At 70.8% G+C, this 56,037-nt stretch carries 42 protein-coding genes, 5 tRNA genes and 1 riboswitch; of the genes, 23 read left to right on the plus strand and 24 right to left on the minus strand.

Going from position 1 to position 56,037, the window contains the following annotated elements; all coding sequences use genetic code 11:
* Window positions 1-370 precede the first annotated feature (370 nt).
* A complete protein-coding gene (locus AB0E98_RS09610; RefSeq protein ID WP_361700581.1) occupies window positions 371-919 on the minus strand; it encodes a MarR family transcriptional regulator in 549 nt (182 codons plus the stop codon).
* A gap of 100 nt (window positions 920-1,019) precedes the next feature.
* On the opposite strand from AB0E98_RS09610, the gene AB0E98_RS09615 reads away from it, so the two are divergent.
* Window positions 1,020-2,321 carry an MFS transporter gene (locus AB0E98_RS09615; protein ID WP_361701495.1) on the plus strand — a complete coding sequence of 434 codons (1,302 nt, stop codon included), beginning with the start codon at window positions 1,020-1,022 and terminating at the stop codon, window positions 2,319-2,321.
* Between the two features lie 76 nt (window positions 2,322-2,397).
* Here AB0E98_RS09615 and AB0E98_RS09620 read toward each other — a convergent pair whose 3' ends face one another.
* Window positions 2,398-4,263, minus strand: coding sequence for a SpoIIE family protein phosphatase (locus AB0E98_RS09620; RefSeq protein ID WP_361700583.1), 1,866 nt, complete (start codon window positions 4,261-4,263; stop codon window positions 2,398-2,400).
* A 279-nt stretch (window positions 4,264-4,542) separates the two neighbouring features.
* On the minus strand, window positions 4,543-5,868 hold the full coding sequence (locus AB0E98_RS09625) for an NAD(P)/FAD-dependent oxidoreductase (RefSeq protein WP_361701497.1): 1,326 nt from the start codon (window positions 5,866-5,868) through the stop codon (window positions 4,543-4,545).
* A 544-nt stretch (window positions 5,869-6,412) separates the two neighbouring features.
* Between AB0E98_RS09625 and AB0E98_RS09630 the strand changes: the two genes are divergently transcribed.
* Together AB0E98_RS09630 and AB0E98_RS09635 are read left to right on the plus strand one after the other, a co-directional pair.
* On the plus strand, window positions 6,413-7,162 hold the full coding sequence (locus AB0E98_RS09630) for a helix-turn-helix domain-containing protein (RefSeq protein ID WP_361700586.1): 750 nt from the start codon (window positions 6,413-6,415) through the stop codon (window positions 7,160-7,162).
* A gap of 541 nt (window positions 7,163-7,703) precedes the next feature.
* A complete protein-coding gene (locus AB0E98_RS09635; RefSeq protein WP_361700589.1) occupies window positions 7,704-9,719 on the plus strand; it encodes a sigma-70 family RNA polymerase sigma factor in 2,016 nt (671 codons plus the stop codon).
* A gap of 78 nt (window positions 9,720-9,797) precedes the next feature.
* Here the strand turns inward: AB0E98_RS09635 and AB0E98_RS09640 are convergent, their stop codons facing one another.
* Window positions 9,798-12,020, minus strand: a complete 2,223-nt coding sequence (locus AB0E98_RS09640; protein WP_361700592.1) for an asparagine synthase-related protein — start codon at window positions 12,018-12,020, stop codon at window positions 9,798-9,800.
* Between the two features lie 710 nt (window positions 12,021-12,730).
* Between AB0E98_RS09640 and AB0E98_RS09645 the strand changes: the two genes are divergently transcribed.
* Both AB0E98_RS09645 and lhgO read left to right on the plus strand, forming a co-directional pair.
* The gene (locus AB0E98_RS09645; RefSeq protein WP_361700595.1) at window positions 12,731-14,191 is read left to right on the plus strand and encodes an MFS transporter; all 1,461 of its coding nucleotides are present in this window, start codon (window positions 12,731-12,733) and stop codon (window positions 14,189-14,191) included.
* A 150-nt stretch (window positions 14,192-14,341) separates the two neighbouring features.
* Window positions 14,342-15,586 (plus strand): L-2-hydroxyglutarate oxidase, encoded by a 1,245-nt coding sequence (lhgO, locus tag AB0E98_RS09650; RefSeq protein WP_361700598.1) that lies wholly within the window; start codon window positions 14,342-14,344, stop codon window positions 15,584-15,586.
* Window positions 15,587-15,775: 189 nt separating this feature from the next.
* On the opposite strand, the gene AB0E98_RS09655 is transcribed toward lhgO, so the two are convergent.
* Window positions 15,776-16,822 (minus strand): glycoside hydrolase family 16 protein, encoded by a 1,047-nt coding sequence (locus AB0E98_RS09655; protein WP_361700601.1) that lies wholly within the window; start codon window positions 16,820-16,822, stop codon window positions 15,776-15,778.
* Window positions 16,823-17,073: 251 nt separating this feature from the next.
* Here AB0E98_RS09655 and trmB point away from each other — a divergent pair, with 251 nt between their 5' ends.
* Window positions 17,074-17,865, plus strand: a complete 792-nt coding sequence (gene trmB, locus AB0E98_RS09660; protein WP_361701499.1) for a tRNA (guanosine(46)-N7)-methyltransferase TrmB — start codon at window positions 17,074-17,076, stop codon at window positions 17,863-17,865.
* 155 nt (window positions 17,866-18,020) lie between these two features.
* On the plus strand, window positions 18,021-19,328 hold the full coding sequence (locus AB0E98_RS09665) for a PrsW family intramembrane metalloprotease (RefSeq protein WP_361701501.1): 1,308 nt from the start codon (window positions 18,021-18,023) through the stop codon (window positions 19,326-19,328).
* A gap of 122 nt (window positions 19,329-19,450) precedes the next feature.
* Here the strand turns inward: AB0E98_RS09665 and AB0E98_RS09670 are convergent, their stop codons facing one another.
* Entirely contained in the window at window positions 19,451-20,536 is a 1,086-nt protein-coding gene (locus AB0E98_RS09670) for a DUF3578 domain-containing protein (RefSeq protein ID WP_361700603.1), read from the minus strand.
* Between the two features lie 158 nt (window positions 20,537-20,694).
* Here AB0E98_RS09670 and AB0E98_RS09675 point away from each other — a divergent pair, with 158 nt between their 5' ends.
* Window positions 20,695-23,835 (plus strand): DUF3427 domain-containing protein, encoded by a 3,141-nt coding sequence (locus AB0E98_RS09675; protein WP_361700605.1) that lies wholly within the window; start codon window positions 20,695-20,697, stop codon window positions 23,833-23,835.
* Window positions 23,836-23,952: 117 nt separating this feature from the next.
* Here the strand turns inward: AB0E98_RS09675 and AB0E98_RS09680 are convergent, their stop codons facing one another.
* Window positions 23,953-24,519, minus strand: coding sequence for an ATP-binding protein (locus AB0E98_RS09680; protein WP_361700608.1), 567 nt, complete (start codon window positions 24,517-24,519; stop codon window positions 23,953-23,955).
* Window positions 24,520-24,689: 170 nt separating this feature from the next.
* On the opposite strand from AB0E98_RS09680, the gene AB0E98_RS09685 reads away from it, so the two are divergent.
* From AB0E98_RS09685 to AB0E98_RS09700, 4 genes are all read left to right on the plus strand, one after another.
* Window positions 24,690-25,535, plus strand: a complete 846-nt coding sequence (locus AB0E98_RS09685) for a helix-turn-helix transcriptional regulator (RefSeq protein ID WP_361700611.1) — start codon at window positions 24,690-24,692, stop codon at window positions 25,533-25,535.
* Window positions 25,535-25,750, plus strand: coding sequence for a DUF397 domain-containing protein (locus AB0E98_RS09690; RefSeq protein ID WP_361700613.1), 216 nt, complete (start codon window positions 25,535-25,537; stop codon window positions 25,748-25,750). The genes AB0E98_RS09685 and AB0E98_RS09690 overlap by 1 nt, the downstream gene beginning before the upstream one ends.
* Before the next feature lie 354 nt (window positions 25,751-26,104).
* Window positions 26,105-26,932, plus strand: coding sequence for a hypothetical protein (locus tag AB0E98_RS09695; protein WP_361700616.1), 828 nt, complete (start codon window positions 26,105-26,107; stop codon window positions 26,930-26,932).
* A gap of 26 nt (window positions 26,933-26,958) precedes the next feature.
* Complete coding sequence (locus AB0E98_RS09700) at window positions 26,959-27,666, plus strand: helix-turn-helix domain-containing protein (RefSeq protein ID WP_361700619.1); 708 nt, start codon at window positions 26,959-26,961, stop codon at window positions 27,664-27,666.
* Between the two features lie 24 nt (window positions 27,667-27,690).
* On the opposite strand, the gene AB0E98_RS09705 is transcribed toward AB0E98_RS09700, so the two are convergent.
* A complete protein-coding gene (locus AB0E98_RS09705; RefSeq protein WP_361700622.1) occupies window positions 27,691-28,098 on the minus strand; it encodes a VOC family protein in 408 nt (135 codons plus the stop codon).
* A gap of 104 nt (window positions 28,099-28,202) precedes the next feature.
* On the opposite strand from AB0E98_RS09705, the gene AB0E98_RS09710 reads away from it, so the two are divergent.
* On the plus strand, window positions 28,203-28,814 hold the full coding sequence (locus AB0E98_RS09710) for a hypothetical protein (RefSeq protein ID WP_361700625.1): 612 nt from the start codon (window positions 28,203-28,205) through the stop codon (window positions 28,812-28,814).
* Between the two features lie 22 nt (window positions 28,815-28,836).
* Here AB0E98_RS09710 and AB0E98_RS09715 read toward each other — a convergent pair whose 3' ends face one another.
* Complete coding sequence (locus AB0E98_RS09715; protein ID WP_361700627.1) at window positions 28,837-29,874, minus strand: methyltransferase; 1,038 nt, start codon at window positions 29,872-29,874, stop codon at window positions 28,837-28,839.
* Window positions 29,875-29,962: 88 nt separating this feature from the next.
* On the opposite strand from AB0E98_RS09715, the gene AB0E98_RS09720 reads away from it, so the two are divergent.
* Window positions 29,963-30,268: a hypothetical protein gene (locus tag AB0E98_RS09720; protein WP_361700630.1), complete on the plus strand. Its 306-nt coding sequence runs from the start codon at window positions 29,963-29,965 to the stop codon at window positions 30,266-30,268.
* Here AB0E98_RS09720 and AB0E98_RS09725 read toward each other — a convergent pair.
* The 9 genes from AB0E98_RS09725 to AB0E98_RS09765 form a co-directional block, all read right to left on the minus strand.
* Window positions 30,265-30,906 carry a disulfide bond formation protein DsbA gene (locus AB0E98_RS09725; RefSeq protein ID WP_361700633.1) on the minus strand — a complete coding sequence of 214 codons (642 nt, stop codon included), beginning with the start codon at window positions 30,904-30,906 and terminating at the stop codon, window positions 30,265-30,267. The genes AB0E98_RS09720 and AB0E98_RS09725 overlap by 4 nt on opposite strands.
* Before the next feature lie 88 nt (window positions 30,907-30,994).
* Window positions 30,995-31,945, minus strand: coding sequence for an aldo/keto reductase (locus AB0E98_RS09730; protein ID WP_361700635.1), 951 nt, complete (start codon window positions 31,943-31,945; stop codon window positions 30,995-30,997).
* A gap of 29 nt (window positions 31,946-31,974) precedes the next feature.
* Window positions 31,975-33,447, minus strand: a complete 1,473-nt coding sequence (locus AB0E98_RS09735) for an MFS transporter (protein WP_361700638.1) — start codon at window positions 33,445-33,447, stop codon at window positions 31,975-31,977.
* A gap of 120 nt (window positions 33,448-33,567) precedes the next feature.
* The gene (locus AB0E98_RS09740) at window positions 33,568-34,743 is read right to left on the minus strand and encodes a M23 family metallopeptidase (protein WP_361700641.1); all 1,176 of its coding nucleotides are present in this window, start codon (window positions 34,741-34,743) and stop codon (window positions 33,568-33,570) included.
* 11 nt (window positions 34,744-34,754) lie between these two features.
* Window positions 34,755-34,923, minus strand: a riboswitch (cyclic di-AMP (ydaO/yuaA leader).
* A gap of 139 nt (window positions 34,924-35,062) precedes the next feature.
* Window positions 35,063-36,208 (minus strand): PP2C family protein-serine/threonine phosphatase, encoded by a 1,146-nt coding sequence (locus tag AB0E98_RS09745; RefSeq protein WP_361701503.1) that lies wholly within the window; start codon window positions 36,206-36,208, stop codon window positions 35,063-35,065.
* Between the two features lie 251 nt (window positions 36,209-36,459).
* Complete coding sequence (locus tag AB0E98_RS09750; RefSeq protein ID WP_361700643.1) at window positions 36,460-38,118, minus strand: DEAD/DEAH box helicase; 1,659 nt, start codon at window positions 38,116-38,118, stop codon at window positions 36,460-36,462.
* Window positions 38,119-38,326: 208 nt separating this feature from the next.
* On the minus strand, window positions 38,327-38,530 hold the full coding sequence (locus tag AB0E98_RS09755; RefSeq protein ID WP_311612941.1) for a cold-shock protein: 204 nt from the start codon (window positions 38,528-38,530) through the stop codon (window positions 38,327-38,329).
* Between the two features lie 221 nt (window positions 38,531-38,751).
* Complete coding sequence (locus AB0E98_RS09760) at window positions 38,752-39,618, minus strand: DUF6227 family protein (RefSeq protein WP_361700646.1); 867 nt, start codon at window positions 39,616-39,618, stop codon at window positions 38,752-38,754.
* Between the two features lie 218 nt (window positions 39,619-39,836).
* Window positions 39,837-41,108: an MFS transporter gene (locus AB0E98_RS09765; protein ID WP_361700649.1), complete on the minus strand. Its 1,272-nt coding sequence runs from the start codon at window positions 41,106-41,108 to the stop codon at window positions 39,837-39,839.
* Window positions 41,109-41,461: 353 nt separating this feature from the next.
* On the opposite strand from AB0E98_RS09765, the gene tuf reads away from it, so the two are divergent.
* Window positions 41,462-42,655, plus strand: coding sequence for an elongation factor Tu (gene tuf, locus AB0E98_RS09770; protein ID WP_361700651.1), 1,194 nt, complete (start codon window positions 41,462-41,464; stop codon window positions 42,653-42,655).
* A 237-nt stretch (window positions 42,656-42,892) separates the two neighbouring features.
* Here the strand turns inward: tuf and AB0E98_RS09775 are convergent.
* The 4 genes from AB0E98_RS09775 to AB0E98_RS09790 form a co-directional block, all read right to left on the minus strand.
* Window positions 42,893-42,965: transfer RNA gene (locus AB0E98_RS09775), tRNA-Lys, on the minus strand.
* A 168-nt stretch (window positions 42,966-43,133) separates the two neighbouring features.
* Window positions 43,134-45,380: a DEAD/DEAH box helicase gene (locus AB0E98_RS09780; protein WP_361700654.1), complete on the minus strand. Its 2,247-nt coding sequence runs from the start codon at window positions 45,378-45,380 to the stop codon at window positions 43,134-43,136.
* A gap of 297 nt (window positions 45,381-45,677) precedes the next feature.
* Window positions 45,678-46,094, minus strand: a complete 417-nt coding sequence (locus AB0E98_RS09785; RefSeq protein WP_361700656.1) for a hypothetical protein — start codon at window positions 46,092-46,094, stop codon at window positions 45,678-45,680.
* A 289-nt stretch (window positions 46,095-46,383) separates the two neighbouring features.
* Window positions 46,384-46,734, minus strand: coding sequence for a metallopeptidase family protein (locus tag AB0E98_RS09790; protein WP_361701505.1), 351 nt, complete (start codon window positions 46,732-46,734; stop codon window positions 46,384-46,386).
* 137 nt (window positions 46,735-46,871) lie between these two features.
* Between AB0E98_RS09790 and AB0E98_RS09795 the strand changes: the two genes are divergently transcribed.
* From AB0E98_RS09795 to AB0E98_RS09820, 6 genes are all read left to right on the plus strand, one after another.
* Window positions 46,872-46,944: transfer RNA gene (locus AB0E98_RS09795), tRNA-Glu, on the plus strand.
* 39 nt (window positions 46,945-46,983) lie between these two features.
* A tRNA-Asp gene (locus AB0E98_RS09800) sits at window positions 46,984-47,058 on the plus strand.
* A gap of 25 nt (window positions 47,059-47,083) precedes the next feature.
* Window positions 47,084-47,157, plus strand: a tRNA-Phe gene (locus tag AB0E98_RS09805).
* Window positions 47,158-47,288: 131 nt separating this feature from the next.
* Window positions 47,289-51,263 (plus strand): ATP-dependent RNA helicase HrpA, encoded by a 3,975-nt coding sequence (hrpA, locus tag AB0E98_RS09810; RefSeq protein WP_361700659.1) that lies wholly within the window; start codon window positions 47,289-47,291, stop codon window positions 51,261-51,263.
* Window positions 51,264-51,385: 122 nt separating this feature from the next.
* A tRNA-Asp gene (locus AB0E98_RS09815) sits at window positions 51,386-51,460 on the plus strand.
* 188 nt (window positions 51,461-51,648) lie between these two features.
* Window positions 51,649-51,831, plus strand: a complete 183-nt coding sequence (locus tag AB0E98_RS09820) for a DUF6274 family protein (RefSeq protein WP_361700662.1) — start codon at window positions 51,649-51,651, stop codon at window positions 51,829-51,831.
* Between the two features lie 469 nt (window positions 51,832-52,300).
* On the opposite strand, the gene bldC is transcribed toward AB0E98_RS09820, so the two are convergent.
* The gene (gene bldC, locus AB0E98_RS09825; RefSeq protein WP_003949541.1) at window positions 52,301-52,507 is read right to left on the minus strand and encodes a developmental transcriptional regulator BldC; all 207 of its coding nucleotides are present in this window, start codon (window positions 52,505-52,507) and stop codon (window positions 52,301-52,303) included.
* 492 nt (window positions 52,508-52,999) lie between these two features.
* The gene (locus AB0E98_RS09830; RefSeq protein WP_361700665.1) at window positions 53,000-53,857 is read right to left on the minus strand and encodes a hypothetical protein; all 858 of its coding nucleotides are present in this window, start codon (window positions 53,855-53,857) and stop codon (window positions 53,000-53,002) included.
* 192 nt (window positions 53,858-54,049) lie between these two features.
* Here AB0E98_RS09830 and AB0E98_RS09835 point away from each other — a divergent pair, with 192 nt between their 5' ends.
* Together AB0E98_RS09835 and AB0E98_RS09840 are read left to right on the plus strand one after the other, a co-directional pair.
* The gene (locus AB0E98_RS09835; RefSeq protein WP_361700668.1) at window positions 54,050-55,204 is read left to right on the plus strand and encodes a Glu/Leu/Phe/Val dehydrogenase dimerization domain-containing protein; all 1,155 of its coding nucleotides are present in this window, start codon (window positions 54,050-54,052) and stop codon (window positions 55,202-55,204) included.
* A 373-nt stretch (window positions 55,205-55,577) separates the two neighbouring features.
* A complete protein-coding gene (locus tag AB0E98_RS09840; protein ID WP_311612906.1) occupies window positions 55,578-55,838 on the plus strand; it encodes a DUF3073 domain-containing protein in 261 nt (86 codons plus the stop codon).
* Window positions 55,839-56,037: the final 199 nt, after the last annotated feature.

Genomic DNA, 56,037 nt, shown 5'->3' on the forward strand with positions numbered 1-56,037 from the left:
CCTCCGGGCTTCCCTTCGGTGTTTCCAACCTTACCAGATCCGTTTTCCGTTCCTTCCGCTTCTCAATCGAAGCAGTCGGTTCGAATTCCGTTTCCGGCCCCCTGTCGGAGCGGGGTTTCTCGCCTTTGCCTTGCGGCTTCCGGCGTGATCACTACTTTAGCGGATTTCCCCCGCGGCGCCTAATCGGCGCCCGATCCGAATTTCGGACACGCCGAAATTCATCCCGTTCAAGGGTCATGCAAAGAGGTGATCGCCGCCGATGCGGCTCGAGTGGCTGTCCCGGAACCGTACCGGCCCCGTGACAACTCGGAGAACACTACGGATCCGGCGGACCCGTGTCAACCGGCCCCGTGGGCCTCGGTCGAGGGCCTCAGTCGAGGTCGTTGAGCCGTCCCCCGGAGTCCGGCTGGGCGCGCTCCACACGGCGCAGCAGCCGGGTCAGCATCTCGCCGAGCTGGGCACGCTCGTCGGCTGAGAGGTCCTGGAGGAGTTCCTCCTCGAAGACCGTGGCCTTGCGCAGGCCCTCCAGCCACTTCGCGCGGCCTTCCTCCGTGATGCCGACGATCACGCGGACGCGGTTGTTCTCGTCCCGCTCCCTGGTGACCAGGCCCTCCGCGACCATGCGGTCGATGCGGTGGGTCATGGCGGCGGGGGTGAGGCCGAGGCGTTTGGCGAGGTCGCCGGGGCCCAGGCAGTAGGGGTCGCCGGCGAGGACGAGGGCCTTGAGGACCTCCCACTCGGCGTTGCCCATGCCGAGCTCCGCGGTCTGGCGCCCGTACGCGACGTTCATGCGGCGGTTGAGGCGGCTGAGAGCGGAGACGACGCGTTCCACCTGCGGGTCCAGGCCTTGGTACTCGCGCTGGTAGACGGCGATCTGCTCTTCGAGGCTCGGCTCGGCGGGCCCGGGGGTGTCTGCCATGAGCGGCAGTATCGCAGAAATCATTCGCGCTAAAGCCCTTCGCCATGTACTCTTTAGCTTCGAACTTTAGCATCGAAGTCTTCAACCTTGAGGGGTGAGTGTGACCACCGCGATGGGCGCCGCGCTGCGCCGGATCCAGTTGGGCAACGCGTTGAGCGCGTTCGGCAACGGCTTCACGGTTCCGTATCTCTACGTCTATGTGGCGAAGGTGCGGGGTCTGGGAGCGGGGACAGCGGGTCTGACGCTGTTCACGCTGGCCGTGGCGGCGCTGATCGTGCTGCCCTTCACCGGTCGGGCGATCGACCGGCGGGGTCCGCTGCCCGTGGCCATCGTGGGTACGGTCTCGGCGGCGATCGGTTCGCTGGGGCTGGGTCTGTCGAGCGTGACCCCGCTGGTCATCGCTTCCGCCGCCGCGCTCGGTGCGGGTATCGCGGTGATCCAGCCGTCGCTCGCGACCATGATCGTGTGGTGCTCGACGCCGCTGACCCGCTCCCGCTCGTTCGCCACCCAGTTCTTCCTCAACAACCTGGGCCTCGGTCTCGGTGGGCTCATCGGCGGTCTGATGGTCGACGAGAGCGCCGCGTCGAGCTTCATCCGTCTGTTCGCCATCGAAGCGGTGATGTTCCTGGTCCTGGGTGCGACGGTGGCGACCGTGAAGCTGCCGGAGGTTCCCCGGGTCGAGGACGCCGTGCCGACGGACGGACGGCCCGAGGGCGCGTGGCGCACTCTGCTGCGGGACCGTTCCATGGTGTGGCTGTGCGTGCTGGGCTTCGTGATGTTCTTCGCCTGCTACGGACAGTTTGAGTCGGGCCTGGCGGCGTACGCCACGGAGGTCACCCACGTCTCCCCCGCCACGCTGGGCATCGCGCTGTTCGCCAACACGGCCGCGATCGTCGTGACGCAGTTCGTCGTGCTGAAGCTGGTGGAGGGCCGTCGGCGCAGCCGGGTCATGGCGCTGGTCGGGCTGATCTGGACCGTGGCGTGGGTGGCCGCGGCGCTGTCCGGTCTGGTGCACGGTGCGCAGGCGGTGGCCACGGGGCTGCTGATCTCCACCTACGTGCTCTTCGGTGTCGGTGAGTCGATGCTGTCGCCGACCGTGGCGCCGCTGGTGGCCGACCTGGCTCCGGCGTCGCTGATCGGTCAGTACAACTCGGCCTTCGCTCTGGTGAAGCAGCTGGCGATGGCGTCGGGTCCGCTGCTGGGCGCGCTGCTGGTGGGGCTGGGGCTGTCCGGTGTCTATGTGACTCTGCTGATCACGTGCTCGCTCGGCATCACGGCGCTGGCCCTGCGGCTGGGGCGCCGGCTCACGGTGGCGCAGGACAATCCGTTCGTCGCACGCGCCCAGCGGGCACGGGCCATGGCTCCCGCCGAGACCGACGAGCGAGTGCCCGTGGCCGCCTGACCTTCGTCAGAGAACGCGCCGGACAAAAGGGTGGGCCTGGCGGAAGTGAAAGCTTCCGCCAGGCCCACCCTTTTCCTCATGGGTACTCATGGACGCCCGCGCCCGGCAGCGCGAACTCGCACCAGACGGCCTTGCCGCCGCCCGGGGTGCGGCGCGAGCCCCACGACGAGGCGATGGTGGCGATGATCGAGATACCGCGGCCGGCCTCGTCCGCGGGCTCGGCGCGGCGGCGGCGCGGCAGGTGGTCGTCGCCGTCGGTGACCTCGATGATCAGGCGGCGGTCGGTGCGGCGCAGCCGGAGCCGCATGGGCGGTTCACCGTGCTGGAGGGAGTTGGCCACGAGCTCGCTGGCGGCCAGGACGCCCAGGTCGCGGAGCTCGGTGGGGAAGCGCCAGCTGGCGAGGACGCCCGAGGCGAAGGCGCGGGCGCGGGGCGCGGCCTCGATGCCGCCGAGGAGCTCGAGCGCGGCGTTGTGGAAGAGCTCTGCGTCGTGGCCGGTGCGGAAGGGGTGCTGGAGGACGAGCAGGGCGACGTCGTCGTCGTGTTCCTGGGTGACGCCGAGGGCGCGGATGAGGCGGTCGCACATGACCTGGGGTGAGCCGGTCGCACCCGTGAACGCCCGCTCGAGTGCGGCGACGCCTTCGTCGATGTCCTCGTGGCGACGTTCGACCAGGCCGTCCGTATAGAGGACGGCGCTGGAGCCGGGGCCGAGGGGCATGCTGCCGGAGGTGTGGAGCCAGCCGCCGGTACCGAGCGGGGGGCCGGTGGGCTCGGCGGCCCGGTGGACGGTGCCGTCGGGGTCGCGGACGAGGATCGGCAGATGGCCCGCCGAGGCGTAGACGAGGCGGCCCTCGTTGGGGTCGTGGACGGCGTAGGCGCAGGTGGCGATCTGGGTGGCGTCGATCTCGGCGGCGAGGCCGTCGAGGAGCTGGAGGACCTCGTGGGGTGGGAGGTCGAGGCGTGCGTAGGCCCGTACGGCGGTGCGGAGCTGGCCCATGACGGCGGCCGCGCGGACGCCTCGGCCCATGACGTCGCCGATGACGAGCGCGGTGCGGCCGGCGCCGAGGGTGATGACGTCGTACCAGTCGCCGCCGACGGCGGTGTCGCTGCCGCCGGGCTGGTAGGTGGCGGCGACGCGGAGGTCGTCGGGCTGCTCCAGCTCCTGGGGAAGGAGGCTGCGCTGGAGGGTGACGGCCGCCTCGCGCTGGCGGCGTTCGCTGGCGCGCAGTCGTTCCGCGGCTTCCACCTGGTCGGTGACGTCGGCGGCGAAGACGAGGACGCCGCGCCGGGTGTCCGTGCCCTTCGTGTCCGTCCTGGCGGTGGGGGTGTCGGGCTTTCCGCTGCTTTTCGCCCCGCCGCCGCTCTTTGCGCGCTTGCGTCCGCTCGCGTTCCTGTCGGCGGTTTCCTCGCCGCCCGCGCCGTCCTCCCCGCTGCTCCTGCTGTCCTTATTGTCCTCGCCGACGTCGATGGGGGTGCAGGTGAAGGTGTAGTAGCCGTGGCGGCCGGGGGCGACGGGGACGCGGCGGGACTTGACCGTGCGGGGTTTGCGGCTGCGCAGTACCTGGTCCATCAGGGGGAGCAGGCCGAGCTCGGTGAGCTCGGGGAGGGCGTCGCGGGCCGGGGTGCCGGGGGCGCGCGGGCCGAAGAGGGCGGCGTAGGCGTCGTTGACGTAGGCGATGCGGTGTTCGGGACCGTAGACGACGGCGACGAGGGCCGGGACAGTGCCGAGGATGTCGTGGACGGAGAGCGCGTCGAGTCGGGGGACGGGCTCGGCGTCCGGCGCCGGGGTGCACTCGGCCCGGGCGGCGGGCACGGTGCCGCCGCTACCGCCGGGGGGCGCGGGCGGGGGCTGCTGCGGGGACGTGGCGGGCGTGCGGTCGGCGCGCGCCGCTGCTCGGCGCTGCGTTCCGGGGAGCCGGGCGCTCCAGCGGGTGAAGTTCACTGAGGATTACCTCGCGGAGTCGTTCCGGGTCAGCTCGGCGACGTGGGATGCCTTGCGGGGTGGCGGTGCCGCGCGCCCGGCTCGGCGACGCGGTTGGCGGTGCGGGGGCCGGCCCCCGGGGGAGTGCAGCAAACGTCCGGATCCTCATGATTGTTACTCTTCGCGGCTACCAGCCCACCCATGGTCACACGTCCAGTGTGGCCGACGGGTCCGACATTCGTCAGACGCCGCGTCCCAGAAAAGGCGTTCCCGTGCTCCGGGCCACGCCGGTCACCGGGGTCAACTCGCCTCCGGGTGGCGTCCGGTGCCCGCCGCGAGCTCGAATTCGGCCCGGGGGTTCTCCAGCGAGCCGAGCGAGACGATCTCGCGTTTGAACAGCCCGGCGAGGGCCCAGTCGGCGAGGACGCGCGCCTTGCGGTTGAGGGTGGGGACCCTGCTGAGGTGGTAGGCGCGGTGCATGAACCACGCGGGGTAGCCCTTGAGCTTCCTGCCGTAGACGTGGGCGACGCCCTTGTGGAAGCCGAGGGAGGCGACGGAGCCGACGTACTTGTGGCGGTAGTCCTGGAGGTCGTGGCCGCGGAGCGAGGCGATGACGTTCCGGGCGAGGACCTTGGCCTGGCGCACGGCGTGCTGGGCGTTGGGGGCGCAGGTCGCGTCGGCCTGACCGGCGGTGAGGTCGGGGACGGCCGCGGCGTCCCCGGCGGCCCATGCGTGCGGGGCGCCGTCCACGCGGAGGGCGGCGGTGCAGACGAGCCTGCCGCGTTCGTCGAGGGGCAGGTCGGTGGCGGCGAGGACGGGGTGGGGTTTGACGCCGGTGGTCCATACGAGCGTGCGGGTGGGGAAGCGGGAGCCGTCACTGAGCACGGCGACGCGGTTCTCGCACGACTGGAGGCGGGTGTCGAGGCGTACGTCGATATTGCGGCCGCGCAGCTCCCGGATGGCGTACTGGCCCATCTCCGCGCCGACTTCGGGGAGGATGCGGTGACTCGCCTCGACCAGGATGAACTTCAGGTCTTCGGGCTGGACGTTGTGGTAGTAGCGGGTGGCGTAACGGGCCATGTCCTCCAGCTCCGCGAGCGCCTCCACGCCCGCGTAGCCGCCGCCGACGAAGACGAAGGTGAGGGCGGCGTAGCGGACTTCGGGGTCGCGGGTGGAGGAGGCGATGTCGAGCTGTTCGAGGACGTGGTTGCGCAGGCCGGTGGCCTCCTCGACCGTCTTGAAGCCGATGCCGTGGTCGGCGAGGCCGGGGACGGGGAGCGTGCGGGAGATGGAGCCGGGAGCGAGGATCAGCTCGTCGTAGTGGAGGTCGACGGCTCCGGTGCCCTCTTCCTCGGTGGCGAGGGTCTTGACGGTGGCGGTGCGGTTCTCGTGGTCGATGGCGGTGACCTCGCCGGTGAGGACCTGGCATTTGGCGAGGACCTGGCGCAGGGGGACGACGACGTGCCGGGGCTGGATGGAGCCGGCGGCGGCCTCGGGCAGGAACGGCTGGTAGGTCATGTACGGCTCGGGGTCGATGACCAGGATGTCGGCCTCGCCGCGCTTGAGCTTCCGCTGGAGGTGGAGGGCGGCGTACATCCCCACGTAGCCGCCGCCGACGACCAGGATGCGCGCGGGGGCGGAGGCTTCTTGGCGGGTGGAGGCTTCTTGGGTGGGGGCTTCCCGGGCGGGGGCTTCGGTGGCCGGATCGGTTCCCGCCGGTGCGGGTTTCCGCCCCTCCCGCTCCTGCCGTCCCTCGTGCCTCTCACGCGCCGGTCCGCTCTCCAAGGCTCTCTTCCTCCTCGTGCTGCCGCGTCGTCCTGGCATCGTCCTCGCGTTGTGGCACAGCTCCTTCCCATGACGCATCGGTCTCAGTGGTTTGTCCACAGGCCTTTTGAAATGTACGACCGGCGCCGGAGCTGATCCGTCCGTGCGAGGAGGCTCGTCAAGTAGGAAAAATTCGCAGGTCAGAGGGGATGCGACAAGGTGGAGCGGTGGTGCAGAATCAAAGGGGATCAGGCCTGTACTCCAATCGGGGACGGCCTGTGCGGAACTACCCCCTTCTTTCTTGACCTGGGCTCAACTATGTTCGTACTCCGTCGGGGTGTCGAGACGCGCCCCGGCAGTCAGGGCGGGGAGTCTCCGGGGGGAGACGTCATAACCGGGGGAACGTATGACCATTCAGAGCTCTCATTGGTCTGCCGCTGTCGCGACGACGACCGACGGCACGAGTGGCCGTAATACGCCGTTGCGCGTGGATGCTCAGCGCAATCTGGAACATGTCCTGCGGGCGGCTCGCGAGGTCTTCGGCGAGCTGGGGTACGGGGCGCCGATGGAGGACGTGGCGCGCCGGGCCCGGGTGGGAGTGGGGACGGTCTACCGCCGGTTCCCCAGCAAGGACGTGCTGGTCCGGCGGATAGCCGAGGAGGAGACGGCACGGCTCACCGAGCAGGCGCGCACCGCGCTGGGGCAGGAGGACGAGCCGTGGTCGGCGCTGTCCCGGTTCCTGCGCACGTCGGTGGCGTCGGGCGCGGGCCGGCTGCTGCCTCCGCAGGTGCTGCGGGTCGGCGTCGACGTGGAGGCCGAGGAGCTCCGCGAGCGGGTTCCGGCGCGGGTGCCGCAGCAGCGGCAGCCCGTGGGCGCCGGGGGTCAGCTGCACGAGCTGCGGCTCGTCGAGCAGCGGCCGACGGCGGTCCAGGAGCGGGACGACGCGGGTGCGGCGGCCCTGCTGGACGTCGTGGGCCGGCTGGTGGAGCGGGCGCGCTCGGCGGGTGAGCTGCGCGCCGATGTGACCGTCGCGGATGTGCTGCTGGTGATAGCGACGGCCGCGCCGTCCCTGCCGGACGCGGCACAGCAGGCGGCGGCCTCGTCGCGGCTGCTGGACATCCTGCTGGAGGGGCTGCGGTCCCGTCCCGCGCGGTAGTCGTCCACGGTCGGTCGGTCGCCCACCGTCGGCGGAGGCTGTGATGTGACGGTTGTCGGCGTCGGCGCTGGTCGTCGGCGTCGACAACCGCCCTTCTATCGTCGGTTCTCGTGACCATCGGTATTCCGGCCCGGGCAGGGCCCGGACGGGTGGTTGCCGTCGGTGAAGTGATCCTGCCGCGTTCCCGTATGCGAGGCTGCTCGGAGTTCGAGTGTGCCGGCGTGTACGGGGAGCCTGCGCTATGAGTGTTGACGGGCGGGAAGAGCCTCGCGGGAGCGACGAGGCCGGCGATCCTTCGCCGCTGCACAAGGTGCCCGATCAGGGAGGACCGTCCGCGTCCTCCCCCGATCCGGGCCCCGACTCCCTCTCCGGCGCCCTGGACCTGTGGTTCGGGCCCGTCGGTTCGGGAGTGCCGGCGCCGAGGGACAGCGGCCGGGCGGATGCCGAGCCAGGGGTGACAGACCGGGGTTCTTCCGGCATTCCCACACAGATCGATGCCGCCGGTTGTACCGAGAACGGTGCGCCGGTCGATGATGCGGGTGTGCGGGAAGACCAGGAAGACACGGATGTGCCACCGTCCGACCTCGAGCTGGTCGCACAGCTGCGCGGTGGGGAGAACGGCGGAGCGTACGAGGAGCTGTACCGGCGCCATGCCGGCGCGGTCCGCCGGTACGCCCGTAGCTGCTGCCGCGACGACCACACCGCCGAGGACCTGACCAACGAGGTCTTCGCCGCCACGCTCCAGGCTGTGCGGGGCGGCTCCGGGCCGGACACGGCGGTACGGGCGTATCTGCTGACCACGGTGCGGCGGGTCGCGGCGGCCTGGGGGCGGACGACCCGGCGGGAGCATCTCGTCGAGGACTTCGCCGTCTTCGCGACCTCGTCCGCGGTGGCGTCCGTCGCCGCCGAGGACGACACGCTGGGGCTCGGCGCGGACGTACGGGCCATGCAGGAGGCCGAGGAGACCCTGGCCGTGCGGGCGTTCCGCAGCCTGCCCGAGCGGTGGCAGACGGTCCTCTGGCACACCACCGTGGAGGAGGAGTCGCCGAGCGAGGTGGCACCGCTCCTCGGGCTGACCGCCAATGCCACGGCGGTACTGGCGCACCGGGCGCGCGAGGGGCTGCGACAGGCCTATCTCCAGGCTCATGTGAGTACGTCGCTGACGTCCGGTGGCGAATGCTCGCGCTACGCGGACCGGCTCGGCGCGTACGCGCGCGGCAGCCTGCGGGCCCGGGCCGAGCGGGGGATGCGCAGGCATCTGGAGGGGTGTTCGCGCTGCCGTATGGCGGCGCGGGAGGTCGCGGACGTCAACGCGCAGCTGCGCGGGCTGCTGCCGGTGGCGGTCATCGGCTGGTTCGCCGCCGACTGGTCGCTCAAGGCGGCGTCCGGGCTCGCCGCGGGAGCGGCCGGGGCGGCGGGAGCCGCTGCCGTGAGCACAGGTGCGGGCGCCGGTGCGGATGTGGGTGCCGGTGCGGGCGCTGGTTCGGGTGCCGGTGCTGCGGGGAGCGGGAGCGGAGGCGCGGGCGGCGCGGGCACTGCGGGGAGCGGGGCCGGGACGGGCGGGTCGGCTTCGGCCGGGTCCGGGGCGGCGGGGTCCGGCGCGTCCGGTTCCGGGGTCGCGGCGCAGGGGCTGGGACTGGCGGCGAAGGTCGCGCTCGTCGCGGGGACCGTGGCCGCGGCCGGGGCGGTCATCGCCTACACCCTGGCGTCCGGGACGTCCGCGCCGCCGGAGAAGCCGCTGGCCAAGGACACCGTGGCCCCCGCCCTGCCGACGCCGCGCGCGCCGAAGGCGACGCCCAGGCTGACCGCCTCGGAGGGCCCGACGGCCCCGCCCGCGCTGGTGGCGAAGCCCGTGGCGGGCCCTTCGGGCACGCACGCGAGCACGGACGCGTCGGCCGGGGCCTCGCCCTCGGCGCCCGCGCCCTCCGTGTCGCGCGCCCCGTCGGCCTCCGCGTCGTCGGCGGCGGCTTCGGCCGCGGCGGGGGCCGGGTCCGGGCCCACCGCTCACGCCCCCACGGCCCACCCCTCCTCCCCCACCTCGAAACCCAAGCCGAAGCCCACCCACAAGACCGACCCCACGTCCGCCCCCGAGCCGAAGCCCACGAACAAGCCCCGGCCCCCGGCGGTCTTCCAGCTCAACCAGCTGGAGTACAGCGGGCTCGGCGACGGTTCGCAGCCCGAGGTGCGGTTCGGCGCGAGCAGTTGGCTGTGGCAGCGGTACGGCGGTGTCCGTATCGGCGGTACGGCGTACCGCCACGGGGTGACCGTCCACGCCGCGTCGTCGGTGACGATCGACCTCAACCGGTCCTGTACGTCCTACGACGCCATGGCGGGTCTGGACGACATGTCGTTCGGCCTGGGCACGGTCACGTTCTCCGTCTACGCGGACGGTTCCCGGATGTGGAGTTCGGGCCCGGTGCGGGCCGGGCAGGCGGCGGTGCCGGTCCATGTGCCGCTGACGGGGCGCAAGACGCTGCGCCTCGTCGTACAGCCGGTGTCCGCGTGGGACCGGGTGGCGGTGCCGGACTGGGCGCTGGCCCGGATCAGCTGCGGCTAGATCCCGCCCACTCGCCCACTCGCCCGCCCACTCGCCCCCGTCGCCCTGGCCCGCCGCCCGTCGGGCCGGGCGCCGTCCTCACAGGCTGGGCCGGGGCGGTACGCCGCCCGCCACGGCGCGTCGGCGCGGTGCCGCCGGGCCCGTCCAGCAGGTGCCGCGCCGGGCGAGGAGGCGGCGTAACCAGACCTCCGCCGAGACGAGTTCGGCGAGCCCGTCCAGGGGCAGTGGCACGCCGTTCGCCGCCGCGTGCAGGGCGCCCCGTACGACGCCGGCGTCGACGAGACCCGCGTCGGCGAGGAGCGGTGTGGCGAAGAGGTCCTGGAGCGGGCCCAGGGAGGCCCCGATGCCGGCGCGTCCGGCCGCCGCGTGCGCGGCGTGGGACGGGGCGCCCCAGCCGAGCGGCAGTTCACGGATGCCCGCGCCAGCCAGGACGGAGCGCAGCACGGAGGCGCGCGCCCCCGGCTGCACCCGGAGCGCTTCGGGGAGCGCGCGGCAGGCCCGTACGACCTGGTTGTCGAGGAAGGGGGCGTGCAGGCGCTGGCCGCGCACCTCCGCCGCCTGCTCAAGAACGCGGTGGTCCGCGGCGTGCCGGCTGAGCGCGGCGGCGGCGCGGCGTTCGCCGGGGCGCTGCGCCAGCCCGTTGGCGCGGACCGCCGCGCGCTGGAGGCGAACCGATACTTCCGCGAGCGCCTCGCCGGTCAGCCATCGGGCGGCGGGCCCGGTCCGGCACCAGGTGAGGGCGGCCAGCGAGGCGTCCACGGGGCCGCCCGCCACCCCGGCGCCCGGGACCGGGTCGTACGCCCTCGGAGACAGCAGCTCCGCCGCGGCTCCCTCAAGGCCCTCGCGGTAGGACGTGCGGGCGAGCCGCCGCGCGGCCCGGTAGACGGTGAAGGGGACGAACAGCGAGTGCGCCGAGGGGCCGTCGGCGCGGGCCAGCGCCGAGACGGGCTTCAGGAGGTGCCGCCGTCTACGGTCCATCAGCAGGTCGGCCAGGCGGGCCGGGTGGGCGTCGAGAACCTGCCGGGCACCGTGTCCGACGAGGTGGTCGGCGCCACCGGCGGCCAGTCTTCTGCGGTGCCGGGCGGCGGAGGCGATGGCGGGGCCGGGTTCGTCGGTCAGCGGGCCGTCGTACAGCTCGGCGTACGGCAGCGCTTCCGTTCCGGCGGCGACGATGACGTGGCGGAGCCGGGGGTTGGCGGCGATCGTGCGGGCACGTTCGAGTTCGGATTCGCGGGTGCGGCCGCCGTCCGAGGCGAGGTCGTTGAAGGTGACGGCGAGCAGCCGCTCGCCCGTTCCCGTGCCGAAGCCGAGGGGTGTGCCGGGCAGGCCCGGCAGTCCGGCCGCCAGCAGCGCCAGGGTGCCGGAGGCGCTGCCTCCGGAGAGGTCGGCGCCGACCCCGGGGGCCGGTCCGTGACGGTAGGCGGTGCGCCGGTGGGCCGGTCCCGCGCCGGGCGCGGACCCCATACCGGGGGCGTGCCCGTGGCCGTACGCGCCCTCGGACGAGCCGTACGAGCCGTATGAGCCGTACGAGTTGCATGAGCCGGCCGAGCCGTACGCGCCCGCGCCCGGTAGGTGCTGTCCGTCGCCGTACTCCAGGGCGTGGCGCGGGGCGGCGAGCCGGGTCCGTACCGCTTCGACCATCGCCTCGCGGACGCCCTCGACGGCCTGCCGTACGTCGAGTTGGGGCGCGGCGACGGCGATCGAGGAGGTGGGTTCGTAGCCGGTGACGTCCCGCGCGCCGTCGCGCAGCACCAGCGCGTGGCCGGGCGGGACGCGGCGGATGCCGGTGTAGGGCGTGCCGTCGGCGAGGGCTTCCGGGGAGTCGGGGCAGGCGAGGAGCGCGGCGAGGTAGCCGATGTCGAGCTCGGCCTCGACGAGGTCGGCGAGCGGGAGGGCCGCGGTGGCGTAGGCGGTGCCGCCGGACCAGGCGGCGTGGAAGACCGGGCGGGCGCCGGCGAGGTCCCCGGCGACGGTGAGGCGGCGGCCGACGCGGGCGACGGCGGTGTAGCTGCCCGGCCAGGCGGTCAGGTGGCGCAGGGCGCCGCCGCGCGCGGCGAGGAGGCCGGAGCGCAGGGCGTCGTCGCTCGCGCCGCAGCGGCCGAGCACGGCGAGCCGGGTGTCGGCGTCGGCGTGGACGACGCGCACCTCATCGGGGCGCCAGTCGCCGACGGCCCACAGGGGCGCGGGGTCGCCCCACAGGAGGCGGGCGCCCACGGGCTCGACCTGGGGGCCGGGCGAGTCGGACCCGGGCTGGGCTCCGGTTCCGGCAGCGCCGCGGCTCCACCCCACCAACCAGCGCATCGCCGCCTCCACAGGCTGTGGACAACCAACAGGACAACCAACGGGCCGCACATCAGGTAGCAGTCATCATGCACAGCGGGCGACGGTTGCGACATCCATGGGGCACCCCTGGGACATGTCTGGGGCGCCCGTTGGGCGACAGGTTCCGTGCGACACCGGCTGCCAACTCACCTGACAACGGAGGGAAATAGCGTTTCGTCACGGTTCGCCCGACCGTTCGCTCCGCACCGCGTCGCCGACCCGCCTGTCCTCGGCCGCGCGGCACACCCGGATCCGGCCAAATTCGGGGCGCCCCGGTTCGAGCGGTCCGCTCAAGGGGGACCGGAAAGGAGACGGACACGGCGCGACCACGCCGGGAACGGACCGGACGGCGTGCGCGCGTACGGTCCGGGAGGCGCGAGCCACCTCCCGGACCGTGCCGCCGCCCGCGGGGAATGAGGCGACGGCCTCCCCCAGCCCACTGGTTCCAGCGCAGCGGGCCAACCCACGCCCCTCCATGGAACCGCCGCCCCTACGGGCGCGGACAGAGCGCACGGTGGGCGCACGGCCACACACAACCGGAGCACGTGCCCCTCGATGCACGCACATACGGGCCAGAATCTCGCCATCCGGGACATCGCCTCTTAACGGTCGGGATGCGGCGAACTACGCTGGGTTTACGAATGCCCCGAGCCTATGCCGGGGCGGGCGCCGTTCGTCGAGGGGTGCGCATGTCCAGGGAGCCACGCGGGCCGAATGAGAAGCTGGGCACTGTCCTCGCCCTCGCCGGCATCAGCAACGCCGGTCTCGCGCGCAGGGTCAACGACCTCGGCGCGCAACGGGGTTTGACACTTCGCTACGACAAGACATCCGTCGCCCGCTGGGTCTCCAAGGGCATGGTGCCGCAGGGCGCGGCGCCGCATCTGATCGCGGCGGCCATAGCGGCCAAGCTCGGCCGGCCGGTGCCGCTGCACGAGATCGGGCTCGCGGACGCCGATCCCGCGCCGGAGGTGGGGCTCTCCTTTCCGCGCGATATCGGCCAGGCGGTGCGGTCCGCGACGGAGCTCTACCGGCTGGATGTCGCCGGCCGACGCGGGGGCGGTGGCATCTGGCAGAGCCTGGCCGGTTCCTTCTCCGTCAGCGCGTATTCGACGCCGGCCTCGCGCTGGCTGATAACGCCCGCCGACAGTTCGGTGGCGCGCGAGCCGCAGCAGGCGGCCCGGGAGGCGGCCACGGCCGCCGCCTCGGGAGCCGGCGCGGACTGCGGTTTACCGCAGCGTGTCGGCCACAGCGATGTGACGAAGCTGCGGGAGGCCGCCGACGACGCCCGCCGCTGGGACTCCAAGTACGGTGGCGGCGACTGGCGTTCGTCGATGGTCCCCGAGTGCCTGCGCGTCGACGCGGCGCCGCTGCTGCTGGGCTCGTACAGCGACGACGTGGGGCGTTCGCTCTTCGGCGCGACGGCCGAACTGACCAGGCTGGCGGGCTGGATGGCCTTCGACACGGGCCAGCAGGAGGCCGCCCAGCGCTACTACATCCAGGCGCTGCGGCTGGCCCGGGCGGCGGCGGACGTCCCGCTCGGCGGGTACGTCCTGGCGTCGATGAGCCTCCAGGCCACGTACCGGGGCTTCGCGGACGAGGGCGTCGACCTCGCCCAGGCCGCCCTGGAGCGCAACCGGGGCCTGGCCACCGCCCGCACGATGAGCTTCTTCCGCCTCGTCGAGGCACGTGCCCAGGCGAAGGCGGGGGACGGCCCCGCGTGCGGTACGGCGCTGAAGGCCGCCGAGGGCTGGCTGGAGCGGGCGCGTCCGGGCGACCCGGACCCGTCCTGGCTGGACTTCTACACCCAGGAGCGGTTCGCCGCCGACGCCGCCGAGTGCTACCGCGACCTGCGGATGCCACGGCAGGTACAGCGCTTCACGGAGCAGGCCCTGGCCCGGCCGACGGAGGAGTTCGTACGCTCGCACGGCCTGCGCCTGGTGGTCTCGGCGGTCGCGGAGCTGGAGTCGGGGAACCTGGACGCGGCGTGCGCGGCGGGTACACGGGCGGTGGAGGTCGCGGGACGGATCTCCTCGGCCCGTACGACGGAGTACGTACGCGATCTGCTCCACCGCCTGGAGCCGTACGGGAACGAGCCCCGGGTGGTGGAGCTGCGCGAGCGGGCGAGGCCGCTGCTGGTGGCGCACGGGTGAGGTCCGGCCGCCTGGGGGCACCTCCCAGCGGTAGCTGGGGGAGTTTGAGAAGCCGGGGCCCGGGGGGAGGGGGGCGGAGCCGACCCCGGCTCGAACACCCACGCCCCCATCTGGCGGCCGACTGTCAGTGTCACCCGTCATCATGGTGACGTGGGTGGCGAGGCACTGAAAGTGCGCGGTGACGGCGGCGGGTACGACTGTGACGTGCTGATCGTCGGCGGCGGGATCGTAGGCCTGTCGACGGCGTACGCGATCACGCGCGCCGCGCCGGGCACGAGCGTCGTGGTCCTGGAGAAGGAGAGCGGCCCCGCTCTCCACCAGACCGGCCGCAACAGCGGAGTGATCCACAGCGGGATCTATTACCGCCCCGGTTCGTACAAGGCCCGCTTCGCCGTGCGGGGGGCGGCGGAGATGGTGCGGTTCTGCGCGGAGCAGGGTCTGCCCCACGAGGTCACGGGCAAGCTGATCGTGGCGACCGACCGCGCCGAGCTGCCCCGGCTGCACGCCCTGGTCCAGCGCGGCCGGGAGAACGGCATTCCCGTGCGGGAGCTGGGCCCCGCGCAGATCGCGGAGTACGAGCCGGCGGTGCGCGGCATCGCCGCGATCCACGTCGGTACGACGGGGGTGTGCGACTTCGGCGCGGTGGCCCGCCGCCTGGCCCGGCTGGCGGAGGAGGCCGGCGCCTCCGTGCGCTACGGGGCGGAGGTACGGGTCGTCGGGCGGCGCGGCCCGGCCGTCGCGGTGCGCACGGCGCGCGGCGAGGTGCTGCGAGCCCGGGCGCTGGTCAACTGCGCCGGGCTGTACAGCGACCGGGTGGCGCGACTGGCGGGCGACGACCCGGGGATGCGGATCATCCCGTTCCGGGGGGAGTACTTCGAGCTGGCCCCGGAGCGTACGGACCTGGTGCGGGGCCTGGTCTATCCGGTGCCGGACCCGGCGTTCCCCTTCCTGGGCGTCCATCTCACCCGGGGCATCGACGGCCGCGTCCACCTCGGGCCGAACGCGGTGCCCGCGACGGCCCGCGAGGGCTACGGCCGCTGGACGGTACGGCCGGGCGAGCTGGCCGGCACGGTGGGCTATCCGGGCACGTGGCGGATAGCCCGGCGCCACTGGCGCTACGGGGCGGGCGAGATCCGGCGCTCCCTCTCCCGGCGCGCCTTCGCGGAGGCGGTGGGGCGGCTGCTGCCGGGGATCACCGTCGAGGACCTCATACCGGCGGCGCCTGGCGTACGGGCGCAGGCGGTGCTGCGGGACGGGACGCTGGTGGACGACTTCCTGTTCGCGGAGTCGCCCCGCATGGTGCACGTGCTGAACGCGCCCTCGCCGGCGGCGACGGCGTCGCTGCCGATCGGGCGGGAGGTGGCCCGGCGGGTGCTGGTTCACCTCAGCCGGTAGGGCCGGGGGGCCGGGGGCGAAGCCCCCGGGAAACGGTGAAAGGGCGGGGCTGGGGTTCCCTCCCCGCCGCGACGGTGATCGGCCACAGCACCGGAGCCCGGCGGTGCCGAACCGAGCGCACTCCTCCCGTGGCGGGATCAGCCCCCAGGCGCCCAGGCGCCCCGGCACCCCCGCAAAGCCGACCGGAGCTCAGCGGCGAGCGGCCTCGTACACGCGCACGTAATCGACCAGCATCCGGGCGGGAAAGGGCGTCGAGCGGTCGGGCGGGCCGGGCCAGTCGCCGCCCACGGCGAGGTTGAGCAGCAGATAGTGCGGGTGGTCGAAGACCCACTTCTGTCCGTGCTTGAGCTGTCCGGAGCAGGCGGTCCCATACGGCTTGTCGTCGAGGTACCAGGTGACCTTCCCGGGCATCCAGTCGACGCGGTACGTATGAAATCCGTCGGCGAGGCTGCCGCCACGGCCCAGGGTGGTGTGGTTCTCGATGCCCTGGGCGACATAGCCGGGGCCGTGGATGGTGCCGTGGACCATGGTGGGCTGCCGGCCGAGGGCCTCCATGACGTCGATCTCGCCGTTGCCGGGCCAGGTGACCTTGTCGAAGTTGGCGCCGAGCATCCAGAAGGCGGGCCAGAGCCCCTGCCCCTTGGGGATCTTGATCCGGGCCTCGAAGCGGCCGTAGGCGCGGGCGAACTTCCCCTTCGTCGTCAGCCGCGCCGAGGTGATGTCGCAGGGCCCGAAGCCGCACTTCTTGCCACGTACCTCGCGCACCCGCTCGTGGCGGGCGGTGACGGCGAGGTTGCCGTGGCCGTCGAGGGAGACGTTGCTCGGCCGGTCCGTGTAGTACTGCCACTCGTGATTGCCCCACTGGGGCTCGCCGCCCCGGTCGAAGGACCATTTGGCCCGGTCGGGGCGGTGGCGGGCGGATCCACGGAACTCGTCGGACCAGACGAGGCGCCACCCGCGCTCGTGGGAGCCGTCAGTCTTGGGGCCGCCGGGCTTGTGATCGACGGCCCCGGTGGGGACGTGGGCGACATGGGCGGCGGCACGGGCGTGGCGAAGGCCGGTGACGCGGTCGAGGCCGGTAACGCGGTCGAGGCCGGTAACGCGGTCACGGGCTACGTCACGGGCCATGTCACTGCCGCTGATCAGCACCGCGGCGGCGGCCAGCATCGCCACCACCCCGGGAATCCGACGGGTGAGGGGGCGCAGTCGCGGTCGCGGTCGCGGGCGCAGTCGCATGAGTGGTCTCCGTCTCACTCATCGTGGCGGGCCGGGCGAGGAAGATCGTATGAGTGGCAGCGCCGCTGTCGGGGCCACCACGCGCGCCAGGGGGCACAGCCCACCGGATCGGCGGAAAGAAGCCCGCCCGCTTGACGAGTCGCGGCCGGTCCCCGGCCCTTGATCCGAAAAGGCTTCGCCGGCACCGCCCGTAGACTTGAGGAACTGTGCCCGAGAACCACGCTCCCACCACCGAAGCCACCGCCGAAGCCATGGCCCCCGAGGCCGTCGCGGCGGTACCGGCCCCTGCCGCCCCCGCCCGCGACCGGCGGGAGCCGATGTTCCCCGACGGTCCGGCGCCGGATCCCGCGGGCTCGCACCACGAGCGCCGTATCCGGTCCTTCCAGCCGCGCCGCAGCCGCGTCACGACCGGGCAGGGCGAGGCGCTGCGCCGGCTGTGGCCGAAGTGGGGCCTCGACATCGACGGCCTGAGCCGGCTGGACCTCGGTGAGCTGTTCGGCGATCCGGAGCTGCCGGTCGTCCTGGAGATCGGCTTCGGCATGGGCGAGGCCACGGCCAGGATGGCGGCGGCCGACCCCGGCACCGGCATCCTCGGCTGCGACGTCCACACCCCGGGCCAGGGCAACCTGCTGAACCTGGCCGAGCAGCAGGGCCTGAACAACGTCCGCGTGGCCAACGGCGACGCGATCATCCTGCTCCGCGAGATGCTCGCCCCGGACGCCCTCGCCGGCATCCGCGTCTACTTCCCGGACCCGTGGCCCAAGAAGCGCCACCACAAGCGCCGGCTGATCCAGCCGGAGTTCCTGGCGCTCGCCGCGACGCGTGTCGCGCCGGGCGGCCTGCTGCACTGCGCGACGGACTGGGAGCCGTACGCGGAGCAGATGCTGGAGGTCCTTGACTCCAGCCCGGACTTCGAGAACACCCAGCCCGACGGCGGCTACGCCCCACGCCCGGACTTCCGTCCGCTGACCCGCTTCGAGGGCCAGGGCCTGGACAAGGGCCACGTGGTCCACGACCTGCTGTTCCGCCGCCGCGCGGCGTAACGCACAGCACGTTCCAAGGGGCGGGAAAACCGTCACTTCGCTCTCCGCCCCTTGGTTAGGGTCGGGGCGTGCATGAGCCACCGCCTCACCCTCAGCAGCAGCCGTACGCGCCACCCGTCCCCCCGGCCGCCGGGCACTACGCGCCCCGCCGGGCGCTGTGGGACACCCTCTGGGACAACAAGGCGGTGCGGATCGGAACGGTGTTCCTGCTGCTCGCGCTCTGCGGCCTGATCATCCTGGCGCTGGTTCGCGAGCAGACGGGCACCAAGGGTTTCCTGGTGGGGCTGGGTCTGGCAGTACTGCCGGTACCGCTGCTCATAGCCGCGTTCCGCTGGATGGACCGCGTCGAGCCCAAGCCCTGGAAGAGCCTGATATTCGCCTTCGCGTGGGGCGCGTGCGCGGCCACGCTGGTGGCCATCCTGGCGAACGGCTACGCCACGAAGTGGCTGCTGACGACGGTCGCGGGCGCGCAGCGTGAGGACGCGGTGGGCTGGGGCGCGACGTTCGTGGCCCCGGTGGTCGAGGAAAGCGCCAAGGCAGCGGCGATCCTCCTCCTCTACCTCTTCAGAAGGCGGGACTTCAACGGCATAGTCGACGGCGTCGTGGTCGCCGGAATCACCGCCACGGGCTTCGCCTTCACCGAGAACATCCTCTACCTCGGCAACGCCTTCGCCAACGACCAGAGCTTCGGCTACGAGGGCCTGCGGTCGACGACCGCCGCCACGTTCTTCGTCCGGGTGCTGATGTCGCCCTTCGCGCACCCGCTCTTCACATCGATGACGGGCCTGGGCTTCGGCCTGGCGGCAACGCTGGCCCCGCGCCGCCGACTCCTCCGCTGGCTGATCCCCATAGGCGCCTTGTTGACCGCGATGCTCCTGCACGGCCTGTGGAACGGCTCGGCCACCCTGCCGGGCGGGGGCTTCCTGGCGGTCTACGCCCTCTTCATGGTGCCGGTCTTCGCGCTGCTGACGTGGCTGACCATCTGGTCCCGCCAGAACGAGCTCCGCACGATCCGGACCCACCTCCCCGCCTACCAGGCCGCCGGCTGGCTCACCCCGCCCGAACCCCACGCCCTCTCCTCCATGCGCGCGAGAGGCATAGCCCGAGACCTGGCCCGCCGCACGGGCGGCCCGACCGCGGCCCGCGTCGTAGCCGAGTACATCTCCTACGCGACGTCCTTGGCCTTCCTCCGCCACCGAGCGCTGCGGGGCACGCCGGACCCCTCTTTCGGGGCGAGGGAGGCGGAGCTGCTGCACCACTTGTGGCAGCGCCGGGATGTGGCCCAGCCGGCGCTGGCGGGGGCGGTGGCGGGGGTGACGCGACCGTTCGGGGCGGGCGTGCCGATGCCGGTCCAGCCGTGGGGGCCTCCGGTACCGGGCCCGGCCCAGGGGTGGGGTGCTCCTACGGCCCCGGCCGCGGCCCCAAGCCCGGCGTGGGGGCAGACCCCGGGCCAGCACCGCTGAGAGCCGCGGGCAGAGCGGCCCTCCCAGCGTGGCAGCGCAAACCTCCATCCTGGAGCCCAGCACGTGAAGGTGTGCGCTGCCGCTGAGGCCGGCTCGTAACGATCGCCGAAGGATCGTTTCTGTCAGTCGACCAGCCCCCAGGAAACGGCGGACGGCGACCCAGCCCAGCCCTCAGGAGTACTCCAGACAGACGCAATGCCCAGTCCCTCCAGGTAAGGGACGAAGGCTTTGATGTCCTCGGTGAACAGCGCAAGGAGGTGCGGCTTCGACGACTGCTCGTACAAAAAGTGGCTGTACTCAAAGAGTTGCCCCACCGCCTCACGTACGGCTGAGGCGGCGCTGTGCCCCTTGATGGTCTTGGCCTCCACCAACCACTCAACGCTGTCCTGCCGGAGCACAAGATCCTTGGGGTGCTGCTTCTTCGTGATCGGCACGAAACCACGCGCTTCGACGTAGTGCCCAAACTGCTCTATCAGCACCTCATGGCGGCGCGACTTGGTGATCGTCCGCGCAGCGATATGGGCGGTGTAGTCACTCCCGTCCTTGGGCTGGAAGCCCTCAAGCCCCTTCGGCTCAGCGTGCTTCGTTGGCACGTAACCTGCCACGAACCCCTCCGGGGCATCCTCAACCGAGACGCCCGGTTCGACGGAAGCTGCCCGTCTCAGTACCTCCGCCAGGTACCAAAGGTCTTCGCGCAAGCTGGCCTCGGGCGGCAAGGAATCCACCTCATAGCGCCGAGCAGCAACGCTCCCCGCTTCATAAGCTCGCGGTCGGTCCACCTTCGAGTTGAAGTCCGGGGTAACCGCCCACTCAGCCATGAGGTCCGACGGGAGCCCGCTCAGCAGCGAAGCCGCTCGGGTGCTGAGGTAATCGCGGAGCTTCCGACCCTCGCCGTAGTCATCGGTGAGTCGCGTTACGCCTTGCTGGAGCGTCAGCGTCACGCTCTTGAGGTCAGCGGCGAAGATGTAGGCGAGGTAGAGGCCCTCCTTGGGGTCATCCGTGATGTCGGGATCGAACACTCCGATCCAAGGAGTGTGCGCCGCCCCACCCTTACCTCCGTAACCGCGTGCCTCATAGCCTCCGGGGACAGCCGGAGCAAGGAGCGGGGTCACCTGGCGTAGGAGGTCCTGGGCGTGGACACCTCCACCTGTCCCGAGGCCCTGGTCATACTTCTTGGCTATCTCTTCAAGGAGGTCGCGGATCTTCATAGCCAGACACTAGCCACACCCGATCGATACCGATCAGAAGCTATCTACTTTCAGACATCCTTGGCGTTTCAGCCATCAAGTACGAACTGACATGCCGACCAGCTGTCACAACCCCCTGGTAGAACATCACCATCGGTTGGGGAACGAGGGGGCCATCAATGAGCGAGCGCTTCAACAGCCAAGCAACGCCGGTACCCGGCTTGTACGAGGAGCTGATCACCTCGCGCCTCGAAGAGCACCTGCAACAGCTCGAGGCGAACGGCTGGAAGTCCGTCGCCCAGCCGGTGGGGGAGCTTTCCTCTCCCCATGTCCTGGCCCGCCATATCGCCCAAACCGTCCACCGCATTCTTGCTTCACTGCCCGCATCCGAGCAGGTCTTGGCGGCCAACCACATTCTCGAGTCCATGAGCAGCCTCGATGGAGCCAAGCAGTGGATTGAGGTTGTGGCGGACGGACCACGCCAACTGCTCGCCATCGCCGAGCAGGAAGCACCGGGCGCCTACAACGTCCGGCCTGCCACACCCTTGTCGGACACGGCCCTGCTCACCAACTCGCCCGAAGACCCCAACCTTGGATTTGAGCTACGCGCCGAGCTCGCCACCGCAGACCGCGTTGACCTCCTCTGCGCGTTCGTGAAGTGGCATGGCCTGCGCGTACTCGAAGACTCTCTTAGGGGAGCAGCCGCTCGTGGCGTGCCCATCCGCGTCATCACCACCACCTACATAGGGGCCACCGAGCGGAAGGCGCTGGACCGGCTAGTCAAGGACTTCAACGCAGAGGTCAAGGTCAACTACGAGTTGCGGTCCACCCGTCTCCACGCGAAGGCTTGGCTCATCCGCCGCAGCAGCGGGTACGACACCGCCTACGTGGGCAGCTCCAACCTCTCGCGGGCAGCTCTCCTGGACGGCTTGGAATGGAACGTCCGGCTGTCGTCTGTGGCGACTCCGGCGGTTCTCAAGAAGTTCGAGGCCACCTTCGATGCGTACTGGAGCGACGCGGCGTTCGAGCCGTACGACCCCGAGCGGGACGGCGAGCGGCTAGACGATGCACTGCTGCAAGCAGGAGGTAAGGGGAGTGGTAGCAGGCCCACCATCAGTCTGTCTGGGCTTGAGGTGCGCCCGTACCCCCACCAGAAGGACATGCTGGAGCGGCTTCAGGTTGAACGCAACGTCCACGATCGTCACCGCAACCTCCTCGTCGCAGCAACGGGCACTGGGAAGACGGTGATGGCGGCTCTCGATTACCGAGCGCTGCGAGCAAAGCTCCAGAACCGCGATCTCAAGCTGCTCTTCGTCGCCCACCGCAAAGAGATCCTGAAGCAGTCGCTCCTCACGTACCAGCACGTGCTCAACGACGCGAACTTTGGTGAGCTGCTGGTAGGTGGGGACGTTCCGCAGGACTGGACCCATGTCTTCGCCAGTGTCCAGTCCCTCAACTCCCGCTCGCTCGAACGCCTTGCTCCTGATCACTTCGATGTGATCGTCATTGATGAGTTCCACCACAGCACCTCACCGACCTACCGCCGCATCATCGACCACTTCAAGCCGGCAGAGCTCCTTGGTCTCACGGCCACGCCTGAGCGTATGGACGGACAGAACGTGCAAGATGCGTTCTTCGATGGCCGGATCGCTGCCGAGATGCGTCTATGGGAAGCGCTGGAGAACGACCTCCTCAGCCCCTTCCACTACTTCGGGATCGCTGACAGCGTGGACCTGGAAGGCCTCACGTGGAAGCGTGGCGCCTACGACACCGGCGAGCTCGACAAACTGTTCACCGGAAACCACGCTCGGGCGCGCCTGGTCGCCAAGGCCGTCCAAGACAAGGTGACCGATCCTGGCTCCATGCGAGCCCTGGGCTTCTGTGTGTCCGTCGCGCACGCCCGCTTCATGGCCGACTACTTCCAGCAAACTGGGCTCAACGCTAAGTCGCTCGATGCCTCTACCCCCGCGACAGAACGCGCCCAGGCGCTGGCTGATCTACGTGAGGGCAAGCTCCAGGTCCTCTTCTCAGTCGATCTGTTCAACGAGGGGCTGGACATCCCCGACGTCGACACCCTCCTCCTGCTCCGGCCGACCTCCAGCGCCACCGTCTTCCTTCAGCAGCTCGGCCGTGGTCTCCGACGAACCCCTAACAAGGCCGTGCTCACCGTCCTCGACTTCATCGGGCAGCACCGCAAGGAATTCCGCTTCGAGGAGCAATTCCGGGCGCTCACCAACCTGACCCGTAAACGCTTGGCCGACAACATGGAGCAAGACTTCCCGCTCCTCCCGTCTGGGTGCCAGATCGTGCTCGACAGGAAGTCGAAGAAGCGGATCCTTGAGAACATCAAGAACCAAATCGGCGTCAATGTCACACAGCTGACACGCGAGGTCGCTGCCTACGCGGAACCACAGCTCTCCGGCTATCTCCGCGAGAGCCAGCGGGAGCTTAAGGAGCTCTACCGCGCCAATAACTCTTGGACGCGTCTGCTGCGCCGGGCCCACTTCCTGCCTGAGGTTGGACCGGACGGCGAAGAGGCTCTACTCAAGCGCGTCTCCGCCTTCCTCCACGTCGACGACCCTGCTCGCGTGGCTGCGTACAGCCGCATGCTTGAGGACGACGCTCCGGCGTACGACTCCCTTGACCGGCAGGGCCGGGCATACGCCAGGATGCTCTTCTTCTCCCTGTGGCCGCTTGGTGGAGGCTTCGCCTCATACGACGAAGGCTTCCAGGCACTGGCCAAACAGGTGAACTTCCGGGACGAGCTCCGGCAGGTACTGAGCCACAACCTGGCCCGCACAGAGCATCTCCCCGTACGGCTGGTAGGGGCACATGCTGACATCCCACTCACCATCCACGCCTCCTACAGCAGGGAAGAGATCCTGCCCGCGCTCGGGCAAGCGAGTGTGGGTGGCTTCCTCCCTGGGCACTTCCGTGAGGGCGTGAAGTGGTGTGAGAGCGCAAAGATTGATGCGCTCCTCATCACCCTCGAAAAGGACGAGAAGGATTTCTCCCCGGAGACCCGGTACAAGGACTACGCGCGGAGTCCTGAGCTCTTCCACTGGGAGTCTCAGAACCAGACCTCCAGCACCTCACCCACAGGGGTGCGCTACCAGAACCACAAGGAGAACGGATCGGACGTCTTCTTGTTCGTGCGCCGATACAAGAAGAACGACATAGGCGGTGCCCAGCCGTGGATGTTGCTGGGCCCGGCTGAGTACATCTCGCACGAGGGCAGTAACCCCATGGCCATCGTCTGGAAGCTCGACCACGAGATGCCGGCTGATGTGTGGACGTACTCCGCCATTGCCGCCAGCTAAGCCAGCGCACTACCGCTGATCACGTCAGCGCTACTAAGCGGGCCTCGCCTTCGCTGCTTCGAACCGCGCCCGTGCCCGGTCCAGGGCAGCGTCCGGATTGGTGCCCTGGGCTTGGAGTCAGTGGAGGAGGTCAGCGATCAAGGCTGTCGCCTCCTCCTCTGCCACCAGGCGCACGGCAGGTGAGCTCGCCCTGTTGAGCGCAGGAAGCCGGCCGTACACCGTGAGCAGGGCCTCGGTCTGCAACATGCGCGAGGCCGCGGGCCGGGACTCTGAGCCCGGGAGACCCGTGGCGAGCTCGCACCAGGTGGTTTTGCCGTAGTCGCTGGGGATCACGCCCCAGCGGTCGGCCGTGGCGGCGATCAGGTGTAGGCCACGCCCTCCTTCTTGCGCGGGGGTGGCCGCCCGCAGCGCCGGGAAGCGTCGGGGATCCGGGTCACGGATGGCGATGCGGAGTCGCGATCCGTCCAACACGATGGAGATCCAGGTCGGCGTCCTTGGGCCGACGTGCGTGATGACGTTGGTGATCAGTTCCGTGACACAGAGCCGGACCGGATCCTCAAGGTGCCGCACTCCCCAGAGCCGCAAGGGAGCGCTGACTGTACGGCGGAGGTGGGCGACCCTCTCGGGGATGGCGAGGAAGGGGAACTCCCAGATCTTTGCCGGCCTGCGGTGCTCGATGCCCATGTGCGTGCCCAGCCCTTCTGATCGCGGACTCCCCGGTGCGGGAGAGCTCGAGCATGGCAGCGAGCACATCCCGTCATGCAATATGCACCAGGGGATTCCCTCCATTGGGTGATTGGCCTGGTTGATGCTGTCCGCTGGACTGAACGCCGTTCGTGACACGGGAGGTTGAAGTGGCTGGATCACCCACAGCTCGCCGACGGCGGCTGGCCATCGAGCTCAAGAAGCTTCGCGAAGACCATCAGCTCACCTGCAATGAAGTCGGCAAGGCCCTGGACTGGAGCGGGTCGAAGGTCAACCGGCTCGAAACCGGCAGCGGGAGGGTGCAGTCCTCGGACATCGACGCGCTGTGCCGCTACTACGGCACAGCGGACGAGCTGCGCGAGTTCCTGATGCGACTGGCCAAGGAGTCCAAGGTTCGAGGTTGGTGGCACGCACACGGGTCGGCGGTGCCGCCGTGGTTCTCGTCCTACATCGGGCTGGAGCAGGAGGCCTCAAGCCTGCGTCAGTACCAGTGCGAGTTCGTACCGGGGCTTATGCAGACAGCCGCATACGCCGCGGAGCTGCATCGGGCATCCGGTCAGCTCGAAGGCGAAGAACTTGAACGTCACGTGAACGTACGCATGGCTCGCCAGCAGATCCTGCACCGTGAGGCCCCACCCGACCTGTGGGCGATCGTGCACGAGAGCGTCCTCCGCCACATCGTCGGCGGCAGGGAGCTGATGCGCGCCCAGCTCGAATATATGCTCCTATCAAGCCAGTTGAAGAACGTAACGCTCCAGGTCCTGCCCTTCGACGCCGGCACGTACCCAGCGACGGGAGCCTTCACGATTCTCGGCTTCCCCGAGCAGGCGGATCCCGATGTCGTCTACCGGGACGGGCTGACCGACGCCGTCTACCTGGAGACTCCGGACGACGTCAGCCAGTACTCGAAGGCATTCGACAGCATGCGGGCCATTGCGTCGAGCCCACCCCAATCGGCACAGCTGATCAAGCGCATCCTGAAGGAGTACTCCTGATGAGCAGAGCGGCCCGTTCCATATGCGTCCAGGCCGGCTGGTTCAAGAGCAGCTACAGCAATGGCACGGGCGGTGAGTGCCTGGAAGCCGCCTTCACTGCTGACGGGACCACTTCCGTCCGTGACTCGAAGGAGGCGTGCGGACCCGTGCTCGCCTTTTCGTGTACGGCCTGGGGCGGGTTCGTCACGGGGATACGGGACGGCAAGCTTCGGTGATCGCTTGCGGACCGAAGCTCGGGTTCCGGGATTCGGGCGGGGCCGGCGGCCGGCTCCGAGGAGCGGTGACCAGGAGGTCCGGGTCCGGGGCTTGAGCTTCGGGATTCGGGGGTCGGGATTCGAGCGCTCTGTCTGAGGAATGGGTGGTGGGTGATAACCCACCCTCCCTCCCAAGTCGCGCGTATGCACACGCGGATGACTTTGCGCAACCGAGTCGCCACCCCCCGCTGTCCCCGTGTAGCGTGCGCCACAACAAAGCAACCCCGGCCGGTGCGCCAACACCTGAGCCGGGGTCTGACCATCTAGATCAGAGTGAGTGATCTCGTGGCTGACGCCAACTCTACCGCTGTCCCCATGGCCGCGTCCGGATACGGCAAGCGTTCCGCGCCCGACCAAGCCCCGCGCACCCGGGACGACTTCGCGCACCTCCCCGCCCGGGAGGCGGCCATCGCCGCGCACATCGACCGGCTTCCCGACGGCGCCGCCGTCGACATCAAGACCCTGGCCAAGCAGATCCCCGCCTACGGGCAGCAGGCCGTGAGCACCGCTCTCAACAACCTCTCCGAGGCCGGGCACCTGCGGCGTATCCGGGAGACGGTCGGCGAGGGCCGTACGCAGTGGGTGACCCGCTCGCACTTCTCCCGGACCGCGCGCGACGATGCCTGGTGGGAGGCGTGCCTTGAGGAGGGGGAGGAGGACACTCCTGCCCCGGCCCCCGCTCGGGTCGCGTCACGCCCCACGCGGCTCGCCCGGTCCGCCGCCTACGAGGCTCTGGTCCGGCTTGGTCGTACCGAACCCCGGCTCGGCCTCTCCGCTTCCGAGTGCTCCGCCCTCGAGGAGCTCGCCGACGAATGGCTCCGGCGCGGGGCCACACCGGACGATCTCGTACGAACCCTCGCCGCCGGGCTCCCCGACGTCGTCCATCACCCCGGGGCGTTCACTCGCACGAGGCTCACCGAGAAGATGCCGCCCGAGGCACTCGCCGCTCCGGAGGTGCCGCCCCGCCGTCGGGTCATGGAGTGCACCGGTTGTGGCACGCCGGGGCGGCCCGAGGCCCTGCCCGGTGGTCTGTGCCGCGGCTGTCGTGGCGACGGGCCGCGTCCGGAGCTGCCCGGTCCGGACGCCGCCGACGTGCGCGCGTACGTGTCGGGGCTGCGGGCCATGGCCCGTACGAGCCGCTAGGCCGGGAGCCGCGTAACCTTCACGGCGTGTCCCCCACGTACGCAGAGCGCGCGTCCCGACTGCCGGACGCCGTCGTGTGGACGCGGGGAACCGCCGGGCCTCCCGGGGGCAGCAAAGCCGTGACCGTGCTGCCCGACGGGTGCATGGATCTGTTGTGGACCGAGGGCAGGCTCTTCGTCGCCGGGCCCGACACCCGTGCGTACCGTCCTGGAGCCGGCGGGCGAGGGCCTTGGGCCGGCGTTCGTTTCCACCCCGGTACCGCTCCCGCCCTGCTCGGCGTACCCGCGCACGAGCTGCGGGACCGGCGTGTGGAGCTCGCCGACCTGTGGCCGGGCGCCGAAGTGCGCCGCTTCACGGAACGCGTCGACGCGGCGCCCGACCCGGCTGCCGCGCTTGAGGAGCTGGCGCTGCGTCTCGCGGCCGACGCGCCATCCCCGGACCCGCTGCTGCGGGCGGTCGTGGCGTCCCTGGCAGCCGGGCGATCCGTTGCGGCGACCGCCGAAGCGGTGGGCCTCGGTGCGCGGCAGCTTCACCGCCGCGCACTGAACGCCTTCGGCTACGGGCCCAAGACCCTCGCCCGGATCCTCCGTCTGCAACGCGCCCTCACCCTGGCCCGCGCCGGCGTGCCCTTCGCGGAGACGGCCGTCCGGGCCGGCTTCTCGGATCAGGCTCATCTGGCGCGCGAGGTTCGGGAGTTGGCGGGAGAGTCGCTGTCCGGGCTGGTGCGGGCGTAGCCCAGGCGGCGCCCAGGCGGCGAATCACGCCAGGGGTGCGAAGAGGTCGACACCATTGCCGTCCGGGTCGTGCACCACGGCGTACCGCTGGCCCCAGAAGGCGTCCCACGGCTTCAGCTCACCGTGGTATCCGGCGCCGACCAGGTCCTCGTACACCGCGTCGACGTGCTCGGGGCCCGTGCACCGGAACGCCAGCCCCACCCGGCCACTGCCGCCCGCCGGTGGACGCCACGACGGGTGAAAGGAGCGGACGGTGCTCTCGGGGTCGAGGAGGAGGCGCAGCCCGCCCGGCAGGACGGCCTCTACGTGCGGCTGGTCCTCGGAGCCTTCGGGGAACTCGATCCCGAGACGCCGGTAGAAGGTGAGCGTCGCGGCCAGATCGGAGACGACGAGGCCGATGGAGTGGAGTTCAGGTGCTGGTGTGGTGCTCATGCCCGGGAGCTTAGGGAGAGAGCGTGCGCCGGGTCTTGAAGGAAACGGACACCCCGCTCCGCGCCCATGCCGCGTTGTCAGTGGTCACCGCTAGGTTCAGGCACATGAGTTCGGGACTGAGTGTGTATCTGCTGGACCCTGCCAGGACACGGGCCCTGGTCGGCTCGCGCGACGGGGGGCTGCTCCAGGTCATCCGCGACAACTTCGCGGACGACCTGGCGCGGGACGACGACTGGTTCTCGCACGCGATAAAGGACGGCGCGCCCACGGCGTACGAGGCGTTGGAAGCCGTCGTCAACGGCGGGCCGTTCAGCGACGATCAGGAGCACGCCTTCCAGTACGGCTACGCCTACAAGCGGCTGTGCGACCTCACGGGTTCCTTCCTCGACAACTCCTCTTTCTGTCCCTTCCGGGGCAGCTGGCTGTCGGTGGTCGACGACGGGCTGCGGGCTCTCGGGATCACGGCGGTTTCCGTGGAGGACTTCAGCTACGGCGACGTGCCGAAGCCCCTGCCGAGGCCGTATGAGGCGCCGGGGTGTGGGGAGTGGACCCCGGAGCAGTGCGCCAAGGCTTTGGAGCAGTTCGAGGAGACCAAGCGGAAGGGGCACGCTCCCCCGCTCGAACCCGAGGTCGTCGACGCGGTCATGGACGTCATCGGCTGGTTGCGGCACGCCGAGGCCCGGCCCGGGTTTGGGATCATCGGCTTCCGGTCGTAGGCTCCCGGGCCTGGCCGGGCCGCTACGCGTCCGCCGCCGCCTCCCCCTCCACGATCGACAGGACCGTTCCCGTCGGGATCACCCGGGTCAGGCGGAGGCCCGCCTCCGCGAACAGGTCCTTGAATTCCTGCTCCGTGCGTTCGCGGCCCACCAACGACGCCATCATCAGCAGGTCGAGCGTCTTGCCCTGGTGAGGGGCGTTGTCCTGGGGGATGACCGCGTCGATGACCAGGACTCGGCCGCCCGGCGCCATGGCCTCGCGGCAGTTGGTGAGGATCGTCCGCGACTGGGTGTCGTCCCAGTCGTGGAGGATGCGCTTGAGGAGGTAGATGTCGCCGGGCGGGGCCGAGGTGAAGAAGTCGCCCTCGGCCAGGGTCCAGCGGCCTGCCAGGTCCGGGGTGTCCAGGCGGTGGCCGGCCAGGACGTGGGGCTGGTCGTAGAGGACGCCCTGGAGGCCGGGGGTGTTGCGGAGGGCCGACTGGAGGAGGCCGCCGTGGCCGCCGCCCACGTCCACGACCGTGGCCGAGGGCGGGAACGAGTAAGCGTCCGCGATCGGCTGGTTCTCCGCGTCCGACATCGCCGCCATTCCGTCGTGGAAGATGGCCGCCGTCTCCGCGCTCCCCGTGAAGTAGTCGAAGAACGGCATCCCGAAGATGCGGTCGAAGGCCGAGGTGCCTTCCTCCACACACCTCGTCATCTCGCCCGCCGGCAGCCAGAACGTCCGGTCCGTGATCATCAGGACCGCCGAGCGTACGGACACGGGCGCGTCCGAGCGCAGCGCGTCCCCCGCCTCCGTCAGGTGGAAGCGGCCCTCCCCGTCCTCCTCGAACAGGCCTCTCGTGGCCAGGAGGCGCAGGACCCGGTGGAGGCCGCGGGCGTCCGTGCCCGTCGCCTTCGCCAGGTCGGACGGGGTACGAGGGCCGTCCGTCAGGTGGTCCGCCACGCCTGCCGTCACCGCTGCGCGCAGCGCGGCCGGGTAGACGAAGCCCAGGGCCTCGTCGATGATGCGGGCCGCGCTTCGGCCACCCGCTTCCACTGTTTTGCGAGCGTCATTGGTCACTCAGCGATTCATGCCCAGGGCGGCGGACGATTCCTCTTCCTCCGGCGTTAGCTTTAGGACGAGATCCCTCGATGCGGAGGTTGTTGCTGTGGCAGTTCCTACGTCCCTGGTGGCCGCCGGTGGTCTTATCGGCGGCTACGGCGTCGCCCGGTGGACCAAGAAGCGGCCCCTCGGTGGAGTGGCCCTCGCCGCCGCCGGGGCTCTCGCCGCCAAGCAGTGGAAGGAGACGGTCGGCGCCGGGGCCGCCGCCGGGTTGACCGGGGCCTACGTCGCCGCCTTCGCCGGGTCCCACCCGCTCGCCAAGAAGGTCGGCGCCTGGCCGTCCGTCTTCACAGTCGCGAGTGGTGTCGCCCTTGCTTCCTGGGTTGTGGAGCGGAACAGCAGCCACGACTAGCTGAAGTCCAGGTCGCCCGTCCGGGTGCGCTTCAGTTCGAAGAACTTGGGGTAGCTCGCCAGCAGGCGCACCCCGTCGAAGATCCGGACGGCGTCCTCGCCCCTCGGTATCGCGGTCAGTACCGGTCCGAAGAAGGCGACGCCGTCGATGTGCATCGTCGGCGTGCCCACCTCCTCGCCGACCGGGTCCATGCCCTCGTGGTGGCTCTTGCGCAGCGCCTCGTCGTAGTCCGTCGTGTGCGCCGCGTCCGCCAGTGACAGCGGGAGGCCCGCCTCGGCGAGGGCCTCGCGGATCACCTCGTCGCCGGCCTCCCGGTCGGCGTTGTGGATACGGGTGCCCAGCGCCGTGTAGAGGTCCCGGAGCACGTGGTCGCCGTGCTCCTGGGCCGCCGCCATGCACACCCGGACCGGGCCCCAGCCGGTGTCCATGATTCTGCGGTAGCGCTCCGGCAGGTCCTCGCGGCCCTCGTTGAGCACGGACAGGCTCATGACGCGGAAGCGCAGGTCGAGGTCGCGGTGCCGCTCCACCTCCAGGATCCAGCGGGACGTGATCCAGGCGAAGGGGCAGATCGGGTCGAAGTAGAAGTCCACCTTGTTCGTCGTCTTGTTCGTCATCTTGGTCGTCGCCTTGTTTGTCATGACCGCGAGCCTACGGAGTTGTTGTCCCGCTGTGCTGGTCCATTTGTGGCCCGCGGTCATGGGCCAATCACTACCCCCACAAGGGTCCTTACGCCGACGCCTCCGTCAGCTTCGCCAGCTCCGCCTCCGTGAGCTTCAGGTCGCCCACCGCCAGCAGCGGCGCCAGCTGCTCGACCGTACGGGCGCTGGCCAGCGGCGTCGCCACCGTCGGCCGGGCCGCGAGCCAGGCCAGGGCCACGGTCGCGAGCTCGGCGTCGTGGGCCGCGGCCACCTCGTCGAGGGCGGCGAGCACGCGCACGCCCCGCTCCGTCTCCAGGTAATGCGCCGCGCCGCCCGCACGCGCGCTGTCCACCGTCGTGCCCGGACGGTACTTGCCGGTGAGGAAGCCCGAGGCCAGCGCGAAGTACGGGATCGCGGCCAGGCCGTGCTCGGCGGCCACGGAGGCGAGTTCGCCCTCGTAGGTATCGCGCGAGACCAGGTTGTAGTGGGGCTGGATCGCCACGTACTTGGCCAGGCCGGCGGCGTCGGAGAAGTCCAGGGAGGCGCGCAGACGTGCCGCCGTGATGTTGGAGGCCGCGATCTCGCGGACCTTGCCCTCCTTCACCAGGCCGTCCAGCGTCGTGATGATCTCCTCGACGGGGACCGACTCGTCATCCACGTGCGTGTAGTAGAGGTCGATGTGGTCCGTGCGGAGGCGGCGCAGGGAGGCCTCGACGTCGGCCTTGATGGTCGCGGGGGCCAGGCCGCGGTGCTCGGGGACGCCGTTGCCGACCTTGGTGGCGACGACGATCGCGTCCCGGTTGCCGCGCTCGGCGAGCCAGTTCCCGATGATGGTCTCGGACTCGCCACCCTTGTTGCCGGGCACCCAGGCGGAGTAGACGTCCGCCGTGTCGATGAAGTTGCCGCCGGCCTCGGCGTAGGCGTCGAGGACGGCGAAGGACTGCTTCTCGTCGGCCGTCCAGCCGAAGACGTTTCCGCCCAGGTTCAGGGGGTGGACGGAGAGACCGCCGATTGCCTTGTGATGGGTGTTGTCAGCCATGCGAAGGTTCAACTCCCCTGCCGGGCCCGTTATTCCGCGGGCGCCGGTGCCGGCAGGGGATCGGGAGGGTGGACGGACAGGGGTGCCGCGATGTCCTCCAGCGAGCGGCCTTCCGCCCGTACGGCCAGGAACGCGGCCACCACTCCACCCAGGCACATCAGGGCCGCGCCGAGGCAGAAGGCCACGACCGTGTCGGCGACGACGCCGCTCTGGGTGAGGGCCGAGAAGAGGAGCGGGCCGCTGATGCCGCCCGCCGCCGTGCCCACCGCGTAGAAGAAGGCGATGGCCATGGCCCGGGTCTCCATCGGGAAGATCTCGGAGACGGTGAGGTAGGCGCTGCTGGCGCCCGCCGAGGCGAAGAAGAGGACCACCGCCCAGCAGGCGGTGAGGGTGACGGCGTTCAGCTGCCCGGCGCCGAACAGCCAGGCGGTGCCGAACAGCAGGACCCCGGCCAGGAGGTACGTCGAGGAGATCATGATGCGCCGGCCGAGGGTGTCGAAGAGCTTCCCCAGGAAGAGCGGGCCCAGGAAGTTGCCCACCGCTATGACGGCGAAGAAATAGCCGGTGCGGGACGTGGAAACGCCGAAGAAACGGGTGAGGATGGCACCGAAACCGAAGGTGATCGCGTTGTAGAGGAACGCCTGGCCGATGAAGAGGGCGAGGCCCAGGACGGCCCGGCGCCGGTAGTCGGAGAAGACCGTGCGGGCGATGTCACGGAACCCGAAGCTCTCGCGCTGGCGGATGGTGAAACGCCCTTTGGCGGGCGGGAGGGGGATGCCTTTCTCGGCCACGACGCGTTTCTCGATCGACGTGACGAGCCGTTCGGCCTCCTCCGCCCTGCCGTGGATGAACAGCCAGCGCGGGCTCTCCGGCACATGGCGGCGTACGAGCAGGATGACCAGCCCCAGGATGACGCCCAGCCCGAAGGTCAGCCGCCAGCCGACGGCCTTGGCGAAGATGCTGGTGTCGAGCATCAGGACCGACAGCAATGAACCCGCGATGGCGCCGAGCCAGAAGCTGCCGTTGATGATGAGGTCGACACGGCCGCGGTAGGCGGCCGGGATCAGTTCGTCGATGGCGGAGTTGATCGCCGCGTACTCGCCGCCGATGCCGAAACCCGTCACGAAGCGGAAGGTGAAGAACCACCAGGACGAGTACGAGAGCGCGGTCAGGGCCGTCGCGGCCAGATAGACCGCGAGCGTGACCATGAAGAGTCTTTTACGGCCGAAGAGATCGGTCAGCCGGCCGAAGAAGAGCGCGCCGGAACAGGCGCCCGCCACATAGAGCGCGGCCGCCACTCCCGTCACTCCGCCGGAAGTGATCGGCAGTCCGCTGCCCTGCTCGGAGAGACGGCCGGCGATATTGCCGACGATCGTGACCTCCAGGCCGTCCAGGACCCAGACCGTGCCGAGACCGATCACCACGGTCCAATGCCACCGGGACCAGGGCAGCCGGTCCAGGCGGGCGGGCACGGACGTGGTGATCGTCGCGGTGGTCGTCACGTCATCTGATTTCCCGATCGCACACAGAACATTCCCGGGATATCCGATATCGGAGGGTTCTCCGGCCGCTATGACCTGATTGGCCTGTCCGGCTTGCCGACCGGCGGCCCCGCCTGCTCGCTACGGCTCCAGGCCCCTGCCCCGCAGCCACGACAGCGGGTCCACCGGCGCGCCACCGCCCGGCCGTACCTCCAGGTGGAGATGCGGGCCGGTGACATTGCCGGTCGCGCCGACCCGGCCGATGACCGTGTCCGTGCCGACCTTGCCCGACGTGACCACCATCGACGACAGGTGGCAGTACCAGACCTCGGTCCCGTCATCGAGCGTCAGCACGATGCGGTAGCCGTACGCGCCCGCCCAGCCCGCCTGGGTGACGGTGCCGCCGCCGACCGCCTTGACCGGGCTGCCGGTGGGGGCGGCGAAGTCCTCGCCGGTGTGGTTCGCGGACCACATGTTTCCCGCCTGGCCGAAGCCGGCGGTGAGGGTGTAGGAGGCCACGGGGAGGGTGAAGGATCCGCCAGCGGTGCCACGGTGCGCGGAGCCGGACGATCCGGTCGAGTGCCGCTCCGGAGTGCCGGCCGTTCCGGCCGCCTCAGCCGTCGCCGCCCCACCGTCCGCCGCCTCCCGCTGCGCGGCCTCGTACGTCGCCGCCTTCGCGTCCGCCGCCTCGCGCTCGGCCGACTCCCGCTCCGCCGCGGCCTTCTCCGCCGCCGCCTTGCGGTGCTGCTCGGCGGCGGCCTGGGCCACGCGCGCCTGCGCCTCGGCCTCGGCGGCGCCCTGCTGGTGCTCGGCCTGCTGGAGGATGCGGGCCCGCAGCACCTCGCCGGCGTCGGCGGTGTCGCGCACGGTACGTACCGTCTCGACGGGGGCCTGCTGCGCCTCGACGGCCCGCTGCCCGCCCCGCTCGTGGCCGTCGGCCATGAACGAGCCGACGACCGGGATGCTCTGGGCCAGGTCCGGCATGGATATGGAGGGCTGCGGACGGTCCTGGGCGCTGGCCATGCCGCCCGCACCGACCGCCGCGATCATTCCGGCGCCGAGCACCGCCCCGCTGCGCGCCATCGTGCCGCCGCGCGGCTTGACGACACGGTGCCGGCCGCGGACGGGCGCCGCCGGGTGGTCCTCGCCGGGGGCCCACTCGTCGGCCGCCGCCCGGGGCGCGGGGGCGGGGACAGTGGCCTCGGGGGCCGGATCCGGCTCGTAGGGGGGAATGTAGGCGGGAACGAACGGGGGGTCGTACGGAGGGTCGTACGGACTGCCGTCGAACGCGGAGCTGTCGGAGCTGTTGGACGCCACGAGGGCGACTCCTTTCCTTCCTGTTCGCCTACCGGGTTAAGCGTGGGGGTCCCCCCAGGCCGTTCAGGCTCTGGGGGAGGGTTCGGAGGAGGAAGGTCTCCTACAGGCCTGCGTTCGGGCCCGATTCACCCCAAATGATGGTTCCCCGGTTCCGCCCACGGGATTCGGCGAAGGCGCACGGCACCGCCCTTGCGACGGCTGCAACGACCGCGCTGCGTTATCGAACGTTAATAGACAGAGCGGCCGGATTCCAAGCCGAAAGAGTGAACCCAGCTGGCATGTTGGGGTTCTTTATGAAGCGCTTATTTCTGATAGTTCGTCAGTCGTTATGCAACTGAATGCGTGCGGGACGGGCGGTGACCTGGGGACGTTTGTGGGTGATGGGCGCGGTACGGAGCCTGCCGTCGATCCGCCGGATGGCGAGCAGGGCCATGTCGTCGTCCGTACGCCCGCCCGCGTGCCGGGTCACGTCCGCCGCGAGGGAGTCCAGCAGGGCGTCGGGGCTGCGGAACTGCTTGCCGTGCAACCGTGGCTGGGGGTCATAGAACGCCCCGGCCGCGTCCCTGGCCTCGGTGACCCCGTCGGTAAACAGCAGCAACGTCGCCCCCACCGGGAACTCCCACTCCTCCACCCGGTCCGGCCACACACCCAGGTCCTCCATCCCCAGCGGCAGGGCGGGCGCTCGGGGGTGGGTGTCCCCGACGGTGCCGTCGGAATGGAGCAGGAGCGGGGGCGGATGGCCGCGGTTGACGATGCGCAGGGCGCCCGCGCCCGGCTGGACCTCGGCCAGGACGGCGGTGGTGAACCCCTCGGCCTGATCGACGTTCGCGCGCCGTGCGCCCTCCCGTTGCAGCGCGCGCTCCAGCCGCACCGCCAGCCCCTCCAGCGTGCGCTCCTGCTCCGCCGCCTCCCGGAACGCGCCGATCAGGATCGCGACCGCCTCCACCGCGCCGAGGCCCTTGCCCCGCACGTCGCCGACGATGACGCGGACGCCGTACGGGGTGTCCTGCACCGCGTAGAGGTCGCCGCCGATCCGGGCGTCGGCCTGCGCGGCGACATAGCGCGCGGCCACGCGGAGCCCGCCGATCCGGGCCGGGGGCGTGGGCAGCACGGCCCGCTGGGCGGCCTCCGCGACGCTCCGTACGGACGCCAGCCGGAGATTGCCGCGCCGTACGACGCGGTTGATGCCCACGGCGAGCGCGCCGACGATCAGGACGGTGGCGACCTCGGTCACCGACTCGCCCGTCTCCGGCGCCTGCCGCGCGAAGGAGAGCGTGACCATCGCCGCCAGGGCCACGACCGCCGTGAGCAGGGTGGCGAAGAGGGAGAGGAGCGGGGCGGCGACGAGGGGCGCGGAGACGAAGAAGGGAGCGGAGGAGTACTTGGGGGGCGTGAGGACGTCGAAAGCGATGCCGCCGACGATGACGGCGGCGGGGAGGCAGCGGGCGACGACGACCGACGTCACCCGCCCGGGGAGCGGCTCGCAGAGTGCATCCGGCCCGGGCGGTGGCCCGACTCGCTTCCCCACCGTGTGCTCCTGACCGGCCGACGTCCCTTGCTCCATACCCGTCCACCCTTGCGGGCGGGGTACGGCCGGGCGAACGGGGATGCGCCGTTCGAGGCCCCGGCCGACTGGCCGGGGCCTCGGGCCGACGGAGTTTCAGGAGGTCGGAGCCTCAGGGCCACAGGCCGGAAGAGGCTCGGGCCGTCAGGGCCTCAGGAAGCGGCAGGACGACGACCGCCGCCGCCGGCGCCGCCTCGGCGCGACCGGCCGACGGCGTTGCCCGGACGGGTGCCGCCGGAGCGCCGGGAGCCCTCGCCGCCGTTGCCGCCGAAGCCGCGGAACGGACGGCCGCCGCCGTTGCCCGCACCGGAGCCGGAGCCGGCGGCCGAACCGGCACCCGAACCGGAACGCGAGCGGGAGCGGGAACCGCGCGAGCGCGACGGCTTGGCACCCTTGTCGCCCTGACCGCCCTGCGGCTGGGCCGGGGCCGGCGGCGCGATGACGACAGGGACACCGCTGGGCTCGCGGGCACCGGTGATACGGGCCAGCTCGGGGTCGGTCGGGTAGGTCTTGATGACGTTCGCGGTGATCTCCGCCGTGGTCATCATGCGGCTCATCTCGCGCCGCTGCTCGGGCAGGACGAACGTGACGACGGTGCCGGACTCACCCGCGCGAGCGGTACGGCCGCCGCGGTGGAGGTAGTCCTTGTGGTCGACCGGCGGATCGATGTTGACGACGAGGTCGAGACCGTCGATGTGGATGCCGCGCGCGGCGACGTTCGTCGCGATCAGCGCGGTGACCTGGTCGGTCCGGAACTGGTCCAGCACCCGGTTGCGCTGCGGCTGGCTCTTGCCGCCGTGCAGCGCGGCGGCGCGGACGCCCTGGGACAGCAGCTTCTTGACCAGCCGGTCGGCGCCACGCTTGGTGTCCACGAACATGATCACGCGCCCGGCGCGGGCCGCGACCCGGCTGACCGCGTCCTTCTTGTCCTGGTCGGTGACGTGGAACAGGTGGTGGTCCATGGTCACCACCGCGCCCACCGACGCGTCGACGGAGTGCGTCACCGGGTCGGTGAGGAAGCGGCGGACGAGCCGGTCGACGTTGCGGTCCAGGGTCGCGGAGAACAGCATCCGCTGACCGCCCGGGGCGACCTGCTCCAGCAGCTTGGTGACCTGCGGCAGGAAGCCCATGTCGGCCATCTGGTCGGCCTCGTCCAGAACCGTGATCGCCACGTCGCGCAGCGAGCAGTCGCCGCGCTGGATGAGGTCCGCGAGCCGGCCCGGCGTCGCGACGAGCACCTCGGCGCCGCGCGCGAGGGTCTGGGCCTGCCGGCCGATGGACATGCCGCCGACGACCGTGGTCATCCGCAGGTTGACGGCGGTCGCGTACGGGGTGAGGGAGTCGGTGACCTGCTGGGCCAGCTCCCGCGTGGGCACGAGGACCAGCGCGAGCGGTCGCTTCGCCTCGGCGCGCCGACCCGCCGTACGGGCCAGCAGCGCCAGGCCGAAGGCGAGGGTCTTGCCCGAGCCCGTACGGCCACGGCCGAGGACGTCACGGCCGGCCAGCGAGTTGGGGAGGGTCGCCGCCTGGATCGGGAAGGGCTCGGTGACGCCCTCGCGGGTCAGCGTGGAGAGCAGACCGCCGGGCATGTCCAGCGCGGCGAAGGAGTCGACGGCCGGCAGGGCCGGCGTCGTGCTGACGGGCGTCTCGAACTCACCCTGGAGAGGGGCGGCGGGGCGACGCTCGGGCTGACGTCCGCCACGGGAACGGGCGGGACGGCCGGAACGGGCGGGGCCCGCCGGACGGCCGGAACGGGCGGAGTCGGCGGAGCGGGACTCCGAGGAGCGGGCGGGGCGTGCGGAACGAGTCATTCGGGGGACCTTCCCTCAGTGGGGTGGCACGCCCGGTTCGGGGACCTCGTTCGCGGGGCGGCCCTGGACGGACGTTCCGGCGTGAGCCCTGGGCGCGCTGGCGCGGGGCGGCAAAAGGCCCGCACCCAGTGGCGCGGGCCTTTTGTCGTGCTGTGCCGCGTGACGCGTCGAGGCGTCACGCTAGGCCGGACGGATCCGGCCGGGGTCGTCAGATGTTGACGATGTTCTCCGCCTGCAGGCCCTTCTGGCCCTGCGTGACGTCGAAGGAGACCTTCTGGCCCTCGAAGAGCTCACGGAAGCCGTTCGTGGCGATGTTCGAGTAGTGGGCGAAGACGTCGGGGCCGCCGCCGTCCTGCTCGATGAAGCCGAAGCCCTTTTCCGAGTTGAACCACTTCACGGTGCCGGTAGCCATGTCTTACTCCTTTGGATGGGGTGGGTCCCCAGACCGGAACAGACCGGCAAAAACAAAAATGCGCCATCGGCTACAGAACCGAGGCGCACACAAGTTCATGGGTACCACAATTGCAACTTGGTCGACCGTACCATACGACCACCCGGGATGGCCATGGCCTTCTCCCCGCCAAGGCCCGGGGCGGGCACCCCGCCACCCCGGCTCCCTCCCCTACCGCGCCCCTATAACTCGACGCCCTGAGCCCTGGCATGGCGGTCGGCGGCCACTTCCGCCTCCGCCTCGTCGAGATACACCTCACAGACGAGCCGTCCGTCGGCCGTCATGTTGTGCTCCAGCTCCCAGAGGCTGACCTCGCCGCCGCCCTCCAGCAGGAACGCGTGCTCGTAGAACCGGCACCAGGTGGCGTCGCGGCCCGTGGCCCGGCGCCTGGGCTTGGTGATCAGCGCGATGTGGTGGCCGAGCGCCCCCTGGAGCAGCTCGCGGACGACCTCCCCGGGCCCGTCCGCATTCTCCGCGCGGCGCAGCAGCCTGCGGGCATGGTCGGGCGAGGCCTCGGAGACGTACTCCCGGCGGGGCCTGGTCGGGCCCATCGCGAGGAGCAGCTCCTCCGCCAGCCAGGCGGGCAGCTCCTCGGACTCGCTCCCCGGTCCGATGCCCCCGCCGCCGATCCGGTCGTGCACCCGGCGTTCGGCGGCGTCGAGCGCGCCGTCGTCGGTGTAGAGCTCGTAGAGGAAGCGCTCCTGCGGTCCCGTGTCGTGCTCCAGCTCGTAGAGCACGAGGCTGCTGCCGTCGGCGAGCAGGAAGATGTGCCGGTAGGTGTTGCACCGGAGGGGACGCCGGCCGTCGTTGCGCTGACGGTACGAGCGGAGCTCGGTCTGGTGCATCAGCGCCGTGCGCAGCCGGTCCAGGAGCGGCTCGCCGATCTCGAAGCCGTTCTGGGCCCGTTTCAGCAGCTCCGCCACCTGCTCTGCGGGCGTCTGCTCGGCTGGCGTCTGCTCGGCGGGCGCCCGCTCGGAGCCGGTGGAGCCGTCCGGCTCGCCGCCCCGCCCGCTCTCGCCCTCGCCCCCGCCCGCTCGCGTCTTCGCCATGCCCGTCGCCTCCCGACCTCGCCGCACCACTACTGCCCACCCCGCGCACTTACCGTAGCGGCGTGAACACACGCCGGGGGCGGGGTTTTCACCAACTGGCGGGTTCGCCCGCGCTCGCGTTCGCCGCCCCCTCGCGGTGCGGGACCTCGACCGCGGACCGTTCGTGGCCGGTCGCGCCCACGCGGCGGTAGCCGTATGAAGGCACTGCCCCGCGCCCCTTACAGGGGCGGTCCCTCCGTCGTTCGTACGCCCAGCCACCAGCCCGTCAGCGCCGCCGCCGACAACAGAACGCCCGCTCCTACGAACGCCCCGACCGGAGCCGCGTCCACGACGGGCGGCAGCAGGAGGAGTCCGGCCATCCCGGCCGACCGCGTGACCGTCTGGTCGACGGTCAGGAGCCGGAGGCGCTCGGCCGGGGCGAAGCGGGTCAGGTGGGCGCGCAAGGTCACGGCGCAGATGGGGAAGAGGAGGCCGGAGACGACGCACAGGGCGATCACAGTCGTCATGGAGCCCGCCACGCCCAGCCCGGCCAGCGCGAATCCGGACAGCGCCCAGGCGAGGCAGTACGTGGTGATCCACGACTCGGCGGGCACGGCCGGGTCGCCGTCGGTCCGCCGTCCGGCGAACTGGCCGGTGAGCAGGTTCCCGGCGAGTCCGCCGGCGGCCGTGGCGGCGAGGGCCAGGCCGTATCCGGTGGCGCCCTGGCCGAAGCGGGAGACGAGCAGTGGGGGCAGGCCGACGGTCGAGACCGCCGCGGTGAACAGGGCCACGCCGTGCACGGCGACCGCGATCGCGATCCGGGGGTGGCGGTGGAGCAGGGACCGGGCGCGTACGTCCGGTCCCTGCCGCCCGGAGGCGGGCGGGTCCCCCGGCGCGTCGTCCGCCCTCCCCTCCGTCGCCGTGCGGTGGCCGAGCCAGCCGAGGGCCAGGGCCGAGACGACGAAGGTGCAGCCGTCGACGGCGAACAGTTCGATCTCGGACACGAGCAGCAGGAGGACCCCCACGCTCCCCTGCCCGAGCACGCCCGCGATCCTCGACGTCAGGTCGAACAGGCCGCTGACCAGCGGCAGCTCCTCGACCGGCACCAGCTGGGGCACCAGCGCGCCGAAGTTGGGGTCGAAGAGCGCGCTGAGCGTGCCGAGCAGCAGGACGAGCGTCAGCGTGATCAGGAAGCCGGTCGTGTCCGGCGACCAGAACAGCGGTACGGCCAGCGCGACGGCGGCCCGGCCGGCGTCCACCCAGGCCAGGGCGCGCCAGCGGGAGAAGCGGGCCATCACGGAGCCCGCACCGCCGAGGGCTATGTAGCCGAGAGCTATGTAGGGGAGCGACTCGACGGCGGCCACCAGGCCCGTCCGGGAGGACGAGCCCGTCGCCTCGTACACGACCCACATCGCGGCCAGCCCGTACAGCCGGTCGCCCAGCACGGACAGGGTCATCGACAGCCACAGCACCCGCACGGATCGGCAGCGCAACAGACGTATGTGCTTCATCGCCTATGCCTCTGGCCCATGACTCATGGCGTGTTACCTCCGGCACATCCGCCTCCGGTGGCCGCACACGATAGGTCGACTGTCCAGATCGCCTCCCGGGCATTCGCCGTCAAACCCGGACCAGTCCAGCCGCGTCACCACCCGCACGTGTGGCGTTGTTCGCCCCCCGTCTCGGGAAGCGGATGGTGGGGGACGCGCTCGTCCATCCGGGGACGCGCCGCGCGCCAGATGACACCGTGACGACATAGGGTGACGGGAGCATTGCTCCGCGTATTCACGACCATTTCAGGACGCGAGGGATCGACGGCCGCCGGCCTTCCTTCGTCCTGCTGAGGCGAACTGGAGGTTTCCCAGTGGCGAAGGCGAAGTTCGAGCGGACAAAACCGCACGTCAACATCGGCACCATCGGTCACGTCGACCACGGCAAGACCACCCTCACCGCGGCGATCACCAAGGTGCTGCACGACAAGTTCCCGGACCTGAACCCCTACACGCCCTTCGACGAGATCGACAAGGCCCCGGAGGAGCGTCAGCGCGGTATCACCATCTCCATCGCGCACGTCGAGTACCAGACCGCGGCGCGCCACTACGCCCACGTCGACTGCCCGGGTCACGCGGACTACATCAAGAACATGATCACCGGTGCCGCCCAGATGGACGGCGCGATCCTCGTGGTCGCCGCGACCGACGGTCCGATGCCGCAGACCAAGGAGCACGTGCTCCTGGCCCGCCAGTCCGGCGTTCCGTACATCGTCGTCGCCCTGAACAAGGCCGACATGGTGGACGACGAGGAGATCCTGGAGCTCGTCGAGCTCGAGGTCCGCGAGCTCCTCAACGAGTACGAGTTCCCGGGTGACGACGCCCCGGTCGTCAAGATCTCCGCACTGAAGGCGCTCGAGGGCGACCCGACCTGGGTCAAGTCCGTCGAGGACCTGATGGACGCCGTCGACGAGCACATCCCGCAGCCCGAGCGCGACGTCGACAAGCCGTTCCTGATGCCGATCGAGGACGTCTTCACGATCACCGGTCGTGGCACCGTCGTCACCGGTCGTATCGAGCGCGGCATCCTCAAGGTCAACGAGACCGTCGACATCATCGGCATCCACCCGGAGAAGACGACCACGACGGTCACCGGTATCGAGATGTTCCGCAAGCTGCTCGACGAGGGCCAGGCGGGCGAGAACGTCGGCCTGCTGCTCCGCGGCATCAAGCGCGAGGACGTCGAGCGCGGCCAGTGCATCATCAAGCCCGGTTCGGTCACCCCGCACACCGAGTTCGAGGCCACGGCCTACATCCTCTCGAAGGACGAGGGCGGCCGTCATACCCCGTTCTTCAACAACTACCGTCCGCAGTTCTACTTCCGTACGACTGACGTGACCGGTGTTGTGACCCTCAAGGAGGGCACAGAGATGGTCATGCCCGGCGACAACGCCGAGATGACGGTCCAACTCATCCAGCCGATCGCCATGGAGGAGGGCCTGCGCTTCACCATCCGCGAGGGCGGCCGCACCGTCGGCGCCGGCCAGGTCACCAAGATCACAGCCTAGGGGCGCGACGGCGATGGGGGGCGACGGGGAGGAAAAGGCGGGAACGGGACATCGCCAAGGGCTGGCCAGAGGACCCTGGAGCCGGGTCGGCGGCCCCGTTCCCAACCGACACGCTAGCGTCCGCCCCTGGCCGGGCACCGGACCCAGGGCGGCGTGGCGGCGGGAAACCACTCGGGGAAAAGCCTTGGGAAAAGCCTTGAGGCCCAGGTCAGAACGGTCCGACCTGGGCCTCGGCGGTAGGCCGTGTGGGACTCGAACCCACAACCAATGGATTAAAAGTCCACTGCTCTGCCAATTGAGCTAACGGCCCGCACACCGCAGCATAGCCCGGCCGACCGTGGATGCCCGAGTCGTTATGGCCCCGGACATCGCGCGGATGTCCGGAAACGGCTCCGGACGGCCGAGGGCCCGTACGGCGTGAATGCCGTACGGGCCCTCAGTTCAGCTGTGGAGACCAGCCGTTGGATCGATCGCTCGATCAGCCGTTGCGCTTCCAGCGCGGCTTCTCGGCGCGGCGGTCGAAGGAGCCGGCGCCACGGTGGTCGTCACGACGGCCGTGGGGGCGGTCGCCGCCACCGGAGCGGAAGCCGCTGGAGGGACGGTCGTCACGACGGTCGCGGTTGAACGGGCGGTCGCCGCCGGCGGAACGGTAGCCGCCACCGGAGGGACGGTCGTCACGACGGAACGACGGGCGGTCGTCGCGGCGGAAGCCGCCACGGTCGCCACCGCGGTCGCCGCCACGGTCGCCGTCACGGCGGTCGTCGCGACGGAAGCCGCCACGGTCGCCACCGCGCTCGTCACGGTCGTCACGACGGAACGACGGGCGGTCGTCACGACGGAAACCACCACGGTCGCCACCGCGCTCACCGTCACGACGGTCGTCACGACGGAACGACGGGCGGTCGTCGCGACGGAAGCCACCGCGGTCGCCACCGCGCTCACCGTCACGGCGGTCGTCGCGACGGAAGCCGCCACGGTCGCCACCGCGCTCGTCACGGTCGTCACGACGGAACGACGGACGGTCGTCACGACGGAAACCACCACGGTCACCGCCACGGTCGCCGTCACGGCGGTCGTCGCGACGGAAGCCACCGCGGTCGCCACCGCGCTCGTCACGGTCGTCGCGGCGGAAGCCACCGCCACGGCGCTCGAAGTTGCCCCGCTCGTCGCGGCGCTCGGAGGCGTTCTGCGCCGGGATGGCGGCGGCCTCGGCGGCAGCGGCCTCGGCCTTGAGCTCCTCGGCGGCAGCGGCGACGGCGGCCTCCGGGTCCTCGCCACGCTCACGGGCGGCACGGGCCACCAGGCGGTCGGCCTCCTCGCGGAGCTCCGTCGCACGGCGCTGGGCGCGCTCCAGCTGGCGGGTCAGGTCCTGGAGCTCGCGCTCGGCCTGCTTGGCGGCGTTGGCCACCGAGTCGGCCTGGACCTCGGTGAGGGAACGGGCGCCGGTGATCTTGGCGACGTCCTCGTCGAAGACGCCGGCACCGCCGACGATGTGGCGCGAGGCGTCGACGCCCGCGTCCTCCATCAGGCGGAAGATCTGCTTGCGCTGGTGCGGCAGGGCCAGGGAGACGACCGTGCCGGACTGGCCGGCGCGGGCGGTACGGCCCGAGCGGTGCAGGTAGTCCTTGTGGTCACCGGCGGGGTCGACGTTGAGGACCAGGTCGATGCCGTCGACGTGGATGCCTCGGGCGGCCACGTCGGTGGCGACCAGGACGTTCACACGGCCGCCCTTGAAGTCCTCCAGGACGCGGGTACGGGCGCCCTGGGTCATGCCGCCGTGCAGCGCGTCCGCGCGGACACCGGAGTCGAGCAGCTGCTCGGCGACGCGGTCGGCGCCCATCTGGGTGCGGACGAAGATGATCGTGCGGCCCTTGCGGGCGGCGATCGCGGCCGTGACCGGCGCCTTGTCCTTCGGCTTCACGACGAGGACGTGGTGGGTCATGGTGGAGACGGCGCCCGCCGAGGGGTCGACCTCGTGCGTGACCGGGCTGACCAGGTAGCGCTTGACGAGGGTGTCGATCTCGTTCTCCAGCGTCGCGGAGAACAGCAGGCGCTGGCCGCCGGACGGCACCAGGTCGAGGATCTCGGTGACCTCGGGCAGGAAGCCCATGTCGGCCATCTGGTCGGCCTCGTCGAGGACGGCGACCTGGACCTTGTCGAGGGAGGCGGCACCACGGTTGATGATGTCGCGCAGACGGCCCGGGGTGGCGACGAGGATGTCGACACCGCGCTCCAGGGCGTAGATCTGGTTGCCCATGGACGTACCGCCGCAGACGACCTTCATCTTCAGGCCGAGGACGTCGCCGTACGGCTGGAGGGCGTCGGCGACCTGCATCGCCAGCTCACGGGTCGGGGTGAGGATCAGGCCGCGGGGGCGCTTCTTCTCGGTGTGGCCACCCGCCAGGGTCGACAGCAGCGGCAGACCGAAGGAGAGGGTCTTGCCGGAGCCGGTGCGGCCACGGCCGAGGATGTCCTTGCCGGCCAGGGCGTCCGGGATGGTCGCGGCCTGGATCGGGAAGGGCGTGGTGACGCCGTTCTGGGCCAGCTTGCGGACGATCGCGTCGTCCAGGCCCAGGTCACCGAAGGTGATCTGGGGCTCGGCGGGCTCAGCGGCCTCAGCGGCCTCGACGACCTCGGCGGTGTCGACGGCCGTGTCCGCGATCTCGACGATCTCGGCCGGCTCGACGGCCTCGGACATGGTGGTGGTGTCAGTGGAAATGGACATGCGAAATGCGAAACCTTCCGGAGTTTCGGCACGCGCCCAAGCTCCGTGTCGGCTTCACAAATGACCGCCTCGATGCGGTCAGCCACGGCAAGGTAAGGAACGCGCCACACGGCGCGCTTCTGTGAGGCGCCGGGCAAATGGGATCAAACGATCTACCACCATACGCACCCATCGCCAGGACGCGCAAGCTCCGGTCGCATGGCCTGCGCCACAGTACCCCCGCCGCCGCGCTCCCGGCCGCTCACGAGGGCCCGTCCGCGAGGGCCCGGCGGGGCCCGTCCACAGGGCGGGCACCGCCTACGAGGGCCCCGGCTGCGGCGGGGGCGGCGAGGACGGCGTCGTGGGGGCCGGAGGCGTGGGCGGGGCCTGGGTGGGCGGGGGCTGCGTGGCGGGCTGGGTGGGCACGGGGGGCTTCCCCTGCGCCGGGGAGCCGCCCTGGTTGGGGCCGCTCGGCGGCTTGGGATGATCCCCCGGCTTGCCCGGCTGCCGGGACGCCGACGGGGAGGCCCCCGGGGCGGCCGAGGCCGACGCGGAGGCGGAGGGGCGCGCGTCCTTGGCCGAGGGGCTGCCGCTCGCGCCGCCCTTCACCGACTTTCCGTCCGCGCGGCCGAGGCGGCCCGCCGGGGGCCGCAGCCCGCCGTCCGGCTGGGTCCCGGTCTCGCGCTGCCCGCCCGCCCCCGACGGCGCCGGACGGCCCGGGTCGCTCACGCTCATGCACCCGCTCACGCACCCGCCCAGGGTCAGGGCCAGGGCAGCCGCGGCCACGAAACGGGTGAACGCTGGCGTGTGCGCTGACGTTGCGCGCATGAAGGGGACCGCCTTCGGGTACAGGGGACGAGCGCCCTGCCCAACTGGCCCCGCCCCGCGCAGGACACGCGCGGCGCCCGGCGATCAGCCCTCGATCATCCGTAGCCTCGCCCGTGGCCTCGCCCGTGGCCTCGCCCGTGGCCTCGCCCGCAGGCTCATCCGTAGCCTCGTCCGCAGGCTCATCCGTGGCCTCACCTCACCCGTAGCCCAGCGCGTGGAGGCGCTCGTCGTCGATCCCGAAGTGGTGCGCCACTTCATGAACGACCGTCACCTCGACCTCGGCCACGACCTCGTCCCGCGCGGCGCACATCCGCAGCGTCGGCCCGCGGTAGACCGTGATCCGGTCCGGCAGCACCCCGGCGTACCACTCGCCACGCTCGGTGAGCGGCGTGCCCTCGTAGAGCCCCAGCAGATCCGGGTGCCCGGCCGGGGGCTCGTCCTCGACGAACACGGCGACGTTGTCCATCAGCCGTGTCAGCTCCGGCGGGATCCGGTCCAGACCCTCGGCGACCAGTTCCTCGAACTCCTCGCGCGTCATCTCCAGCACGCCGCCATTGTCCGGCACGAGAGCCTCCGGAGGGGGTCCCGGGACGCCTCCGGCAAACCGTTTTGGCGATCGGTCCCTGCATCCCATATGCTTCTCACGTCCCCGAGGCGCCGACAAAGCGCCCAGGTGGGCCATCAGCCCTCATCGTCTAGTGGCCCAGGACGCCGCCCTTTCAAGGCGGTAGCACGGGTTCGAATCCCGTTGGGGGCACGCTGTACCGTGTGCGAGACTAGTGCTCGCACATAGCATGGTCCTGTGGAGCAGTTTGGAGTGCTCGCCACCCTGTCAAGGTGGAGGCCGCGGGTTCAAATCCCGTCAGGACCGCTTGCGATCACCTCGGTGATCGCATGGCTGGGTAGCTCAGTTGGTACGAGCGTCCGCCTGAAAAGCGGAAGGTCGCCGGTTCGACCCCGGCCCCAGCCACAGTGAGGCCCCCATCGAAAGATGGGGGCCTCGGTGTTTTCCGGGCCGCACGGGCATCCGAGGGCCAGGGGCACGGCAGCCCCTAAATGCGTTCGCCGCTTCGCGGCGCGTGGTGCGATCCTGGATCCCGTATGTCTACGCAGCCTGCCACCCCCGCCGCCTTCGCCGACCTCGCCGCCCGCCTGCCCGAGCTGACGCTGCGCGACGCGCAGCGGCTGGGGCGACGGCTCGACGGGGCCCGTCGCGTCCGCAAGCCCGAGGCCCGTACGGCCGTCCTGGCCGAGATCGCGGCGGAGGTCGAGGCGGCAGAACTGCGCGTCGCGAACCGCCGGGCCGCGATGCCGGCCGTCGACTATCCGGAGCAGCTGCCCGTCAGCCAGAAGAAGGACGCGATCCTCGAGGCGATACGCGACCACCAGGTCGTGATCGTGGCGGGTGAGACCGGCTCCGGCAAGACCACCCAGATCCCCAAGATCTGCATGGAGCTCGGCCGCGGCGTCAAAGGCCTGATCGGGCACACCCAGCCCCGCCGCATCGCCGCCCGTACGGTCGCCGAGCGCGTGGCCGAGGAGCTGCGGACGCCGCTGGGCGAGGCCGTCGGCTGGAAGGTCCGCTTCACCGACCAGGTGGGCGAGACCACCATGGTCAAGCTGATGACCGACGGCATCCTGCTCGCCGAGATCCAGACGGACCGCGAGCTGCGCCAGTACGACACGATCATCATCGACGAGGCGCACGAGCGCAGCCTCAACATCGACTTCCTCCTCGGCTATCTCGCCCAGCTCCTCCCCCGGCGCCCCGACCTCAAGGTCGTGATCACCTCCGCCACCATCGACCCCGAGCGCTTCTCCCGCCATTTCGGCGCCGCGCCGATCGTCGAGGTCTCGGGCCGTACGTATCCCGTGGAAGTCCGCTACCGGCCGCTGCTGGAGGAAGAGTCCTCCGACGCCGACCGTGACCAGATCACCGCGATCTGCGACGCCGTCGACGAGCTCCAGCGGGAGGGGGAGGGCGACATCCTGGTCTTCCTCTCCGGCGAGCGGGAGATCCGCGACACGGCGGACGCGCTGGAGAAGCGCAAATTCAAGTTCACCGAAGTGCTGCCGCTCTACGCGCGGCTCTCCCACGCCGAGCAGCACCGGGTCTTCCAGCGGCACACCGGCCGCCGGATCGTCCTCGCCACGAACGTCGCCGAGACGTCCCTGACCGTTCCCGGCATCAAGTACGTCATCGACCCGGGCTTCGCCCGGATCTCCCGCTACAGCCACCGCACCAAGGTCCAGCGGCTGCCGATCGAGCCGGTCTCGCAGGCCAGCGCCAATCAGCGCAAGGGCCGCTGCGGCCGTACGAGCGACGGCATCTGCGTCCGGCTGTACTCGGAGGACGACTTCCTCGCGCGGCCCGAGTTCACGGACGCGGAGATCCTCCGGACGAACCTGGCGTCGGTCATCCTCCAGATGACGGCGGCGGGCCTCGGCGACATCGAGAAGTTTCCTTTCATCGACGCGCCGGACCGCCGGAACGTCAAGGACGGTGTCGATCTGCTCCAGGAGCTGGGGGCGGTCGATCCGCAGCAGAAGGATCCGAAGAAGCGGCTCACACCGCTGGGGCGGAAGCTCTCCCAGCTGCCCGTGGACCCCCGGCTGGCCCGCATGGTGCTGGAGGCCGACCGCAACGGCTGTGCCCGCGAGGTCATGGTGATCGCGGCCGCGCTGTCGATCCAGGACCCGCGCGAGCGGCCGTCGGAGAAGCAGGCGCAGGCCGATCAGCAGCACGCCCGGTTCAAGGACGAGACCAGCGACTTCCTCGCCTTCCTGAACCTGTGGCGGTACATCCGCGAGCAGCAGCGGGAGCTGTCGTCCTCGGCCTTCCGCCGGATGTGCAAGTCGGAGTATCTGAACTATCTGCGCATACGCGAGTGGCAGGACATCTACTACCAGCTGCGCACGGTCGCCAAGACGATGGGCATCCACCTCGCCGAGGAGGACGCGCCGGCGGAGCGGGTGCACCAGTCGCTGCTGTCGGGCCTGCTGTCGCACATCGGCCTGAAGGACACCGAGAAGAACAATGAATTCGTCGGTGCCCGCAACGCCAAGTTCGCGGTGTTCCCGGGTTCGGCGCTCTTCAAGAAGCCGCCGCGCTGGGTGATGTCGGCGGAGCTGGTGGAGACCTCCCGGCTGTGGGCGCGCGTCAACGCGCGGATCGAGCCGGAATGGGTCGAGCCGCTCGCCGAGCACCTGGTGAAGCGCACGTACAGCGAGCCGCACTGGGAGCAGAAGCAGGCGGCGGTGATGGCGTACGAGCGGGTGACGCTCTACGGCGTGCCGATCGTGGCGCAGCGGAAGGTGAATTACGGGCGGATCGACCCGGAGATCAGCCGTGAGCTGTTCATCCGCAACGCGCTCGTCGAGGGCGACTGGCGGACGCACCATCAGTTCTTCCATGACAACCGCAAACTGCTGGGCGAGGTCGAGGAGCTGGAGCACCGCGCCCGGCGGCGTGACATTCTCGTGGACGACGAGACGCTGTTCGACTTCTACGACCAGCGGCTGCCGGAACACGTGGTCTCCGGAGCGCATTTCGATTCCTGGTGGAAGCACAAGCGGCGTGACGAGCCGGAGTTGCTCAATTTCGAGCACTCCATGCTCATCAACGAGAACGCGGAGGCCGTCACCAAGGACGACTATCCGGACTCCTGGCGGCAGGGCCGGCTGAAGTTCAAGGTGACGTACCAGTTCGAGCCGGGCGCGGACGCGGACGGTGTGACCGTCCACGTCCCGCTCCAGGTGCTCAACCAGGTCTCCGCCGAGGGCTTCGACTGGCAGATCCCGGGGCTGCGGGAGGACCTGGTCACGGAGCTGATCCGGTCGCTGCCCAAGCCGATCCGCCGCAATTGCGTCCCCGCGCCGAACTTCGCCCAACGCTTTCTGGACGGCTTTTCCGGATCGACCGCACTGCCGCTCCAGGAGCCGCTGACGACCGCGCTGGCGCACGGGCTGCACCGGATGACGGCGGTGCGGATGGAGGCGGAGGACTTCGACCTCGCCAAGGTCCCCGACCATCTGAAGATCACTTTCCGGGTGGTCGACGAGCGCAAGCGCAAGATCGCCGAGGACAAGGACCTGGAGGCCCTGCGGCTGCGGCTCAAGCCGAAGACGCAGGCCGCGATCACCAAGGCCTTCGAGCAGGCCGCGGAGAAGACGGATGGCGCCTCCGGCGGCACCGCCCGTCCCGAGCAGCGTTCGGGGCTGACGTCGTGGACGGTCGGGACGCTGCCGCGCACCTTCGAGACGCGTCGCGCGGGCCAGCCGGTGAAGGCGTTCCCGGCGCTGGTCGACGAGGGGTCCTCGGTGGCCGTGCGGCTCTTCGACACCGAGCCCGAGCAGCGCGAGGCGATGTGGGCCGGCGTCCGCCGGCTGATCCTGCTGAACCTGCCGTCGAACCCGGCGAAGTTCGCCCAGGACAAGCTCGGCAATCAGCAGAAGCTCGCGCTGTCGCGGAATCCCCACGGCTCGATCCAGGCGCTCTTCGAGGACTGTGTCGCGGGCTCCGCGGACAAGCTGATGGCGGCGCACGGCGGTCCCGTGTGGGACGAGGAGTCCTTCCGCAAGCTCTTCGACGCCGTCCGGGCCGACATCGTCGACGCGACGCTGGACACGATCCGCCGGACGCAGGAGGTGCTGGCAGCCTGGCAGGCGTGCGAGCGCCGGCTGAAGGCCACGACGAGCCCGGTGCTGCTGACGTCGCTCACGGACGTCAAACAGCAGCTGGCGGAGCTGATCAAGCCGGGCTTCGTCACGGCGCACGGCGTCCGCCGCCTGCCGGACCTGCTCCGCTATCTGGTGGCCGTCGACCGCCGGCTGACCCAGCTGCCCACCAACGCCGAGCGGGACCGGGCCCGGCTGGCGAAGGTCCAGGAGATGCGCGACGAGTACGCGTGGCTGCTGGAGCAGTTCCCCAAGGGCCGCCCCGTGCCCCAGGAGGCCCGGGAGATCCGCTGGATGATCGAGGAGCTCCGGGTGAGCTACTTCGCCCACGCGCTGGGCACGGCCTACCCGGTCTCGGACAAGCGGATCGTCAAGGCGATCGACAAGCTGGCCCCGTAGCGGGGCACCCGCGGACGGCGCCCCGGAGGTGTGGGCGCCGTCACGGGGCGCTGGTTCGACCGCACCCCCTGACCTGCTGTAGAGTCTGTCTCGCAAGAACGCGAGAGCGGGAAAGCAAGCAAGGTCCTGTGGAGCAGTTTGGAGTGCTCGCCACCCTGTCAAGGTGGAGGCCGCGGGTTCAAATCCCGTCAGGACCGCAGTAGAGTCGGAGCCCGTATCCCCCAGGGATACGGGCTCCGCCGTTTGTGCGACCGGGGGCAAGTGCCCCGGGAGCCCGCCGACTTGAAGGCCCGGATCCGGACCCCCGGATCCGGGCCTCGGTGCTTTTGACCTTGACTGCGACACGTGCCAGGGGTACCCCAGTCAGTGGGAGGTGCCGCGCCCTATGACGACGACCGAGCGCAGCCGGCACGAGACGAGGGCGCTGCTGCGCGCCCATCTCTCCGCCGCGGCCGGCTATCGCCACCTGACGAGACACTGCCCGGTCTGCCACCGGCTCCTGCGGCTCGCCCAGGAGGCCGGGAGCGACCAGGAGGCGCCACGGGAGGGGAGTCCCCTCCCCCGGTGACGTACGGCGGCTCCGGGGGCGGTGACGGGGGGTGGCACGGGCGCCGCCGGGCAGTGGCTCCGCAGAGTGACCGCGAGCGGCAAGTCCTTTACCCCAGCGGCATGATGGGGGACAAGCATGCCGCGATGTGACGGGAGTCACTGAAAGTATTTCCATGGTAGGGGAACTCACCCCCTCCCTACACCGAGTCAATTTAATATGTGCAATTGCACCGACCTTCCGGTCTTCCGCCGGCGCGTCCGGTGGACCCGGGTACGGGCACGCCGGACGCGCCCGCGCGGGGATACCGGCGCATAAAAAAGATCGCGCTGGACTCGGCGGAGTCCAGCGCGATCGACGGCCGGCCCAAGTCGGTGGGCGAGACGCCTGTTGGGGCAGGCATCTGTCTTTACCGTCTGTGGAGCTTCAGCTGGGCGAGAGCCGGGTTGGGGGCCCCGGAAATCGCCCGGTCATTCAGTTGTTCAGCTGTTCAGGCCTCGCTGCGCTGCTGCGGAATGCCCGCCAGCAGGGCACGGACCTCCGCTTCGCGGTAACGGCGGTGTCCTCCGAGCGTGCGGATGGACGTGAGCTTGCCAGCCTTGGCCCAGCGGGTGACCGTCTTCGGGTCCACGCGGAACATCGTGGCAACCTCAGCCGGGGTCAGCAGCGGCTCGGCATCAGGGGTGCGAGCGGTCATGAGCGGCCTCCTCGGGAGAACCGAACCATCACGTCGGTTCTTTCCTCTAAATTCTGCACCTTGACCCGCGTTGCCCGAAATGGCGGACGCGGGCCGAGTCGGTTATAGGACGAACGGCTTGTCCTCGGCACTACAACTACACCATCTGTCCAGCCACGTCGGCCAAACCGATGGAATTGCCCTCTCAGGTGTTCAACCTCGACGGAACCCGATGGACCATGCCATAGCGGACAGTCACCCCGCCGTGACGATCAGTCACAGCGGGATCAAACAGATCAGGGGTCACCAGATCCGCCAAGGAGTGCAATACCGAACTATCCGCCCTTACTTGGGCGGAAGGAACCCTTCCCAGACTCCTTGTCCTATTTTGCCATGGGGATGGGCGATGGGCGCAAGACCTAACGTAAGTGCGTTAGGTCACGGTTGCCGCAATGGCCCGGATCGGGACCTAGGTCCTGATCGCGGCACCGGCCGGCCGCCGGTGCCGGGCAGTCAGTTGGCGAACTGCCGGTCGCGGACCGTCCTCCAACGCTCCGTCAGCCGCTCGTACGCCGCACCGGCCCGCGCCCCGTCTCCCGCCCGCAGCGCCGCCAGCCCGTCCGCCGTGTCGGCGGCCGAGTGGTCCTCGGCCAGCCGTGCCTCGGGAACCATATGCACAAGTCCGCCGTAGTCCAGCTCCACCAGGGACCGCGGATGGAACTCTTCCAGCCACCGCCCGACCTCCACGAGCCCGTCGATCAGCGGCCCCTCGTCCATCGCGTCCCGGAGCGTACGCAATCCGCGGGCCACCCGCCGACGCGCCTGGACCATCGGAGTCCGGTAGCGCAGCAGGAGTCCCCCGCCACTCTCCCGGCCCTCCGGCGCGGATTTGCCGTACTCGCGCTCGTCGTCCGAGAAGAGCACGAACCAGCGCAGCGGCACCTGCCACGTCGCCGTCCTGATCCACGGCCGGGCGTCCGGGTTGCGGGCCGCCCAGCGCTCGTGGTCCGCGGCGGCCTGGCGCCGCACCACGGGCGGCAGCGCCGCGTCCAGCACGGGCGCGGGAAACCGCTCCGCCAGTTCCCGCAGCGCCAGCCAGCCCCGCAGCCGGGTGCGCCAGGGGCAGACGCACACCACACCGTCCACGACGGCCACGAAGGCGTCGCCGCTCTCGTGCACCGGGACCGGGACGGGCGGGGTGGGCAGCAGATCCGCCAGCGAGCGGCGCAGTTCGTCCTGGGCCCCGGGAAGGCTCTCCCGGCGCGCGTACCGCAGCCAGTGGGACCGCTCCGGCTCCGGGAACGCGGCCAGCGGCTCGTAGACCCGCAGATAGGCCGCGTACGGCACGGTCACCGACGACGCCACGCCCACGCTCGCTCCCTCAAGCCGTAGGTCACCTCCGGGGAGTTGCGGGTGCCTCTCCCCATACCGTCCAAATCGTCCCATGGCACCGGAGCCCGGGAGAGTGATCCTCGGCACGAGCCCGGCCGGCCGGGCCGCCAGGCCCTACCCTCGTGCCCAACCGGCCCTCCACCACCCCAGCGAGGGCGACCTCCGCGGCATATGGGAGTCACCACCGTGACCGACGTACGTCCTACCAGCGGCGCCGACGACGGCGTACTGCGCACCCTCTTCCGTTCCGACCAGGGCGGCCATGAACAGGTCGTGCTCTGCCAGGACGCCGAGAGCGGCCTCAAGGCCGTGATCGCCCTCCATTCCACGGCCCTGGGCCCGGCCCTGGGCGGGACCCGATTCCACCCGTACGAGTCCGACGAGGACGCGGTACGGGACGCGTTGAACCTCTCCCGCGGCATGTCGTACAAGAACGCCCTGGCGGGGCTCGACCACGGCGGCGGAAAGGCTGTGATCATCGGCGATCCCGATCTGATCAAGTCCGAGCAGCTGCTGCTTGCGTACGGACGCTTCGTGGCCTCGCTGGGTGGCCGTTATGTCACCGCATGCGACGTCGGCACGTATGTACAGGACATGGACGTGGTCGCCCGGACGAACCGCTGGACCACGGGCCGCTCGCCCGAGCAGGGCGGCGCCGGCGACTCCTCCGTGCTCACCGCCTTCGGCGTCTTCCAGGGCATGCGGGCCGCCGCCAGAACGAAGTGGGGCGAGCCGACGCTGCGCGGGCGCCGGGTGGGCGTCGCCGGCGTCGGCAAGGTCGGCCACCACCTGGTGGAGCACCTGGTCCAGGACGGCGCGGAGGTCGTGATCACGGACGTCCGGGCCGCCGCGGCCGAGCGGATCCTGGCCCGGCACCCCCGGATCACGGCCGTGGACGACGCCGCCGCACTGGTCCGCGCCCCGCTCGACGTCTACGCCCCCTGCGCCCTCGGCGGCGCGCTGGACGACGAGACCGTGGCCGTCCTCACCGCCTCCGTGGTCTGCGGCGCGGCCAACAACCAGCTCGCCCACCCGGGGGTCGAGAAGGACCTCGCCGACCGGGGCGTGCTCTACGCGCCGGACTATGTGGTGAACGCCGGTGGAGTGATCCAGGTCGCCGATGAACTCCTCGGCTTTGATTTCGACCGGGCGAAGGCCAAGGCGACCAAGATTTACGACACGACTTTGGCCATATTCGACCGCGCGCGAGCGGACGGCGTTCCGCCGGCCGTCGCGGCGGACCGGCTCGCCGAGCAGCGCATGGCGGAGGCCAGGGCCGAGGCGGCACGGGAGGCGGTGAGCACGGTCCCCGCCCCCGCGCGGTGACCCTCCGTGTCCCGACTGGCCCGCTCGGGTGATCTTCCGCCCGGGCGGGCGACCGGTGCCCGCACGGCGATCTCCACAGGGATCCCCACAGAAGAGTGACCGGAAGGCGGCGGAAGGAGAGATCTCTCACCACCCCTCGGCGGGTCGGCGCTCGGGACACGTTAAAATCGCAGCTGACCAGCGCGTACTGGACCTCTTCCGGGTCCGGCTCCGTGGCACGTCATGCGGGCGACGTACCGTATGGCCGCGGAAGCAGGTACCGTTGAAGCTCTACAGGCCGGACACCTCCTACAGGGGTCCGCTCTGACTCATGAACGTGAACGCGTGTCAAGACTCTGGGGCCGTCGAGCCCCGTCAATGAGGGGGTCGAGCCATGGGGCGCGGCCGGGCCAAGGCCAAGCAGACAAAGGTCGCCCGCCAGCTGAAGTACAACAGCGGCGGGACCGACCTCTCACGTCTGGCCAATGAGCTGGGCGCAACGCAGCCGTCGATCAAGCAGCCGCCAGAGAGCGAGCCGCTTGTTGAGGACGACGAGCTGGAGGACGACCCGTACGCTCAGTACGCGGCGCGTTACAACGACGAGGAAGAGGACGAGCACTCGTCCGACCCGTCGGTGTATCGCCGTCGCACTTGACGCGGTAGTCATAGCTTTCAGTGACCCGGTTCGGGGCTTCGCCCCGGACCGGGTTCTGCGCTGTCCTGATGCCGTTGTGCAGATGCTGCGGGGCGGGGGGGGGGGGCGGGGGCGGCGCCGCCGCCGGCGCCGGCCCGAACCCCACCCGCGGGAGGCCGAAGTCGCGCGGCAACCGGAGGAACGCGCGCGAGGGCGCCCC

Origin of the sequence: Streptomyces sp. NPDC037389, from assembly GCF_040636475.1 — a bacterium.
GTDB lineage: Bacteria > Actinomycetota > Actinomycetes > Streptomycetales > Streptomycetaceae > Streptomyces > Streptomyces hesseae.

Bases quoted from the DNA above. Each gene is read 5' to 3' on its own strand.
- AB0E98_RS09610 (WP_361700581.1), bottom strand. From the start codon at position 919: ATGGCAGACACCCCCGGGCCCGCCGAGCCGAGCCTCGAAGAGCAGATC.
- AB0E98_RS09630 (WP_361700586.1), top strand. From the start codon at position 6,413: ATGACCATTCAGAGCTCTCATTGGTCTGCCGCTGTCGCGACGACGACC.
- AB0E98_RS09640 (WP_361700592.1), bottom strand. From the start codon at position 12,020: ATGCGCTGGTTGGTGGGGTGGAGCCGCGGCGCTGCCGGAACCGGAGCC.
- AB0E98_RS09645 (WP_361700595.1), top strand. From the start codon at position 12,731: ATGTCCAGGGAGCCACGCGGGCCGAATGAGAAGCTGGGCACTGTCCTC.
- AB0E98_RS09655 (WP_361700601.1), bottom strand. From the start codon at position 16,822: ATGCGACTGCGCCCGCGACCGCGACCGCGACTGCGCCCCCTCACCCGT.
- trmB (WP_361701499.1), top strand. From the start codon at position 17,074: ATGGCCCCCGAGGCCGTCGCGGCGGTACCGGCCCCTGCCGCCCCCGCC.
- AB0E98_RS09670 (WP_361700603.1), bottom strand. From the start codon at position 20,536: ATGAAGATCCGCGACCTCCTTGAAGAGATAGCCAAGAAGTATGACCAG.
- AB0E98_RS09675 (WP_361700605.1), top strand. From the start codon at position 20,695: ATGAGCGAGCGCTTCAACAGCCAAGCAACGCCGGTACCCGGCTTGTAC.
- AB0E98_RS09680 (WP_361700608.1), bottom strand. From the start codon at position 24,519: ATGGGCATCGAGCACCGCAGGCCGGCAAAGATCTGGGAGTTCCCCTTC.
- AB0E98_RS09690 (WP_361700613.1), top strand. From the start codon at position 25,535: ATGAGCAGAGCGGCCCGTTCCATATGCGTCCAGGCCGGCTGGTTCAAG.
- AB0E98_RS09695 (WP_361700616.1), top strand. From the start codon at position 26,105: ATGGCCGCGTCCGGATACGGCAAGCGTTCCGCGCCCGACCAAGCCCCG.
- AB0E98_RS09705 (WP_361700622.1), bottom strand. From the start codon at position 28,098: ATGAGCACCACACCAGCACCTGAACTCCACTCCATCGGCCTCGTCGTC.
- AB0E98_RS09710 (WP_361700625.1), top strand. From the start codon at position 28,203: ATGAGTTCGGGACTGAGTGTGTATCTGCTGGACCCTGCCAGGACACGG.
- AB0E98_RS09725 (WP_361700633.1), bottom strand. From the start codon at position 30,906: ATGACAAACAAGGCGACGACCAAGATGACGAACAAGACGACGAACAAG.
- AB0E98_RS09730 (WP_361700635.1), bottom strand. From the start codon at position 31,945: ATGGCTGACAACACCCATCACAAGGCAATCGGCGGTCTCTCCGTCCAC.
- AB0E98_RS09750 (WP_361700643.1), bottom strand. From the start codon at position 38,118: ATGACTCGTTCCGCACGCCCCGCCCGCTCCTCGGAGTCCCGCTCCGCC.
- AB0E98_RS09755 (WP_311612941.1), bottom strand. From the start codon at position 38,530: ATGGCTACCGGCACCGTGAAGTGGTTCAACTCGGAAAAGGGCTTCGGC.
- AB0E98_RS09760 (WP_361700646.1), bottom strand. From the start codon at position 39,618: ATGGCGAAGACGCGAGCGGGCGGGGGCGAGGGCGAGAGCGGGCGGGGC.
- AB0E98_RS09765 (WP_361700649.1), bottom strand. From the start codon at position 41,108: ATGAAGCACATACGTCTGTTGCGCTGCCGATCCGTGCGGGTGCTGTGG.
- AB0E98_RS09780 (WP_361700654.1), bottom strand. From the start codon at position 45,380: ATGTCCATTTCCACTGACACCACCACCATGTCCGAGGCCGTCGAGCCG.
- AB0E98_RS09785 (WP_361700656.1), bottom strand. From the start codon at position 46,094: ATGAGCGTGAGCGACCCGGGCCGTCCGGCGCCGTCGGGGGCGGGCGGG.
- hrpA (WP_361700659.1), top strand. From the start codon at position 47,289: ATGTCTACGCAGCCTGCCACCCCCGCCGCCTTCGCCGACCTCGCCGCC.
- AB0E98_RS09820 (WP_361700662.1), top strand. From the start codon at position 51,649: ATGACGACGACCGAGCGCAGCCGGCACGAGACGAGGGCGCTGCTGCGC.
- bldC (WP_003949541.1), bottom strand. From the start codon at position 52,507: ATGACCGCTCGCACCCCTGATGCCGAGCCGCTGCTGACCCCGGCTGAG.
- AB0E98_RS09835 (WP_361700668.1), top strand. From the start codon at position 54,050: ATGGGAGTCACCACCGTGACCGACGTACGTCCTACCAGCGGCGCCGAC.
- AB0E98_RS09840 (WP_311612906.1), top strand. From the start codon at position 55,578: ATGGGGCGCGGCCGGGCCAAGGCCAAGCAGACAAAGGTCGCCCGCCAG.